Raw genomic sequence first — 41,476 nt, 5'->3', positions numbered from 1 at the left:
GACGAAACCGATCAAGTAAGCACGCCTGCATTTCCCGCCTGACGGCGGGCCGGAAAGGGCGGCATCCGCAACGATGCCGCCCTTTGTTTTATCGGCCCGGTTTATGATTGCGCTTTCGCGCACGCATTCGATTCGCACTCCATGTCGACAACGTCCCTGCTCGTCCAATCGCTGCCGGTGCTCGCCCAGGGCGCCGTCCTGACCGTCAAGTTCGCCGTGCTGTCGATGGTGTTCGGCCTGCTTGGCGCCGTCGTGCTCGCGATGATGGGCATCCGGCAGAGCGAAGCGCTCGACGGCTTCGAGCGCATCTGGGTCAACGCGCTCGCGTGGCTGGCACGCGCGTACGTGAGCCTGATGCGCGGCACGCCGCTGCTCGTGCAGATCTTCGTCATCTATTACGGGCTGCCGAGCCTCGGCATCTCGCTCGATCCGACGCCGGCCGGCGTCATCGCGCTGTCCGCGAACGTCGCGGCCTACATGTCGGAAAGCATGCGCGGCGCGATCAACGGGATCGCGCGCGGCCAGTGGCTCGCCGCGTACAGCCTCGGGCTGTCGTGGGGGCAGACGCTGCGCTACGTGATCGGCCCGCAGGCGCTGCGCATCGCGGTGCCGAGCCTGTCGAACAGCCTGATCAGCCTGATCAAGGACACGTCGCTCGTGTCCGTGATCACTGTGACCGAACTGCTGCGCAGCGCGCAGGAAGTGATCGCGGCGACCTATCAGCCGCTGCCGCTCTATCTCGCCGCCGCGGCCGTGTACTGGGTCCTGTGCCAGATCCTCGAATGGGTGCAGCGCTGGTACGAAAAGCGCCTGTCGCTGCCGTCGCGGCATTGAGCCGCGCCGTTGCGCCGGGCCGCGCTCGCGGCGCCGGCGCCCGCCTTCCCGCCTGTTCCGTCTATTCGCCCGAATAACGCACGCCGAGCACCGCGCGCGCCGCATCGGTCATCGCGATCATCTGCCGCGAATGGTCGTGCGTCACGATCGGGCTTTCGGTTTCGCCCGCGCGCAGCAGGTCGCAGAAATGCGCGGTTTCGTAGTTCAGCCCGCCGCCTTCGGCCCGCGCATCGAGTTCGACGGTACGCCCGTCCGCATAGCGGATCGTCGCGCGCTCGGGGTTCCACCACTTCTCGTGAATCGTCACGTGGCCGCCCGCCGCGGCGATCAGTGCATCGCCGCGCCCCATCACGTCCAGGCCGCAAAAGAGCTGCGCGATCCCGCCGTTCGCATGCACGCTGTTCAGGCTCGCGAACAGGTCGACACCTGTCGCACCGACGCGGCCGAGCGTCTGCACGTCGCGCGCGGCGCCGAGCCAGTCGACGGCAAGAAACGCCTCGTAGATGCCGATGTCGAGCAACGCGCCGCCCGCACGATCGAGCCGATAGACGGAATGGTCCTCCGGCACCGACGACGATGCGCAGCCCGCCCGCACGAGCCGGATCTCGCCGATCGGATCGTCACGCAGGTGCACACGCAACCGACGGTACAGCGGGAAGAATGGCGGCTTCATCGCCTCCATGAAGAGCAGCCCGGCATCGCGCGCCGCGTGCAGCACCGTGTCGAGTTGCGCGGCGTTCAGCGCCGCGGGTTTCTCGCACAGCACGGCCTTGCCAGCAGCCAGTGCGGCCAGCGTGTACTGCGCGTGACTGTCATGGAGCGTCGCGATGTAGACCGCGTCGATCTCGTCGCTCGCGAGGAGCGCGTCGAGGCTCGCGGCAGGCGTGCCGCCGTATGTCTCGCAGAAGGCGGCCGCTGCGTCGGCGCGGCGGGCCCAGGCGCCGGCGAGCGTGGCGCCCGGCACGTGGGCGAGGCTTTGCGCGAAGCGGCGCGCAATGCTGCCTGCACCGACGATGCCGAAGCGCACAGGGCGATGGTCGTTGTCGTTCATCCTGATCTTCCGTGTCGGTCGTATGACGGTAGCCGGCACGCTGCCGGCCGGCCGTCATGATAAACGGCCCGGCGGCACACGGATGAGCGACACGTGCCGCGTCAGGCACGCACCGGCACGTCGACCGAGAAATCGCGCGAAATCTCGTCCGCGCTGAAATCGATCAGCGCCAGCGACGCCGCTTCGGCTTCGCGCGGGTCGCGCCGCTCGATCGCATCGACGACCCGCGCATGCGCCTTCACCGCGATGTCGTGCGCGCCTTCCTTCTGCACGACGCGCGGATTCACGAGACGCACTGCTCCGCGCACGATCGCCGCCATCTGCTGGAAGAACTGGTTGCCGCTCGCCTGGACGATCCGCGTATGCAGCAGCTCGTCCGCCGTGTCGTAGCCGGGGTCGCCCGGCTGCAGCACCTTGAACGCGTCGAACGCTTCGCGAATGCCCGCAATGTCGGCCGCCGTCGCACGCACCGCCGCCTGCGCGGTCGCGCGTGGTTCGATCAGCATCCGGAATTCGATGACGTCGCGCATGAACTGCGGATCGGGCTTTGCCCGAAATCGCCAGCTCACGACGTCTTCGTCGATCATCCGCCAGTCGCGCATCGGCCGCACGCGCGTCCCGACTTTCGGACGCACGTCGAGCATGTCGCGCGCAAGCAACATCGATAACGCTTCCCGCATCACCGTGCGGCTCACATCGAACTCTTTCGACAGCACGTCCTGCGGCGGCAAGATGCCGCCGTACTTGTCTTCGACGATACCCGCGACAAGCCCATCCATCACTTTGGCGACCAGTGACCGGTCTTTGCCCTGCTCCATGACACCTCCCCGTGCGTCGATTTGCGAACACCTGCTCCGCAGTTCCGCCGGCCCTGGTTACTACTCTGTTCTTATGATCTATAAGTTGATGAGTTCGACGATATTTCGCTATCTGGTAAACACCTGACAGGGTTATCCCTCTTTTGAACGAGGTGATTTATACGGCTAAAAAAAAGGCCCGGGAAGCGCGCCGCGCCTGCCGGACCCCGGTTTCCACAAGATTTAACCATCCAATCCATGACGGCCGATACCGCGCCGTTACGGACTGCTTCTCATTCAGTTTTAGCCAGCCGGATAAACGATCGTTTCAACGCCGTTTTCCGTGCCAAGCAAGCACAGATTCGCGCCGCGTTCGGCGAACAGACCGACCGTCACGACGCCCGGCCATGCATTCACCTGCGCTTCGAAACCGCGCGGATCGGCGATCTGCAGGCCCTTCACGTCGATGATCTCGTTGCCGTTGTCGGTGATGTAGGGCGCGCCGTCCTTCGTCACGCGCAGCACGGGCACGCCGCCGAGCGCGGTCACGCGCCGGCCGATCGCCGTGCGCGCCATCGGCACGACCTCGATCGGCAGCGGGAACGCGCCGAGCACCGGCACGCGCTTGCTGGCGTCCGCGATGCAGACGAACGTGTCGGCCACCGACGCGACGATCTTCTCACGCGTCAGCGCGCCGCCGCCGCCCTTGATCATCGCGCCGCCGGCGTCGATCTCGTCGGCGCCGTCGACGTACACCTGCAGCGACTCGATCTCGTTCAGGTCGAACACCTTGATGCCGTGCGATTTCAGGCGTTCGGTCGTGGCAATCGAGCTCGACACGGCGCCGCGATAGCGCGATTTGACGGCGGCGAGCGCGTCGATGAAGCAGTTGGCGGTCGAGCCGGTGCCGACACCGATCACGGCGCCTTCCGGCACGTTCTGGATCACGTAATCGGCGGCGGCCTGGCCGACGAGGCGTTTGAGTTCGTCTTGAGTCATGGCGTGGTAATGCTGCGGGATTGCGGAAAACCGCCAGTTTACCGGAGTCGGCGGACGTCCCCGCGTTTTTCGGCGTGCGCCGCGCCGCGTATTCAGGGTGTGTCGGCCGCCGGCGCGGGATCGGCCGCTTGCGTGCCGGGGAAGTACTTGTCGAGCAGCGCCTGCGCGATCGCGTCGCTTTCCGCGTCCGGATTGCCCGCGTAATCGGACGGTCGGAAATGCATCTGAAACGCTGCGAACACGCGTCGCGTACGCGTGTCGAGCACGCCGTCGGTCGGCACGTCGTAGCCGTAGCGCGCGAGCTTGAGCTGCAATTCGCGCACGTCGACCGGCGCGTGCGGGTCGCGGCCCGCGAGCCGCGCGGCGACGGTCGCGTCGTCCGGCCACGCGCCGACGCCGGCTTGCGCGAGCGCATGCCACGGGAACAGCGGGCCGGGATCGATCTTGCGTTGAGGCGCGATATCGCTGTGCCCGACCACGCGCGTCGGCGGAATGCCGTAGCGCGCGACGATGTCCTTCGACAGGCGGGTCAGTGCGTCGACCTGTTCGGGCGGATATGGCTGCCAGGTGCGATGCTGCGGATCGAGCGGGCCGCGGTTCACGTTCTCGATGCCGATCGATACCGCGTTCAGCTCGGTCGTGCCCTGCCACTCGCTGACGCCCGCGTGCCACGCGCGCCGCGCTTCCGGAACGAGCTGGTAGACGACGGGCATCCCGCGTTCGGCGCGCGGCTGCGGCGGGATGACGTAATGCACGCTGACCGAGTCGCCCGTCAACGTGCGCAGCGATTTCGTCTCGTCGCTTTCCGTGTAATGCATGACGAGAAAGCGGATCCGCGAATCGGCGCCGCGCGCGTGCAGGCTCGTGTCGGCGTAGTAGGTGCCGCGTTCGACGAGCGACGGCGACGTGCAGGCCGCCAGCAGGCCGAACACGGCGCAGCAGGCGCCAATACGAAACAGGGTCATCGGTCGCGGGTTCCGGAGAGCCGCGTGCCGCCTTGCATCGGGGCACGCGTCGTGCGGGTCATTCGACGCCCGCGCATCGCGCGCGGGACGGGCGGGTCAGCCCCGGGTCAGCCCCGGGGTTCAGCCCGAAGGTTCAGCCCTTCACGCGCCGCTGACGCACGGCTTCGTACAGGCAGACACCGCTGGCGACCGACACGTTCAGGCTTTCCACACTGCCGGCCATCGGGATGCTCATCACTTCGTCGCAGGTATCGCGCGTGAGCCGGCGCATGCCTTCGCCTTCCGCGCCCATCACGAGCGCGACCGGGCCGTCAAGCTTCGTTTCGTAGAGCGTCGCCGGCGCCTCGTCCGACGTGCCGATGATCCATACCCCCGCTTCCTTCAGCTCGCGCAGCGCGCGGGCGAGGTTCGTCACCGTGATGTACGGCACCGTGTCGGCCGCGCCGCTCGCCACCTTGGCCGCGGTCGCGTTCAGGCCGACCGCGCGGTCACGCGGTGCGATCACCGCATGCGCGCCGGCCGAATCGGCGACCCGCAGGCACGCGCCGAGGTTGTGCGGATCGGTGACGCCGTCGAGCACGAGCAGCAGCGCGGGCCCGTTGATGCCGTCGAGCAGCTCGGACAGGTTCTGCGCAAGCGGCATGTCCTCGACGCGCGCGACGACACCCTGATGGCGCTCGGTGTGCGCGAGGCCCCACAGGCGCGTTTCGTCGGCTGCGATCAGCCGCACGCCCGCTTCCTTCGCGGCGTGCAGGAAGTCCTGCATGCGGCGGTCGCGGCGCGTCTGGTCGTACAGCACCTCCGCCACCGTCGATGCATCGTGCCGCAAACGTGCGGTCACCGCATGAAAACCGTAAAGAACCTTCAGACGTGACATGACTGGAACAACCTTCGATCAAACGTGCGGCCGCGCGACGTGCGCAGCCGCGATCCATGGAAAAGGAAAGCGCCGCGTGGCCGGCCGATGACCGGTGACGCGGCGTCTCTCGATACTGCAGGGCGTGCGCGTACGCCGCCCCGAACACTCAATACTTCTTGCGGGCGCGAGCCTTCTTCGCAGTCGGCTTCGCGGGTGCGCCACCGCCAGCACCGCCGCTCTTCTTCGCGGCGCCACGCGCGGCGCGCGCTTCCTGCACCGCGACGCTCGGCGCGCTCGCGGCCTTCTTGCGACGCGGCACGGTTTCCTCCACCGGCGGCAGCGCACGCACGCGCGGGCCATTGCCGCTGCCGTTGCCGTTGCGATCGATGCCGGCAGCTGGCGCGGGCGACGGACGCGGCGCCTTCACCGGCGTATCGCGCACGAGGCGGAAATCGATCTTGCGCGCATCGAGATCGACGCGGCTCACCTGCACGCGCACGCGATCCGACAGGCGATAGCGGATGCCCGTGCGTTCGCCGCGCAGCTCGTTCTTGATCTCGTCGTACTGGAAGTAGTCCGAGCCGAGTTCCGTCACGTGCACGAGCCCTTCGATGAACAGCGTGTCGAGCTGCACGAAGATGCCGAACGACGTCACGCCGTTCACCATCCCGCCATACTCCTCGCCGAGCTTGTCGCGCATGAAGTAGCACTTGAGCCACGCTTCGACGTCGCGCGACGCCTCGTCCGCACGGCGCTCGTTCGCCGAGCAGTGCAAGCCGAGCTCTTCCCAGATCGCCGTGTTCGAGCGCGAGCGGTTGCGCGCTTCGTCGTCGGCCTGCTGCATCGCGCGGGCGCGCGGCGACAGCGCGGTGTTCAGCTCGAAGCCTTCCGGCGCCTTCGGCGTGTACTTCTTGCCCGACAGGATCGCGTAGATCGCACGGTGCGTGAGCAGGTCCGGATAGCGGCGGATCGGGCTCGTGAAGTGCGCGTACGCCTCGTACGCGAGGCCGAAGTGACCGATGTTGTCCGGACTGTAGACCGCCTGCTGCATCGAGCGCAGCAGCATCGGCTGTAGCATCTGCGCGTCCGGCCGGTCGCGGATCTGCGCCATCAGCGCCGCGTAGTCGCTCGCATGCGGCTTGTCGCCGCCGCCGAGCGACAGGCCCATGCCGCGCAGGAACGCGCGCAGGTTCTCGAGCTTCTCCGGCGTCGGCCCCGCGTGCACGCGGTACAGGCCCGGATGCTTGTTGCGCTTCAGGAAATCGGCCGCGCAGACGTTCGCGGCCAGCATGCATTCCTCGATCAGCTTGTGCGCGTCGTTGCGCTGGCGCGGCACGATCTGCTCGATCTTGCCCTGCGAGTTGCAGACGATGTAGGTCTCGGTCGTGTCGAAGTCGATCGCACCGCGCTTTTGACGGGCGGCGAACAGCGACTTGTAGACGCCGTACAGATCCTGCAGGTGCGGCAGCAGATCGGCGCGGCGCGCGGCCTCCGGCCCCTTCGTGTTCGACAGCACGGCCGCGACTTCGGTGTACGTGAGGCGCGCCGCCGAATGGATCATGGCCGGGTAGAACTGGTAGGCCTTGATCTCGCCGCGCGCGGTGATCACCATGTCGCATGCGAGCACGCAGCGATCGACCTGCGGATTCAGCGAACAGAGGCCGTTCGACAGCTTCTCCGGCAGCATCGGAATCACGCGACGCGGGAAGTAGACCGACGTGCTGCGCTCGAGCGCGTCGGCGTCGAGCCCGCTACCCGGCTGTACGTAGTGCGACACGTCGGCGATCGCGACGATCAACCGGAAGCCGTCGCCGCGGCCGACCTTGACCGGCTCGCAGTAGACGGCATCGTCGAAGTCACGGGCGTCCTCGCCGTCGATCGTCACGAGCGGCACGTCGCGCAGGTCGACGCGGAAACGCAGGTCGGCCGGGCGCACCTTGTCGGGCAGCGCCGCGGCTTCGTCGAGCGCCGACTGGCTGAATTCGTGCGGCACACCGTACTTGCGCACCGCGATTTCGATTTCCATGCCCGGATCGTCGATATCGCCGAGCACTTCGACGACACGGCCGAGCGGCTGCGAATGACGGCTCGGGAAATCGGTCAGCTCGACGACGACGACCTGCCCGACCTTCGCCTTCTTCACGTTCTGGGTGATCAGGATGTCGTGGCCGATGCGCTTGTCTTCCGGCGCGACGATCAGCGCACCGTTCTCGTTCAGCAGGCGGCCGATCACGCGCTTGTTCGCGCGTTCCGTGACTTCGACGACGTGCCCTTCCGGGCGGCCGCGGCGATCGTAGCCGACGATCCGCGCGAGCACGCGGTCGTTGTGCATCACCTTCTGCATTTCGCCGTTCGGCAAGAACAGGTCGTCCTGGCCGTCGTCGCGGATCACGAACCCGTAGCCGTCGCGATGCCCCTGCACGCGCCCGGCGACGAAATTCGACGGATGGGTCAACTGGTAGTGGCCACGCTTGTCGAGGCGGATCTGGCCGTCGCGCTCCATCGCGGCGACACGCCGGAAGAACCCCTCGCGCTCTTGACGCTTGATCGACAGGGCTTCGGCGATGTCGTTGGCGGCCAGCGGCGCGTCGCTCGTACGCAGCACGCCGAGAATCTCTTCACGGCTCGGAATGGGGTACGGATATTTGCTCAAGGGTTTGTCGATGATTGTTCTCGTTGCGTTGACTGATGGTGCACGGCATCAACATAGAGGTGTCCGTCAGACAGTTCTATATTGACGGCGGCGGGTCATTCTATCACCCGCCTGTGTCGCCAAAAGACGGGAATGCCGCCAGCACGCGCGGCGACGGCCTGTTTGCGATGCATCGCAAAAAAGTGTTGACAGGGTTAATTGGGGCGCTATAATTTCGCTTCTTTGCAGCAAGCAGCTACTGCAAAACGTGCCCAGGTGGCGGAATTGGTAGACGCACTAGGTTCAGGTCCTAGCGGTGGCAACATCGTGGAGGTTCGAGTCCTCTCCTGGGCACCACTTGATTTATAAAAAAGGTCGGCTTTTGCCGGCCTTTTTTCATTTCGGCGCTTGCATCGCGAGTGCCCGTCCTCGGCCCTTATGTCGGCCGCTCCGATCGATAGCAGAATTTATCGGTTATCAATCGCGCTCCCCGTTGTTACGTTAGCCGCCTCGCTTTCAACGCATCCAACGAGGAGCACCCTTCATGACGTCGATGAACCGCCGCGCATTCGCGCGCGCGATGCTGGCCGCGGGCCTCGCTGCCGCAGGTGTCCGCGCGCACGCGGAGAACGCGCCGGCCACGCTGCGCATCGGTTACCAGAAGTCGTCGACGCTGATCACGCTGCTCAAGACGCGCGGCACGCTCGAGCAGGCGCTGACGCCGCTCGGCCTGCGCGTGTCATGGCATGAATTCGCGAGCGGATTGCCACTGACCGAAGCGCTCAATGTCGGCGCCGTCGACTTCAGCGCGGACGTGGCCGATACGGTGCCGGTCTTCGCGCAGGCCGCGCATGCGCGTTTCGTGTACGTCGCGCAGGAGGCACCTTCGCCGAAGGCGCAGGCGATCGTCGTCAAGCAGGACAGCGCGCTGCGCACGCTCGCCGATCTCAACGGCCGGCGTATCGCGGTCACGAAGGCGGCCGGCAGCCACTACCTGCTGCTTGCCGCGCTCGCCCGCGCGAAGCTCGCGCCCGCCGACGTGGCGATCCATTACCTGACACCCGCAGACGGCCGCGCCGCGTTCGAGCGCGGCAGCGTCGACGCATGGATCACGTGGGATCCGTATGTCGCGTCGGTCGACCGGAATCACGACGTACGGATTCTGGCCGACGGCGACGGACTCGCGTCGTACCAACGCTACTACCTCGCGTCGAGCAGCTTCGCCGCCGCACGCCCCGATGTCATCCAGATCCTGTTCGACCAACTGTCGCAGGCCGGCGCGTGGCTGCGCGACCATCCGCAGGAGGCCGCGAACACGCTCGCGCCGATCTGGGGGCTCGATGCCGCGACGATCGCACGTGCGAATGCGCGACGCAGCTATCTCGTCCGCGCGGTGGTCACGCAAAACTTCGGTGAACAGCAGAAGATCGCCGACACGTTCCTTGCGGCCGGGCTGCTGCCCGCCCGCGTCGATACGAGCCAGGCGCAGCGCTGGAATTTCACGACGAAGCGCGCGGAGCCGGTCGGCGCGTGACGGTCGGCGGCGCAAGGCGCGCAATATTTTTGCCGCTCCGGATGAAATTGTGTTGACAGACTTCGCCGGCACGCTACAATAGCGGTCTTCGCACTGCAGTAAGCGAAACGTGCCCAGGTGGCGGAATTGGTAGACGCACTAGGTTCAGGTCCTAGCGGTGGCAACATCGTGGAGGTTCGAGTCCTCTCCTGGGCACCACTTGATTTATAAAAAAGGTCGGCTTTTGCCGGCCTTTTTTCATTTCCGGTGCACAAATCGATATGTGTGCTCGTGTCGACGCATTTACCCCGCCGACATCACACCGCACATCGAGGAGGCGCGTCAGCCGTCACGGGCCATGCACTCGCCGGTTCGGCAATCAAGCCACCCGGATTAATATTTTCGTCCGCCCCTCAAATTCTGTTGACAGATTCTCCGGGCACGCTAGAATAGCGGTCTTCGCACTGCAGCAAGCGAAACGTGCCCAGGTGGCGGAATTGGTAGACGCACTAGGTTCAGGTCCTAGCGGTGGCAACATCGTGGAGGTTCGAGTCCTCTCCTGGGCACCACTTGATTTATAAAAAGGTCGGCTTCTAGCCGGCCTTTTTTCGTTTCCGGCCCCGGAATCGGACATGCTCCGGGATTTCCGTATCGCATATCTATCCTCCTCTCATTGCCCCGCCCCGCAGTGCTTCGATCGGTTCAGCACCCTCATTCCTTCACTTCACTCCGCTCCGCACGAATCTCCCGTCGTAGAAAAACCGGGATTTCCCTAGGCTGACAGGCCGTCGCTCACGCGGTTAAATAAATCAACGTGATTTATTTAATGCGCCGCCGAACGGCGCACCATGGAAGGAGACGCCATGAGAAGCCCGCACTTCGGCCAGGGAAGCAATTCGGCCAACGTGCGCCGTTACAACGAGCGCCTGCTGCTGAAGACGCTGCGCCGCGCGGGCAGCGCGTCGAAGGCCGACCTCGCCCGTCTCGCGAACATGACGGGTACGGCGGTCGGCAGCATCATCGGGTCGCTCGCCGACGCGAAGCTGATCGAATTCGCTGGCCGCACCGAAGGCCAGCGCGGCCAGCCCGCTTCGCTGATCCGCCTCGATCCGCGCGGTGCGTTCGGCATCGGCGTCCATCTCGACCGGATGCGCATCGAGACGGCGCTCGTCAACTTCGCGGGCGACGTGCTCGGCCGCCGCTCGCACGACACGCTGCTTCCCCCGCCCGCCGACGTGCTCGAGATCGTTCGTCACGACATCGACGCGATGCAGGCCCTCCTCCCCGACCATGAACGCGCGCGCCTGACCGGCGTCGGCGTCGCGCAGCCGTACAACCTCGGCGCGTGGATGCGCGAGCTCGGCCTCGCGCCCGACACGTTCCGCGCGTGGGAAGACGTCGATTTCGCGGCCGATCTCGGCCGCACGCTGTCGCTGCCCGTCTTCGGCGAGAACGACGGCAACGCGGCCGCGATCGCCGAACTGTTCTACGGATACGGCCGGCAGTGCGACGACTTCGTCTACCTGTTCATCGGGCCGGCGATCGGCGGCGGCATCGCGATCGACGGCGACTGCCTGCGCGGCGTGACCGGCAATGCCGGCGACATCGCGGTGATTCCGGTGCCGCCCAGCCGGCTGGCCTCCGCGCCGCCGCCGCGCGGCCCGTGGGACATCCTGCTCGCACGCGCCTCGCTGCACGCGCTCGTGCGCCACTTGCGCCATCACGGCGAGACGGTCGAGAACCGCGCCGATCTCGAAGCCTGCATCGCCCGCGGCCTGCCGGCCGTCGACGAATGGATCGACGACTGCGTCGACGCGCTTGCACCGGCGCTGCGCGCGGTGCTGTGCGTGATCGACGCGCCGGTGGTCGTGCTCGACGCCGACACCGATGCGGGCCTGCTCGACGCGGTCACGACCCGCCTGCGCGCCGCGCTCGTGGCCACCGCGCCCGAGGCCCGCGGTACGCCCGTGCTCGTGCGCGGCACGTTCGGCGCCGACGCCGGCGCGATCGGCGCCGCCACGCTGCCGATGTTTTTCAACTTCTCCCCGCGGGCCGGCATCCTCAAGGGCGCCCGCACCGATTCGCAGGAGGTCCACCATGTCGCGTTCTGAGTCGCCCCGCCCGCTGCTCGAGATGCGCGGGATCAGCAAGACGTTCCCGGCCGTGCGCGCGCTCGACAACGTCAGCCTGACCGTCTATCCGGGCGAAATCCATTCGCTGATGGGCGAGAACGGCGCGGGCAAATCGACGCTGATGAAGATCCTGTCGGGCGCCTACCGCGCCGACGCCGGCGGCGAGATCCTGATCGACGGCCAACGCATCGAGATCGACGGCCCGCTCGCCGCACGCGATGCCGGCGTCGCGGTGATCTACCAGGAGTTGTGCCTGTCGCCGAACCTGACCGTCGCGGAAAACATCTACGTCGGCCGCGAACTGCGCCGCGGCAACCGGCGCTGGGGCACGATCGACCGCGCGGCGATGGCGCGCGGCTGCCAGGACGTGCTCGCGCGCCTGGGTGCCCCGTTCGGGCCCGACACGCTCGTCGACACGCTGTCGATCGCCGAACAGCAGCTCGTCGAAATCGCCCGCGCCGTGCACACGCGCGCCCGCATCCTCGTGATGGACGAGCCGACCACGCCGCTGTCGTCGCGCGAAACCGAACACCTGTTCCGCCTGATCCGCCAGTTGCGCGAGGAAGGTCTCGCGATCATCTACATCAGCCACCGGATGGCGGAGATCTACGAACTGTCCGACCGCGTGTCGGTGCTGCGCGACGGCGCGTACGTCGGCACGCTGGAGCGCGCGTCGCTGTCGGCCGAGCGGCTCGTCGCGATGATGGTCGGCCGCGACATCTCCGGTTTCTACAAGAAGGAACACGCGCCGTACGACCCCGGCCACCTGCTGCTGTCGGTCCGCGACATCGCCGACGGTGCGCGTGTTCGCGGCTGCAGCCTCGACCTGCATGCCGGCGAAGTACTCGGCATCGCGGGGCTCGTCGGCGCAGGCCGCACCGAGCTCGCGCGGCTGATCTTCGGGGCCGAGGCGCGCGTGCGCGGCGACGTGAAGCTGGGCGAGCGCACGTTCGGCGCGCACTCGCCGCGCGACGCGATCGACGCGGGCCTCGTCTACCTGACCGAAGACCGCAAGCGCCAGGGCCTGTTCCTCGACATGAGCGTACGCGACAACATCAACATCTCGGTGTGCAACCGCGATGCGCGGCTCGGTGCGCTCGACCTCGCGCGCGGCGCCGAACGGGCACGCGACGCCATCGCGTCACTGTCGATCCGGGTGCCGCACGCGAACGTCAACGTCGGCGCGCTGTCCGGCGGCAACCAGCAGAAAGTGCTGCTGTCGCGCCTGCTCGAGACGAAGCCGCGCGTGCTGATTCTCGACGAACCGACACGCGGCGTCGACATCGGCGCGAAATCCGAGATCTACCGGATCATCAACGAACTGGCCCGTGCCGGCGTGGGCGTAATCGTGATCTCGAGCGAACTGCCGGAAATCATCGGCGTCGCCGACCGCGTGCTCGTGATGCGCGAAGGCGAGATCGCAGGCGAACTCGGCGGACACACGCATACGCCGATCACGCAGGAAGCGATCATCGCGCTCGCCACCGGCTCGCAGGCCGAACTGGCCGACGCGCACTGAGCGCCGCCCCTTTTCATTTCACTCTCACATTCAGGCTACCGAAATGATCAACCCGACCAAGCAGCGGAACCTCGCTTCCGCGACCGCCCACCCGGTCGCCAACCGTACGCCCCTGATGCGCGGCGCCGATCACCGCGCCCGCATGCAATCGCTGATCCGCACGGCCGGCATGCTGCCGGTGCTGCTGGTCCTGTGCGTCGGCTTCGGCTTCCTGACCGACGGCTTCTTTACGTTGCAGAACCTGTCGATCGTCACGCAACAGGCATCGATCAACATCGTGCTCGCCGCCGGCATGACGTTCGTGATCCTGACGGGCGGCATCGACCTGTCGGTCGGCTCGGTGCTCGCCGCCGCGGCCGTCGCGGCGCTCATCGCATCGACCATTCCCGGCTGGGGCTGGCTCGGCGTGCCGTTCGCGCTCATCGTCGGCCTCGTGTTCGGCGCGATCAACGGCGGGCTGATCTCGTTCCTGCGCCTGCCGCCATTCATCGTCACGCTCGGCGCAATGACGGCCGTGCGCGGCGTCGCACGCCTGATCGGCAACGACACGACCGTGTTCAACCCGCAACTGCCGTTCGCCTTCATCGGCAACGGCTCGATCCTCGGTGTGCCGTGGCTCGTCGTGATCGCGTGCGCGGTGATCGCGATCTCGTGGTTCATCCTGCGCCGCACGGTGCTCGGGATGCGGATCTATTCGGTCGGCGGCAACCCGGAGGCCGCACGTCTGTCGGGCATCAACGTGCGGGCGATCCAGATGTTCGTGTATGCGGCGTCGGGCCTGCTCGCCGGCCTCGGCGCGGTGATGTCGGCCGCGCGCCTGTATGCGGCCAACGGCCTGCAGCTCGGCCAGTCATACGAGCTCGACGCGATCGCCGCGGTGATCCTCGGCGGCACGAGCTTCGTCGGCGGCGTCGGCTCGATCGTCGGCACGCTGATCGGCGCGCTGATCATCGCGGTGCTGACCAACGGCCTCGTGCTGCTCGGCGTGTCCGATATCTGGCAATACATCATCAAGGGGCTGGTGATCATCGGCGCGGTCGCGCTCGACCGCTATCGCCAGCGCGACTCGGCCCGTACTTGACTCCCTTCCCTCATCGTTCAACCATCGGCGCGCAGGCAGGTCCTCCTGCGCGCGTTCACCAACAGACCTCACGGAGACACAACGACATGTTCAAGCATACCGCCGCCCTGACCGCCGTCGCCTGCGCACTCGCCTTCGGCGCTGCCGCCGCCCATGCAGCCGACAAGCCGCTGAAATCGATCGGCGTCACGGTCGGCTCGCTCGGCAACCCGTATTTCGTCACGATCGTGAAAGGCGCCGAAGCGCGCGCGAAGCAACTCAACCCGAATGCGAAAGTCACGGCCGTCTCGGCCGACTACGACCTGAACAAGCAGTTCACGCAGATCGACAACTTCATTTCCGCGCACGTCGACATGATCCTGCTCAACGCGACCGACCCGAAGGCGATCGAGCCGGCGGTAAAGAAGGCGCAGGCGGCCGGCATCACGGTCGTCGCGGTGGACGTCGCGGCGGCCGGCGCGAACGCGACCGTGCAGACCAACAACGTGAAGGCCGGCGAACTCGCGTGCGACTACCTCGCGAAGAAGCTGAACGGCAAGGGCAACGTGATCATCGAGAACGGCCCGCAGGTGTCGGCCGTGATCGATCGCGTGAACGGCTGCAAGGCCGTGCTCGCGAAAAACGCCGGCATCAAGCTGCTGTCGAGCGACCAGGACGGCAAGGGCTCCCGCGAAGGCGGGATGAACGCGATGCAGGGCTACCTGACGCGCTTTCCGAAGCTCGACGGCGTGTTCACGATCAACGACCCGCAGGCGATCGGCAGCGATCTCGCGGCGAAACAGCTGAACCGCCCGAACATCGTGATCACGTCGGTCGACGGCGCGCCCGACATCGAGGTCGCACTCAAGTCGAACACGCTCGTGCAGGCGTCGTCGAGCCAGGACCCGTGGGCGATGGCGCAGCAAGCCGTCAACGTCGGCTACGGGATCATGAACGGCCAGAAGCCGGCCAATCCGATGATCCTGATCGAGCCGACGCTGATCACGCGCGACAACGTGAAGACCTACAAGGGCTGGAGCTCCCCGCGCTGATCACGCCGATCGCCCGCGAGGCCGGGCAGTGCCGGGCCGCGCCGCCACGCGCGACGCCCCGCACCGCCCGGCTGTTCAGATTCAGATCAACCGCTGTACGGCCGCGCGCGATGCCGCGGCGCAAGGTTTCCACATGACGACGACGTTTCCCCGCCTGATCGTGTTCGGCGAAGCGCTGACCGATTTCATCCGCGACGACGCGCAGCACTGGCACAGCGTCGCCGGCGGCTCGTGCTGGAACGTCGCGCGCGTCGGCGCGCGACTCGGCGTGCCGACGGCCTTCGCCGGCACGGTCAGCCGCGACACCTTCGGCGACGAGCTGATGCGCAAGAGCGCCGACGCGGGGCTCGACATGCGTTTCATCCGGCAAGTCGACCGCGCACCGCTGCTCGCGATGGTCGTCTCGAAGCAGCCGCCCCACTATTTCTTCATCGGCGAAAACAGCGCCGATCTCGCGTTCGATCCGGCCGATTTGCCGGTCGGCGCGTTCGACGCGGCCGACATCGTGCACGTCGGCTCGCTCGGCGTCGTGCGCGAGCCGCTCGCGTCGCGCCTGATCGAACTCGCGCAGGCCGCACGGGCGGCCGGCAAGCGGATCTCGTTCGATCCGAACTTCCGTGCGCCGATGGCCGCGCCGTCGTATCGCGACACGCTGCGCCGGCTGACCGCGCTCGCCGACTGGATCAAGGTATCCGACGAGGATCTGCGCGGGCTGTTTCCCGAACTCGACGAAGCGGCCGCACTCGCGCAGTTGCGTGCATGGGCGCCCGACGCGACGATGCTCGTCACGCGCGGCGCGGCCGGCATGCAGCTGCTGCATCGCGATACCGTGCTGTTCCAGCCGGCGCTCCCGGCCGAGGTGGCCGACACGGTCGGCTGCGGCGATGCGAGCATCGGCGGCTGGCTCGCGAGCCAGCTCGCCCGCCCCGAGGCATCGGCCGCCGAGCATCTGCGCTACGCGGCCGCGTGCGCGGCCGTCGCTTGTGAACATGCAGGCGCCTATGCGCCGACGGCTGCGGAAGTGGCCGACATGATCGAACGCACCACCGCCAACGCCGCGCTTTCGCAATAGACGGCGCGGACGCACCGTCACACAGGGCGCGTGCCGTCGCCGCCGTCCGGCGGTTTTCCGGCCTGCAGCAGTTGCAGGCTCTCGTCGACGCTGAGCTCCGACATCGCGTCGTCGTGCAACGTATCGTCCGCCGCACGGCGCAGCGCATGCAGCGCGTGCGTCTTGAGCCGGACGAGCGCGAGCCGCAGCCCGCGCGCCGCGCATTCGGCCGCGAACGTGCGCAACGATTCGATCGTCGTGCCGTCGACGTCCGGCGTTTCCTCGAGACTCACCATCACGATATGGGTGTCCGGCGCGGCCTTCATCAGCGCCCGCACGCGATTGAGCATCCGGTCCGCATTCGCGAAGAACAGCTGCGCCTCGGGCCGCACGATCAGCACGCCGGGCACCGGTTTCGCATCGGCGTGACTCGCGACGTCGACGAAATCGTGGCTGTCGCGCAACCGGCCGAGCACGCTGACGTTCGGCTCGGACAGCTTGCGCAGCGTCAGCAGCAGGCTCACGCCGATCGCCGCGAGCAGGCCGTGCAGCACGCCTAGCACGAGCACCGCGAGCAGCGCCGCGATCACGACGAGCCGGTCGCGATGCCAAGCCCAGTACGGCCGGAACACGGACGGATGCAGCGAATGGCTGACCGCGAAGATCACGATGGCCGCGAGCACGGGCTCGGGCGTACGCGCGAGTTGCGGCAGCAGCAGCCAGACGATCAGCGCGACCACGCCGGCCGCCCACATCCCCGCCAAACGCGACTGCGCACCGGCCGCCTCGTTCGCCGACGTCGCCGAATAGCCGGCGCCGACCGGCATCCCGTGCAGCAGCCCCGACACGAGGTTCGCGCAGCCGAGCGCGACGAGGTCGCGGTTCGGCGACACGGTATCGCCATGCTTCAGCGCGAAGTTGCGGATCGAACCGTACGACTCCGCATACAGGATCAGCATCAGCGCAAATGCGAGCTCGACCGTCTGCATCCACGCATTGCGGTCGAGATGCGGCAAGCCGAATTCGAGGTGCCGGAAATCGATATGGCCGACGATCGCGATTCCGTACCGCTGCCAGTCGACCACGTAACCCGCCGCGATCGACAGCACGATCACGATGAGCGTCGCGGGCACGCGCGCGCCGCGGCCGAGCACGAACAACAGCGCAAGTGCCGTCGCACCGACCACGACGCTCGCGAGATTCGCGTGCGGCGCACCGGCGAGCAGGTCGAGCGCGACGTGCGGCGCATCGCTGTGCTGTACGGAAATCGCGAGAATCTTCGGCAACTGCTTGATGACGATCGTCAGCGCGAGACCGAACGTGAAGCCGCGCAGCACGGGCCGCGCGACGAAATCCGACATGCCGCCGAGCCGCGCGACACCGGCCAGGATGAACAGCACGCCGGTCGTCGCGACGAGCGCCGCCGCGAGCGCGAGCTGCGCGGCCAGCGCCATCCCCGATTCGGCGAGCACGGTCGCCGCGAGCACCGCGGCCGACGATGACGTCGACGATACGATCGCGAAGCGGCTGCTGCCGGTCAACGCATAGACGACGAGCCCTGACAGCAGCGCGATCAGGCCGGCCTGCGGCGGCAGGTTGGCCAGCCCCGCATACGCGACCGCCTCGGGAATCAGCAGGCCGGCAATCGACAGGCCGGCCAGCGCATCGAGGCTGACGCGCCGCGGGCGCGGCGCGGGCGGCGTGTCGAGCGCGACGAAATGGTCGGGATGCTGCGGGCCGGCGTCGGGGCGAATCGGAGCGGTCGTCATGAGACGGCGGAGCCGTGAGCCGGTCAGGGCTTCACGGCAATCACGCCCGACCAGCCGGGCAGATAGCGCGCATCCTGCTCGTGCGCGCGCTGCAGCGCGATATCGAGCGCCTTCGCGAAGTTCTTGCGGATCTGGTCGAGCGACACGTGCTGGCGCAGATAGTCGGCCCACAGGAATTCGCTGAACGGCGTCGCGTCCTTCGCGTAGCCGCCCGCCGTGCGCAGTTCGCCGGCGAGGCTGCGGTACGGATCGTCCTCGAGCCCCGTCAGCACCTTCGGCAAATGCGCATAGTCGCGCCGCGAGCCGTCCGGGCCGAACGGATGCACCCACTGGTTGTGTTCCATCATCCGCCAGAAGATCGTGTCGTCGAGCCACGACAGATCCTTCAGCAGCATCGCGTTCACGCGCGCCTCGCCCTCCTCGATCAGCGCGAGGCCGAGATGGTGATGATCGGTGATGTAGTGCAGTCCGTCCGGGCCGAGCACGGCCGGGAACCAGTGCGATTCGATCGCGGCCTTGCGGGCGCGCTTGTTCAGCGCCTTCCAGTGCTTGCGCTTCGCCTTGACTTCGCGGTAGCCCACCGTCATCTGGGTCGGACGCAGCGCGTCGAGCCTGACGGGAATGAGATGAACGTCGTTGCCGAGTGCCATGGTCGTACCCCATGTTGCAAATTCCGGCAACGATACTCCTGATCCCGGGCGCCGTTAATCCGTCATGACCGCGATACGCGTCCGGTTGACGATCTCCGACACCTGGCCTGCACGACGCCGCGCTACGCGCGCAAATCGTCGCGTTCGAGACGATGACGAATGTAAGGAATGCCGTCGTGCACGATGCTCACGCGCCGCATGCCGAGCTTGCGCGCCACGTTCAGCGAGCCGCTGTTGGCCTCCGCGATATCGGCGATCACGCGCGGCAGGCGCACGGTGTCGAACGCGTGCCGCACGACGGCCGCCGCGGCTTCGCTCGCGATGCCGCGCCCCCATGTCGCACGCACGAGCCGCCAGCCGATCTCGACGTCGCGCGACCCGTCCTTGTAGTCGGGAATCAGCAGCATCCAGCCGACGAACACGTCGGGCGCGGCCTTCTCGAAGATCGACCAGTAGCCGAGGCCCGGCGGATAGTCGCACGTGATCCGGTGCGTGACGAAGCGGCGATGCTCGACGGGGTCGTGCCACGGGCCCGCGATGTGGCGCGTGACTTCGGGATCGCGATCCATCTCGATGCACGCATCGAGATCGGCCAGCACGCGCGGACGCAGCCACAGCCTCGCGGTTTCGAGCACGGGCAACGGGTCGGCGGAACGGTCATTCATCCGGACTCCTGAGTCGGTGACGATGCGCAGCGAGCGCATTACAGAACGGATACAAAAAGCCTTCCACCATGATACAGATGCCTGTCGCGTGCCTGTAGCAGCGCCGTTTCAGATTCCGAAACAGTGCATTTCGTAGGGATTATTCCCGATTCGCGCTTATCGCGCCCCACCTCGCGCAGCGCGGAAGCCTACACTCGATCAGTGCCCCCGCGCCGCGCGCGAGCCGGGCCGGCATCCGCATGCCTATCGCGAACGCGCAAGCCAACGAGGAGACCCGCACATGAGCTGGACCCGCGAGCAACGCAACGTCACGATCGCCGCCTACCTGGGCTGGACGCTCGATGCGTTCGATTTTTTCCTGATGGTTTTCGTGCTGAAGGACATCGCCGCGGAATTCGCGTCGACGATCCCCGCCGTCGCGTTCGCGCTCACGCTGACGCTCGCGATGCGCCCGCTCGGCGCGCTGATCTTCGGCCGGCTCGCCGACCGCTTCGGCCGCCGCCCGACGCTGATGGTCAACATCGCCTGCTATTCGCTGCTCGAACTCGCGTCGGGTTTCGCGCCGAGCCTGACCGCGCTGCTCGTGCTGCGCGCGCTGTTCGGCATCGCGATGGGCGGCGAATGGGGCGTCGGCTCCGCGCTGACGATGGAAACCGTGCCGACCCATGCGCGCGGCTTCGTGTCGGGGCTGCTGCAGGCCGGCTACCCGAGCGGCTATCTGCTCGCGTCCGTCGTGTTCGGCCTGTTCTACCAGACCATCGGCTGGCGCGGGATGTTCATGGTCGGCGTGCTGCCCGCGCTGCTCGTGCTGTACGTGCGCGCACACGTGCCCGAATCGCCGGCATGGAAACAGATGGAGAAGCGAGCGCGCCCGAGCCTCGGCGCGACGCTGAAGCAGAACTGGAAGCTCACGATCTACGCGATCGTGCTGATGACCGCGTTCAACTTCTTCTCGCACGGCACGCAGGACCTCTATCCGACCTTCCTGCGCGAACAGCATCACTTCGATCCGCATACCGTGTCGTGGATCACGATCGTGCTGAACATCGGCGCGATCGTCGGCGGCCTGTCGTTCGGCACGATCTCGGAGCGGATCGGCCGGCGCCGCGCGATCTTCATCGCCGCGCTGATCGCGCTGCCCGTGCTGCCGCTGTGGGCGTTCTCGAGCGGCCCGGTTGCACTCGCCGCCGGCGCGTTCCTGATGCAGATCTCGGTACAGGGCGCGTGGGGCGTGATACCGGTTCACCTGAACGAGATCTCGCCCGACGAGATCCGTGCGACCTTCCCCGGCGTCGTCTACCAGCTCGGCAACCTGCTCGCGTCGGGCAACGCGACGATGCAGGCGTCGCTGGCCGTGTCGAACCACGACAATTACGGCTTCGCGCTCGCGCTCGTGGCCGGTATCGTGGCCGTCGCGATCGCCGTGCTGATCCTGTTCAGCCGCGAACGGCGCGGCATCGACATGACGCAATCGGTCAATACGCGTAGCACCGTCGGGTGAACCCGCGCGTTGCGGCACCGCATCATCGCGCGCGCCCCGCCCCGCCGTGAGCGGGTGTCGCGCTTTCCGCACCCGCACATCGAACTAGAGGAATTGATCCAGATTCCGCGCTTGCCCGGTCCGGCCGCGATTTTTTATCTTAATAAAAACGACTGTTTGAATCAGATAATCAAATCACCTGTTCGCGGCCGGGAAACCGGCATGGGAGGCGGAACATGGCAGTAAGTCAGGAGGGGCGGCCATCTGCGGGACGGCCGTCCGGGGCGCGGTCATCCGGCACACGGCAGACCGGGGGAACGAAGGCGCGCATTCTCGATGCGGCCGAGGATCTGTTCATCGAGCATGGCTTCGAAGCGATGTCGATGCGGCAGATCACGTCGCGCGCGACGGTCAATCTCGCCGCGGTCAACTACCACTTCGGCAGCAAGGAAGCGCTGATCCACGCGATGCTGTCGCGCCGGCTCGACCAGCTGAACCAGGAACGCCTCGGCATCCTCGACCGCTTCGATGCGCAGCTCGGCACGCACATCACCTGCGAGCACGTGCTCGGCGCGATGTTCATTCCGGCGCTGAAGGCCTCGCGCGATCCCGAACGCGGCGGGCCCGGCTTCCTGCGGCTGATCGGCCGCGCGTACACCGATCCCTCGCCGTTCGTGCGCAACTTCCTGACCGCGCACTATGCGAGCGTCGCGGGCCGCTTCTTCGATGCCTTCCAGCGCGCGCTGCCGCACCTGCCACGCACCGAGCTCGGCTGGCGGCTGCACTTCGCGATCGGCGCGCTGTCCGGCGCGCTCGCGGGCGCCGAAACGGAAAGCCTGATCGACGAATTCTCGCAAGGCCGCACGATGAACGACGTGCAGATGATCGCGCGGCTGTCGTCGCTGATCGTCGCCGCGCTGAAGGCGCCGATGCCCGACACGGCGCAACTGTCGATCTTCGCGGCGGTGCTCGACGACGCGGGCGCCAGCGAAGCGTTCGGCCTGCCGCAGTCGGGCGCGACGACCGCCGAGACGGCCACGCTGCATTCCACGAACTAAGCGCGCGAGGCCACGCGCGGCTTCCTGTTCATGATTTGATTGATACGCGCGGTCGGACGCGGCGTCGAGACGCCCACGCCGATCGGCCGCGAAGCACGGGGCATGGGCCGGCGCTGATGCGCCGACTCGCGCCGAGAGCAAAGACCGGAGACACGTCATGCCATCTTCCGCAGCAACCACCTCGGCCCAGATTGCGCCGAACACCGACGCCATCTGGTACGCGTCGTACCCGCCCGGCGTTCCGCACGAGATCGACGTCACGCAATACGCGTCGCTCGTGCAGTTCTTCGACGAATGCACGACCCGCTTCGCCGACCGCGTCGCCTACGTGAGCGCCGGCGCGTCGATGACCTACCGCACGCTCGCGCAGAAGGTCGACGCATTCGCGTCGTATCTGCAAAGCCTCGGCGTGAAGCCCGGCGACCGCGTCGCGATCATGCTGCCGAACACGTTCCAGTACCCGGTCGCGCTGTTCGGCACGCTGAAGGCCGGCGCGATCGTCGTCAACGTGAATCCGCTCTACACCGTGCGCGAACTCGCGCACCAGTTGAAGGACAGCGGCGCGCAGACGATCGTCGTGTTCGAGAACTTCGCGCGCACGCTGCAGGACGCGCTGCCGGAAACGCAGGTGAAGCACATCGTCGTCACCGCGCTCGGCGACCTGCTCGCCGACGGCTTCAACGCGAAAGGACGCCTGATCAATTTCGTGCTGAAGCACGTGAAGAAGCTCGTGCCGGCCTACCACCTGCCGCAGGCGATCCGGCTGCGCTCCGCGCTCGCGCTCGGTGCACGCGGCAAGCCGCAACCGGTGCAGACCACGCGCGACGATCTCGCGTTCCTGCAGTACACGGGCGGCACGACCGGCGTCGCGAAAGGCGCGATGCTCACGCACGGCAACCTGATCGCGAACCTGCTGCAGGCGAAGGCCTGGATCGCCGACCAGGTGTCGGGCGACGTCGAAACCGTGCTCACGCCGCTGCCGCTCTATCACATCTATTCGCTGACGGTGAACGCGTTCATCTTCATGGGGCTCGGCGGGCGCAACATCCTGATCGCGAACCCGCGCGACATGAAGATGGTGATGAAGATCATCCGCCACGAGACGTTCACGGGCATCACCGGCATCAACACGCTGTACAACGCGTTCCTCGACAACGAGGAATTCCGCAAGCGCGACTTCTCGAAGCTCAAGCTCGCGATGGCGGGCGGGATGGCGATGCAGCGTGCGGTCGCCGAGCGCTTCCAGCAGGTGACGGGCCGGCCGGTGGTCGAAGGCTACGGCCTCACCGAGTGCTCGCCGATCGTCACGATGAACCCCGTGGACCTGAACGACATGGCCGCGTTCAGCGGGTCGATCGGGCTACCCGCGCCGTCGACCGTCGTGCGCTTTCGCCGCGAGGACGGCACCTGGGCCGCCATCGGCGAGCCGGGCGAGCTGTGCGTGCACGGCCCGCAGGTGATGCGCGGCTACTGGCAGCGACCCGACGAGACGGCCAAGGTGATCGACGCCGACGGCTGGCTCGCCACCGGCGACATCGGCGTGATGGACGAGCGCGGCTTCATCCGCCTCATCGACCGCAAGAAGGACATGATCCTCGTGTCGGGCTTCAACGTGTATCCGAACGAGATCGAGGAAGTGCTGGTGATGCATCCCGGCATCAGCGAAGCCGCGGCGATCGGCATTCCGGACGAGGTACAGGGCGAACGGATCAAGGTGTTCGTCGTGCGCCGTGACCCGTCGCTGACGGCCGAGGACGTGCTCGCGCACTGCCGCAAGAACCTGACCGGCTACAAGATGCCGAAGTTCGTCGAGTTCCGCGACGCACTGCCGCAGACGAACGTCGGCAAGATCCTGCGCCGCGCGCTGCGCGACGAGGAACTCGCCAAAATCAACGCCGCGAAGCAAGGCTGAACGATCCATCGCCCCGGGAGACGCTGTCGATGAACGAAGGAATGAAGCGCCACGCACGGCATGTCGCCACGGCGGCCGTCGCGTGCGTGCTGTCGCTCGCGCAGGCAAGCCTGCATGCACAGGAAACGGCCGGCGCCGCGAGCGCGGCCCAGGCCGCCGCGCTGCCGGCGGACCTCGCGAAAGTCACGCACGAGCCGCTCGCGCAACAGGCGCGCTGGCTGCGCACGGCGGCCCAGCGCGGCACGCTCGCGCAACTCGACGACGCGACGCTCACCGCGCTCTTCAAGGCGCTCGATCCGCTCGCCGTGCCGCTCTATATCCGCAATGGCCCGAACGGCTATCCGTCCTACCAGTTCACGATGGTGCGCCAGGAGCGCATCAGCGGAAAATGGTCCGACACGCCCGACCGCATGCTCGTGAAGACGACCCGCGAGCCGCTGCGCGTGTATGCGAAATGGCTGCCGGGCGGCGCGCATGCCGGCCAGGAGACCATCTACGACACGACGCAGCGCAAGGACGAGATGTATGGCCATCTCGGCGGCCTGCTCGGCAAGATTCCGCTGTGGACGGCGATCGACGGCGCACTGGCGCGCGCCCAGTCGAATCACCAGGTGAAGGATCTCGGCACCGAGTTCATCGCGAACCTGTACCTGACCGAAGGGAAGAAATACCTGGAAGCCGGCGTGCAGCGGCCGACCGACGTGGAGGCCAAAACGATCGGCGGCGTGCGCGTCGTCGCGCTCACCTACGAAACGCCGACCGGCCGCCCGCAGTTCTATGCGAAAAAGGAAGTGCTGGGGCTCGACCTGCACGCACCCTATTTCCGGACCGTCGAGTCCTATGACAACGACGGCAGGATCTTCGAGCGGATCGTCATCGAGAAAATCGCGCCGGCGACCCTCGACGACACCGCATTCGACCCGAAAAACCCCGACTACGCGTTCTGACGCGCGCCGGCGGGGCGGTCACGGGCTCAATCGTCATCGTCGTCGCCGTGGTGTCGACGCCAGTGCTTGTAATAGTGCTTGCGCCACTTGCGGTAGCGATCGTCGTCGTCATCCCCGTAATAGCCATACCCATAGCCCGGATAGGCGACGATGGCCGGCTGCGGCGCCACATAGACCGGCGCCGGCTCGACATAGACCGGTGCGACCGGGACGCCGATGCCGACCGACAGGTCGACGTGCCCCGCCATTGCGCTACCGGAAACGAGCAACGCCGTGCTCCCGATCACCGCTGCTACTTGCCTCTTGTTCATGCTCCGCATCCCTGATAAGCCGGCCCGCCCGGTTCACGCGGTCAATGTAAGCGCGGCGCGCGCACCCAGGTGATACGGGGCTGCGAGAGTCGTAACGCGACGTAACGAAACGAATTTGACCGTTCGGCCTAATCGCGAAAATGCGCCGGAACGTCTATAGTGGGTTACGGTTCGACACAATCACGACTGCGCGCTCCCTTATCGAACAGGGTAGAATTCCGCCAAACGGCTTGTGGACGAACACGCCACACACACGCACAACATATTCTCTGACGCAGGCTCCTGCCGCACCTCAATGGCCAATCCCGCAGAATCCCATCCGCAAAACGACTTCATCAATTCGGCGCGCAAGGAACGTAAGCGTGTTGAAATCTATCTCGTCAACGGCATTCGTCTGACGGGGTGTATCGAGTCGTTCGACCAGTATCTGGTGATGCTGCGCACCCCCGTGGGTCTGCAAGGCATCTACAAGCGTGCGATTTCCACGATCCAGCTCGACACGGGCGGCTCGCGCCCAGGCGGCGGCGGCCCCCGCGGCCCGCGCACCGGTGGTCGCCCCGGCGGCCGTGAAGGTGGCGGTCACAGCCCGTACGGCTCGCACGGCGGCCCGCGCGAATCGCGCGGCGACGGCGGCTACGGCTCCCGCGAGCCGCGTGAAGGCTACGGTTCGCGTGAACCGCGCGAGGGTTACGGCTCACGTGAGCCGCGCGAAGGCTACGGCGCCCCCCGCGAGCCGCGTGAACCGCGCGAAAGCTACGGCGCACCGCGCGACAGCGGCGACGCATCCGGCAACGCCGCGCCGTCGGATTCCCGCGGCGGCAACGGGCCGGTCATCGTGACGCGCCGCCGGCGAATCGTGCCGGACGGCCAGTAAAACAAAAAGGGCAAGCCAACCGGCTTGCCCTTTTCACTTGTACGGCCGGCGCGGCACGTCGCCGCACCGTCGTTACCGGGTTCAGCGTGCCGTCGTCGGCAGGCCCGCGTCGGCCTCGCGCTGCAGCGAACGCACCTGCTGCTGCAACGCCCGCAGTTGCGACTGGAGTTGGGCCTGTTGCGCCTGCAACGCCGCCGTTTCGCTCCGCACGCTCTTCTGGCGATCCGCCACCGCCGCCTGCTGCTGGCGGGCGATCGAGATGTCCGCCTGCAGGCGCCGCGCGCGGTCCTGCGTGACCTCGATCTGCTTGTCCATTTGCGCCTTCTGCGATTCCAGCTTCGCCGCCCGCAACTCGTTGACGGCCAGCCGCTCCGCCTGATGCGAGAAATCGCGATAAATCGCTTCCGCACGCGTTTCGTCGTAAGTCTTGATCACGCGCCAGAACGCCTTCTGCTGGAACAACGCGACGAAATACGCACCATCCTTGACGTTGAACAGCAGGCTGGCGCCGTAGCTGCCGTTGTAGCTCGTGCGCATTTCCGTCAGCGAGTGCGCCTGGATCTGGCGCTGCAAGTCGTCGACCGTGCTCGGCCCCGTCGTCTCGCCGGCCTGCGGCTGCACCGACGTCTGTGCCTGCGAATCGATCACCGGAATCGCGGCCACCGGCGCCGACGCCTGCTGCACAGCCGACGGATCGCCGCCCGCCAGCCCCTGCGCGAACGCGCCTTGCATGCCTCCCACCATGGCGAGCAGCAATACGCTCACCCGCCCCAACCCCGTCATATGGCTCATGAAGTTTTATTCCCGCCCGAGTCGTTGTAATTCACCACGATTTTATCTCATTAATTACTCACTTTCGCGGGTCTCGGGCTCTTCGTCGAAGATCTGATATTTGCGCATTTTTTCCCACAATACCTTGCGGCTGATGCCGAGCTGCTGGGCCGTGTCCTGACGCCGCCAACCGTTTGCGTCGAGCGCCGAGATCACGCGGTTGCGCTCGTTCATGTCCCATTTGCTGCGATCGACGAACACCTCGGCCGCACTCTCCGCCGGCACCGGCTGCGCCGCGCTGCGCGCATGCGCGATCAGCCGCTGCAGCCGCGCGGCATCCCAGCCGCCCGTCTGCCGTACCGTCACGCCGACCCGCTCGGCCAGGTTGCGCAGTTCGCGCACGTTGCCGGGGAAATAGCTGTCCGCGACCGAATCCGTGAGCCAGTACGGCAGATCGGACAACTGGGCGAGCCGCTCCTCGCCCACGACCTGGGCGACGAACGACTTGAACAGCGCGATCTTGTCCACCGCACCGCGCTCTTCGAGCGACGGAATGCTCAGTTCGATCACCGCGAGCCGGTAGTAAAGATCCGCGCGGAACAACCCTTCCTTCACGAGCTGCGGCAGCTTCTTGTTGCTTGCCGCGACCAGACGGAAATCGACCTTGACCGGAGCGGTCGCACCGACCCGCAGCACCGCGCCGTCCTCGAGCACGCGCAGCAGCTTGACCTGCTGGTACAGCGGCAGATCGCCGACCTCGTCGAGGAACAGCGTGCCGCCGGCCGCCTGCTCGAAATAGCCTTTATGCGCAACAACCGCGCCCGTGAACGACCCTTTCGCATGACCGAAGAACAGCGATTCGAACAGGCCGTCCGGAATCGCGCCGCAGTTCACCGGCACGAACTCGCCGTGCCGATAGCGCGAATGCTTTTCGTGCAGCAGTTGCGCGATGCGCTCCTTGCCGACGCCGGTTTCGCCGTGCAGCAGCACGTTGGTGTCGCAGTCGGCGAACGTATCGACTTCGTGCAGCAGCGCCTGCATCGATTCGGAGTGCGCGACGAGTTCCGACGGCTGCAACGTTTCGGCTGCGTGTGCCCGCAGTTGCGTGACGAGCTTGCCGATCATGCCGCGCAGTTCGGCACAGGTGAAGTCGAGCGGCAGGATGTGCGAATACTCGGGCGGATACTGCGACGCGTCGTGGTCGCGCGCCGCGCCGACCCAGACCACCGGCATGCCGATGTTGGCCTGCCAGTCGCGCAGGAATGCCGCGCCGCCCTCGATCATCGTCACGCTGATGATCGCAAGCGACCGCCGCAACGCGGCGCGCTCGGGCGAGACCGCCGCGTTGTCGGCGCGGATCACTTCGACGTCGAAGCTCGCCATGCACCGGGCGACGCGGTCGACGATGTCCGCCTTGCCTTCCCAGACGTACAGGTCGAGCTCTTCGATTGCGGGCGTATTTCTCATCTGATCTGCTTCTTCAGTAAACCGTTTGGGCGACCCCGCAACTGAGCGAGATCTGATGGACCGTCGCCGCGCCGACCTGGACGCCAAGCAGATTCAGCAGCGGAACGAGGACTGCGTCAAGGCTGGACAGGAGTGGGCTGAGCAGGCCGGTCAAAAACGTGAGCAAGGTGGACACGAAGGTTGACGGCAGCGACAGAAGGTTCACGCCCCCGAGTCCGATGTTGGCCGTGATCGTTGCGGCCGCGAGTTGGCTCAGTGCAGAGCTCAGCGCTGAACCGAGCGCATTCGAGTTGACCGTCCAATAGTTTGCGTCGATTCCGGGTACGCCGTTGAATGTGTGCGATTGCTCAGCGCCCTGCACCTGAACCGATATATTGGACAGGCTGGCCGTCAACTGTGCGAGCCCGAGCACGTTGACGTTGATGATCTGGGCGGGCAATTTGCAACTGTAAGTCGACGACAGATTGATCTTGCCTGACGCATCGAGCGGAGGCTGGCCGATGCATAAATTGGCTACACCGGGTCGCGCAGTGATGACGACGGTGCTGGTTGCCTGTGTCGACGTGCATTGCGTCGAGTCCAGCCGCGCCGTGCCGGTACCGGCCTGCAGGTAGATCGGCAGATTGACGTCGACACCGACGTTGAGCGCGCCAAGCAACGCCCCGACGATAGGCAACTGTGTCGTACCAAGATCGACATTCAGGTACACGCCCACCGCCGCCGTCGACGCCGTTGTCCGCCACGTTCCCGTCGCCGGGTCCTTCCCGCCCTCGCCGATGCCGATCGACGGCGGGCTGATGATCTGCACCTGCAACTGCGTTCCCGTCAGCCCGCCGAGATTCAGCGACGGCACGTTGACCACGACCGCCGGCTTGCCTGTTGCCGCGATCTCCGCGCCGACCATCAGCAGGTCGAGCAAATCCACCTGTGCGTTGAGCGCCGCCTGCGTATCCGCGAGCGCGACGTTCAGCAAGCCGCCCGCGCCGCCGAGGCCGATCGACGTCCCCGGAACGTTGGCGTTCACGATCGCCTGCAGCGTGGCGAGGCTCGCCTGCAGGCTTGCGTTGACGACGGACGTCTGCGTGGCCGCCTTCACCATCAACTGGAGCAGTTGCGGCAACGTGAGTTTCAGCGCGAGCAGTTGATCGACCGTGCCGACGCCCGCCGCCACGACGAGGTCGCCGACCGTCACGTTCGTGCACGCAAGCGCTTGATACGATGCGATGTTCAGGTTCAGGTTGGCGCCGAGCAGCGCACCGATCAGCCCGTTGACGAGCCCCGGATTGCCGGATGTCGGCGCCGATCCGCCTGAGCAACCCACTCCGCCGAGCGCGGCCAGGGTCGCGCCGACCGAGAACGTATCGATGTTGGTCGACCGCGCGGTCGACACCGCGGACACCGTCTGCGGCGGTCCGACGAAGAAGAACGGCACTTGCCGCGTGACGACCACCTTGGCCGCGTTCAATTGCGTGGTTCCGGATGTCGCGGCAGCGTAGTAGCTGGGTGCCGGGTTGACCGACGTATCCCAGCGGCCACATTCGATATTGATCGTGTCGCCGTTCGACGCATCGAGCCCGTTCGACTGCGCGTTGCTGGTCGCGGTCGCAGTCGGCTGCGAACAGGCATCGTCCATCCGCTGCACAGCCGCGAGCGCGGCCATGTCGGCAATCCGCTGCACGTCCCGACGCTGGAAAAAGAGATTACCGACGCCAATCGCGCCAAGCGTCGTGATGGCGATCAGCGTCGCGATGATCGCCATCACCGAGAACGCGCCGCGCTGTCGTGACGCGCGGCGGATCGTGCCGCCACTGTGCCGGGTAGTCACCGTTTTGCTCCGTCAGCGCGCGAGGTCGCCACCGGACTGGCCGCCGCCGCTGCCACCGCTGCTGCCGCCGCCCGACGCCGACATCGTGCCGAACCACTGCGGAATCGGCGTCTTGAACGAGTCGATATAGCGCTGATAGGCATACGTGCCGGCCGCACCGTCGATCGGTTGCGGCGCGGCGGCCGCGCGATTCGAGCGCTGCACGTCGAGCAGCGCGCTGGTCGCATGACCGATTTCGGACGCCGGCGTGTCGTCTTGCGCATGCGCGACGCCCGCACCGAGCGAGCAAGCGAAGGCGATGCCCACGGCCCGTACGCGGATTGAAGACAGGTGAAACATGATGGCCTCCGTGAATATCGTCGTTATCGCGCGAAACGCTGCAGCAGCGGCACGGCAAGATCGAAATTGTCGCTGCTGGCCACCGACGGCACGGGCGCGGTGGCCGGCGTATAGGCGATGGCGCGCTGCTTCGCGCGCATCGCGGCCGCGACCTTCGTCTCGTCGTCGCGAATCTGGCTGCGCACGGCGGGCGACAGCTTCTGCTGATCCATCAGCCGCCGCGCGTCCTTCGCGTGACCGGTCGCGAGCAGGTAGAGCACGAAGTTGCTGAGGATCTTCGGGTTCTTCTGCTCGAGTTCGGCCGCCTTCAGCAGCGGCACGCGTGCCCCCGCCAGATCGCCTTCGCGCATCTTCGAATAGGCGAGGTCGGACAACGTCGCCGCATCGGTCGGCGCAAGCGCCGTCGCCTGCTCGAGCTGCTGCGCGGCCAGCGCGAAATCGCCGCGGGCGCCGGCGGTCAGCCCGAGCCCGCGATAGCCGCGCGCCGCGAGCGGCGTCGTCAGCAACTTGGTATAGGCGGCCACGCCGGCGTCGTACTGGCCGGTCGCCCGCAACGCATCGGCGCGCAGCAGGATCGTGTCCGGCGATGCGCCATATTGCTTCTCGTACTGATCGATGTGCGCGAGCGACGCGAAATACAGCCCTTGCCCCTGCATCCGCTCGATCAGGCCCAGATACATGCCCGGCGTATCGGGCGCCGCATTCTTGTCGGCCGCGGCCTGCATCAGCGCGCCGCGTTCGGCCTGCGCACCGATACCGTATCCGGACTCCTTGAACATCGCGCACCCGCTGGCGAGCAACGCGCACGCCGTCGCGCCTGCGATCGTGCGAACCCAACCCAATCGATTCATCTTGTGTCGCTCCTTCCCCTCATGCCGCATCAGCGCTGAAACGCAGCGAGCGCGGACAGCACGGTCATGATCCCCGGCCCCGCGGTCACGATCAACAGTGCCGGCAACAGCGTGACGATCATCACGCCGGTCATCTTCACCGTCAGGCGGCCGATCTGCTCGCGCAGCGTCGCGCGACGCCCTTCACGCAGACGGTCGCCGAATTGCTTCAGCGGCTCCTGCACCGCGCCGCCATGCTTGTCGACCTGAATCAGCAAGCGCACGATCGCGCGCAGATCCTCGTTGTCGAAACTGTTCGTGAGGCGTTGCAGCGATTGCTCACGCGTACGTCCGGCCGCGAACTGCCGCTGCGCGACGCCGAGCTCCCACGACAGCACCGGCAACATCGTCTGAAAATCGTGCGTGACCACCTGGATGCTCTGGTCGAGCGACAGGCCGACGCCCTGCAGCAGCCGCAACATGTCGACGAGCAGCGGCAGTTCGGCCGCAAGGCTCTGCCGACGCGCGGTCGCGCGCCGCCGCACGTAGATTTTCGGCAGCATGTAGCCGGTCACGAGCGCGATGGAGAGCCACAACGGCCAGCGCGCTTGCTGTCCGCGGCCGATCAGTACCAGCACGGCCAGCGCCGGCAGCAGGATCGCGCAGACGATGCGCGCGCCGACGAACAGCGCTCTGGCGCGCACGTCGACGAAACCGCACTGCTCGAGCAATCGACGGTCTTCGTCGGCGATCAGATATCGGCTGAAACCGGTATCGAGCCACCGCATCCCGACGTCTTCGAAACGTTCGCGCAGCCTCGCGAAGCGAACCCGCGGCGCGACAGGTGCCGCTGCCTCGCGCGCCGCGTCGGCGGAGCCGGCACGCGCGGCGGCCGCTTCGACTGCGGCGGCCCGGCGGTCGAGCGCATGCAACAGCGCGCGCTCGGCACGCTGCACGAGCACGATGCGAACGATCGCGAGCGCGGCAAGCAGCAGCACGCCGACCGATCCGAGCACCAGCGCAAGCGCGCCTAAACGGTTTGCATCCATCCATTCACCTCAGCCGCGCGAGCCGGAACAGCCAGAAACCGCCGATCGCCTGCAGCGCGAACGCCAGGTAAACCAGCTGACGTCCGGCATCGTCGTTCCACATCGCCGTGAAATAGCGCGGGCTCGTGGCAATGACGAAGCTGCCGACCGCGATCGGCAACAATGCCAGCACCCATGCGGACAGCCGGGTCTCGGCCGACATCGCGGACAGTTCGCGCTCCGCTTGCTCGAGATCGCGCATGAAGGTCGACATCCGGTCGAGCATCACGTCCGCCCGTCCGCCATAGCGCACCGACAGACGCAGTACCGCGCCGACCAGTTCGAATTCGCGAATACGGTACGTGTGCGCGATATGCAGCATCGCGCGATCGATGTCGACGCCGGAGCGCAGCATTCGCGACACGTCGTCGAGGCAGCGGCGCAGCGGCATTTCGGCCGTCTGAAGCGCCGACTGGAACGCCGCCGGCACGCTGTTCCCGAGCGTCACGAGCCGTACGATCCCGTCGAGAAACGACGGCAACTGACGGACGATCTTCAGGCGGCGCCGGCTGATGCGTGACGTGATCCACAGCACGACCAACACACTGCCCGCGATGAGCGCGGCCGCCGCGGCGAGCACGCCGCCGGCCATGCCGGCCCACAGTGCGAGCAGCACGACGATCGCCAGCGACAGCACGAGGCCGGCGCGGACTTCATCGAGGCCCGCACGGTCGGACAGCACAGCCCATGCGTTGAACGCCGACGCACGCCAGCGCGCGAACCCTTGTTCGGGCTCCTGCGGGGTCGCCGTACCGGCCGCCGGGGCGCGCGCGGTGCGTGTATCGCCAGCCGATGCGGCGGGGCGCGCGCCCTGTCCGACGCGGCTGTCGAAGAACCGCTGCGCATGCGCACGCCCTTCCCGCACCTGGCTTCCGCGCCACAGCAGCAACCCGGCCGCCGCGCAAATCAACGCGAACATCAGCGCGAGCAAGGTGGCGCTAGACATTGAAGCCCCCGCCTCGCCCGAAGCTGCCACCGAACCCGCCGCCACCGCCGCCCGCCGACACCAGCGTGCTGCGGAAACGCGCCAGCTTCGGCGAATGCGGATGAATGCCGAGCGATTCCCAATGATCGATCTCTTCGCCCTCCGGCGTGACGCGCGCTTCGTAGCGATACAGCTCCTGCGTCGATACGATGTTGTCCGACATGCCGGTGACTTCGGTGATCGACAGGATGCGGCGGCGGCCGTTGGACAGCCGGCCGATCTGCACGATGAAGTCGATCGCGTTGGCGATCTGCCGTCGCAGGCTTGCTTCGGTCCCCTGAAAACCGGCGAAACCCGCCAGCATCTCGAGCCGGTACAAACATTCGCGCGGCGAGCTGGCGTGCACGGTGCCCATCGATCCGTCGTGGCCGGTGTTCATGGCCTGCAGCATTTCGAGCACCTCGCCGCCGCGCACTTCGCCGACGATGATCCGGTCCGGCCGCATCCGCAGCGTGTTTCGCAGCAGGTCGCGAATCGTCACGACGCCACTGCCGTCGAATCCGCCGGGACGACTTTCGAGCCGCACGACGTGTGGGTGATTCAGCGACAGTTCGGCCGTATCCTCGATCGTCACGACGCGTTCCGCCATCGGAATGTGGAACGCCAGCGCGTTCAGCAGCGACGTCTTGCCCGAACTGGTGCCGCCCGACACGAGCACGTTGCAGCGCGCGTCGACCGCGGCCTCGAGCAACCGGCCGATTTCCTCGTTGTAGGTACCGTTGCCCAGCAGGTCCTCGGGCTTCAGCGGGTCCTTGCGGAACTTCCGGATCGACACGACCGGGCCGTCGATCGACAACGGTTCGATCACGACGTTGACCCGCCCGCCGTCGGGCAGCCGCGCATCGACCATCGGATTCGATTCGTCGAGCCGCCGGCCGACCGGCGCGAGAATCCGTCGCACGATCCGCAGCAGATGCGCATTGTCGGTGAAGCGGATCGGCAGCTTCGACAGGATCCCGTGGCGCGACACATAGATGTCGTTGTAGCCGTTGATCAGGATGTCCTCGACGTGCGGGTCCGCCAACAGGTCTTCGATCGGCCCGAAGCCGGCGAGCTCCTTCGTCAGCGCCTCGGCCACCGCCCGCACCTCGCTCTCGTTGAGCGGGATGCGCCGCAACCGCACGAAGCTGTCGATTTCGAGATCGACGAACTGGTTGATCGCCTGTCGCGACCAACGGCCGAATTCGGCGCCCAGTTCCTCGATCCGCGTGAGCAGATGCTCGTGCGCGGCATTCTTGATGTCGTGGAACTGTTGCGTTTGCGAGAACGGCGCTGCGCCGTCGGCAAATTGAATGTCGTGTGCCATCGCTTACGACCGCTTCGTAGAGGATTGAATGATTCGCTTGAGCGCCGAGAGGCCGCCGGCCGCGCGCTGTGCCGCTCCCGGCGCCGGTGCGCCCGCGAGGCGCTCGACCAGCGGCCCGAGCGCACGAACGTACGGATCGCGTTCCGCGACCTCGGCGATCAGCTTGCCCTGGTTCGCCGCGTGCCCGATCGACACGCGCCGCGACGGCAGCGTCGCGAGCAGCGACAGATCGAGCCGTTCGGCGATCTGCGCGGGCATCAGCCCGAGCTCGGCATCGAACTGGTTGACGACGAGCCGGATCCGGTCGGTCGCGGCGCCTGCCTCGCGCAACCCGTCCAGCATCTCGACCGCCGATACGACCGATGCCACGCTCTGATCGCAAACGAGCCATGCTTCGTCCGCCAGGTTCACGACCTGCGCAATGAATTCGCGATTCGGGAAGCCGCCGAGATCGACGATCTGGTGATCGAAGAACGCCCGCAGCCGGTTCAGCAACGCCGCGCACGACGCTGTCGCCACGTCGCGCAGCTCGGCGAGATTCGGTGGCAGCGTCGTCAGCGCGACGCCGCTCGAATGGCGCGCGAGTGCGGTCGTCACGAACGTGCGGTCGATCCGGCGCAGGTTGCGCACGGCCTCGACGAAATGGAATTCGCAGCGCGTGTTCAGGAACAACGCGCCGTCGCCGGCCGGCAGCCCGAGATCGAGCAGCGCCGCTGTGCGCGCGGGATCGGCCGGCCGCCGCTGCATCAGCACCGACAGGTTCGCGGCGAGCGTGCTCACGCCCATTCCGGCGCGCGCGCCGAGCAATGCGGTGACCTTTCCGTGACGATTGGCCGGCTCGCCCACGTTGTCGAGCAACACGCGCGTGATCCGCAGCGCTTCGTCGGCCGGTGCGGAAAAATCGACGAAATCGCGCACGCCCGCGCGCAGCGCGGCGAGCGCCCCTTCCGGCTGCGCGAGCGAGCCCAGTGCGACGACCGGCACGCCCGGATGTGCCGCGCGTACCGCGGCGACCACCGTGCTTGCCGCCGCGCAGTCACCGGAAAAATCGATGAACACCAGTGCCGGATTCAACACGCCGATACGCTGCGACAGCGCGGCGCCATCGAGTGGCACCCCTTCGACCGCGCCGGCGGCCACCAGCGATTGCGACAGCCAGCGCACATGCTCCGCAAGCGAGGATGCGCAGACGAAGTGGTCGGTGACGGCGGGCTCAGCCAAAGAGTAGGTTCTCGCATTCATCTTGGATACTCCCAATGAAGCAAGGCATCGCGTCGTGCGCGACGGCCTGCGCGGTCCGGTAACGATTCGGCGCGCTCATTTCGAGAACCCCGGCCCTGCGTCCGGCGACGCCATGCCGCCCAGGTACGAACGCCACACCGGACCGTCGCGCTGCTCGGACAGCTCGCCCGGCGTCGCCGGCAGCGGCGCGCCCTGCGCGATCGGCGCAACGAGATGCGGCGTCACGATGATCACGAGCTCCTTGTCGTTCTGCTGGTAGCTCAGATTCTTGAAAAACGCGCCGATGATGGGCAGATCGCCCAGGAACGGCACCTTGTTGACGTTGGACGTGGTTTCGCGGTCGATCAGGCCGCCGATCACGAAGCTTTCGCCGTCGCCGAGCTCGACCGTCGTGTCCGCGCGCCGCGTCGTCAGCGCGGGCACCTGCACGCTGTTGATCGTGATCGAATGCACGAAGTCGAGCTGGCTCGACTCGGGCGCAACCTTCAGCGCGATCCGCCGCGGACTCAGCACGGTCGGCGTGACCGTGAGCCCGACGCCATAGGGTTTCCATTCGATCGAGATCGTGCCGAGCGATTGCGGCACCGGCACCGGGATTTCGCCGCCGGCGAGGAAGTTCGCGCTCTGGCCGGACAACGCGACGAGCGTCGGCTGTGCGAGCACGCGCGCCAGGTTGTTCGCCTCGAGAATCGACAGGTCGGCGAACAATCCGCGCGACACCGAATTGACGACGAGGTTGAACGCCGACGAAATCGGTACGCTCGTGTTGTAGGTGAGCGAGCCGCCCGGCGTACCGGTAATCGAGGTGAGCCCCGTCGGCGCGAAAGCCCCGAACGCAAAGCCGTTGCTCTGCTTGAAGAAGTTCAGGCCCGCCTGCTTCAGCACCGAGCGGCTGAATTCGACGACCCGCACATCGACCTGTACGACGTTCTTGCCGGAAATCGTCGACGCATCGAGCGTCGTCCCGTCCTTGCCACCGACCGTCTTCGCCGCATGGACCGCCCGCTGATGCCCGTCGAGCGTTCCGGCCGCACCGCCGATCACCGTCGTGCCGCCATACGTGTTCACGCTCGGCGACGTGCCGTCGAGCAGTGCCCGCGCCGCACCGCTCGTGACGTTCACGTTATAGACGGTCGGCTCGTCGCGGCCGCGCTCCCAGATCATCACGTTCGTCGCGCCGGCATTCTTCGCCACCAGCAGCACGCCGCCACGCCCGCCCTTCACGACGAGCACGTCGGCCACCGACGGGTCGCCGACCGCGACCCGCTGCAGCGCGCGCCCCGTCGCAATCTGCCGCTGCGCGCCGATCGCAAGGCTGATCGTGCCGCTCGTGTCGGCCGCGTCCGACAGCGGCGGCATCGCCAGCGCGCTCAATGCAATAGCCAAACCAATCAGTTTCTTTTTCATTGTTTTGCCGTCGTCGTCCCGCTCAATAAGCGACCGTTTCGGTCCGCCCACCCCGAATCACTTCGATGCTGCCGCCGCTCGGATGCCGCGCGACCACCCGCGGCGCCGCACGCGGGGCCGGTGCCGCCGTCGTCGCGCTCTTCGATAACTCGCTCAGCACCACGCCCGCCGCGGCAAGCGTCGACGGGCTCTTGTCGTCGCCGACACGGACCGCGACGGTTTGCGTCGCGACATCGTCGTCACGCGGGCTACGCAGCGCGAGCACGAGCCGGCCGCTCTGCTCGGCGAGCGTCAGCGCGTCCACCTGCGCGGTCGGCACCGCCAGCACCGCGGTCCGCGTCCCGACCACCGAGCCGTTCGAGCTGTCGCGCTCGGTCGTCGCATCGCCGAACGACAGCACGCGGACCTTCGACATCAGCAGCCGCGCCTGGGTATTCACGATCTCCGCCGTCGACGTCCCGCCGATTGCCACGCCGGTCCCGTCGCGCTTCAGATTCAGGAACACGTCGACATAGTTGCCGGGCCGCACGCGGTTGCCGACCGCGTTGGTCTCGTCGACCTTGATCGCGACGGCACGCTCTCCCGGTGCGAGCTGCTCGGCGAGGCCGGACGACAATGCGCTCGCGACGACGGCCGCCTGCGCGGGAATATCGGCCGCCGGAATGCGGCCGACCAGTTGCAGCGGATCGGCGAACGCGCCCTGCGGCGCGGCGGTCGACTGCTGGACCTTCAGCGCCTCGGCCGGAATCGGCTGGCCGGCTTGCAACGGCCGTGTCGTCACGACGACCGGCACGCTCTGCGTCGCGACCGTCGCGGCAACCGGCGCGACGTCGGCCGGCTTGCGACCGAGCATCCACGCATAGACGCCGAGCAGGATCGCGATCGCGATCAGCAAGCCCGCAATGATCTTCGTCAGGTTGTTGGCCATGGTGTTGTTATGTTTCCCCGCCACTCACGATTGAATTCTCCACGCAGCATGGCCGACCGGGCGCCCTCGACCCGGCACGACGCCGTTGCTGCCGTCTATATGATGTTGACCGGGCTGATCTGCACCATCGCGGTTCCGGTGAGTGTCGACGGCACCGGCAACAGCGAACCGAGCAGCGGAAACGGTGGAATCAGCGGGCTCTGCGAGTAGGGATACGTCAGCGTGATCTGCACGCACAGCATCGTCGGGTCGTACGAACAGCTGCCTTGCTGCGTGGGTGAGCATGTCGACCCTTTCAGCCATGTGGTCAGATTCGTCGCGGCCGTGCATGCGGCCTGGGCCCGCGCCGCCAGCGCGGCTTGCTGCGCCGCCTGCACCGACGCGGCCGCGCCGACCTGCTGATAGTTCAACGCGGCGCGAGCGCCTTCCGTGGCGGCAAGCGTCAGGTTTTGCTGGGCCGCGAAGATCATCCCGTACGTGATGATCGCGTATAGGATCAGGAAGAACACGGGGAGCACCATCGCAAACTCGATCGCCGTCGCGCCGCGCTGGCGACGCCGCATGCCGGATGCCGGAAGAACGGCTGTCATTGCATTCCCCCCGTCGCGATCCGGTACAGGCACCACAGCGCCGCGGGAATCACGAGAAACGCGGCATACGGCGACGCCCGGAAACCGGCGATCTGCATCGTCGGCGAACGCCGCTGCCACAACGCCGACACCGGCGTACGGGTGGCGAAAACCAGCGTGCCGGCATGCGCGAATGCCAGCAGGCTCGCAATGATCCAGAGCCACAGCAGCGCATGCGGGCCGCACCACGCGCCCAGCACCGCGAATACCTTGACATCCGCGGCACCCATTACGCGCAGCACAAAAAACGGGAAAAGGCTGAGAAAGCCGATCAGTACGCCAATGAGCGCCTGATTCACGGATATGCCGAATGGATTATGCCCGGCGAGCACAAATGCAGATACGAATCCACCGATCACCAGTGAATTCGGTATACGCCTATGACGGATGTCCTCGAGCGCGACGAGCACCGCCCACGCGAGGAAAACCCCGACGCCAGTTAGCAGGATCATTTACGCCCCGAACGGCAAAACTTACCGCGCGGATTGCCGAAGCAATCCGCGCCCCTGACAACAGGGAAATGAGCAAAAGCTCGTTCGTTATGCCTTCGGCAGCATGGTCGCGATGTAGCTGAACGCCCCCGAGATGCCGCCCGTCAACGTGCTCATGGCACTGACGAGAGCGACTGCGATAAGTCCTGCGATGAGTCCGTACTCGACTGCGGTAACCCCGTCTTCTTCCTTAAGGAAACGCTTGATGATTGCTTTCATTTTATTCCTCGTGCCTGTATTTACGTTTTCTGGCCTTTTATACGTATACGTCCCCGCATATCTGGCCGTTTGCCCCAACCGTTCGCCACATCTGCTGTAACGACAACCGGGTGCGCTTTCTTTATAGGTCGCCCCGAAGGGCATTGCTCACGATTTGATGCAAGTTAACATTCGCGATAGCGCTCCTCCTCGAACGTAGTGTACCGAACCGTACATTTGCTTACATCTGCTCCGGATTCTATATCCGATCCCATTTAAATTCCAACCTCTTTTAACCACTCTGACGGAAAAAAATGACCGGGAGCACAACGTATTTGTACGGCGTTTCGGTACGACTTACACATAGGATTTACGATAGGTTAGATGTGCACACCTAATCCACCAGTAAAACAATGGCCTCGTCCACCAAGCCTGCGTGGGCCCCACGTTACGCCGCACGCGTAACGCCAATGTTGTGACGTTACGTTACGAAACGGCCGAAACCGTTCTCATTCATCTGTATTTAAACAGATTCAACAATCTTTCAAGATCCGTAACTTCCTTTTCCGACAAGGAATTGCCTCGTTTAAAACCTGTTGTCGAACCGTCGGGCGTCGAAATGGCACGACAGTTGCAGAGTAGTCCTCGCACCACTCAACACAACGCAGTTCACAACACATTTTTAATGCGAGGAAGAAATGGACATCAAGGTTATCCCTCATGGCGTGTTCCGGACGACTCTGATCGCGGCCACCGTTGCAGCCATGCTTTCCCTCTCCGCGTGCGGCGGCTCCGGCTCCATCAGCCAGGGTCTCGGCGGCGGCGGTTCGAGCTCCGGCGGCGGCGATACGATCTCCACGTCGGGCGGCAACGGCTCGAGCGGCACCTCGGGTACGAGCGGTACCTCCGGCAGCAGCGGGACTTCGGGCACGAGCGGCACGTCCGGTACCAGCGGCACCTCGGGAACGAGCGGCACGTCGGGCACCAGCGGCACCTCGGGAACGAGCGGTACGTCCGGCACCTCGGGTGTGTCGGCGAATCCAGTGGGAAATGTCCTCGCACAAGGCAGCAATATCATCACGAATGCCGGCGACACCGTCTCCGGCCTCGGCTCGGTCATCGGCAGCCAGACGCTGCCCGGCGTCAATCCCGCCACCACGCAAGCCGCGGGCGGCATCGTGCAAAGCGTCGGCGGCGCGGTCACCGCACTCGGCAACGGCCTCGGCAACGGGCTCGGCCAGCTCGGCGCGACGAAGGACCCGGTCGGCACCACGGTCGCCAGCACCGGCGGCGTGGTCAATCAGCTCGGCGGCGCAGTCACGCAAACGGGCAACCTGGTCACGAGCCTCGGCAGCGGCCCGCTGTCGCCGCTCGCGCCGGTCACCGGCGCCGTCGGCGGCCTCGTCACGACGCTCGGCGGCGCCGTGTCGAACGGCGGCACCACGCTCACCAATGTGCTGTCGACCGGCCCGATCCAGCAGGTCACGCAAACGGTCAGCTCGGCCATCACGCCGATCACGACGATGGTCGGCCAGACGACCCAGACGATCGGCACGGCAACCGGCCTCGGCGCACCGGTCAACACGCTGCTCGGCACGGTCGGCAACGGGCTGAACCAGGCCGGCGCCCTGCTCGCATCGACGGGCGGCAACCCGGTCACCACGGGTCTCGGCAACACCGTCTCGTCGACGGGCAACACCGTGAAGGCCGTCGGCGGCCTGCTCACGGGCGGCACCGGCGGCGTGACCAACCCGCTCGCCCCGCTCACGGGCCTCGTCTCCACGGTCACCGGCGCACTCGGTGGCGCAACGGGTGGCGGCAGCGGCCCGCTCGCTCCGGT

Annotated in this window: 37 protein-coding genes and 3 tRNA genes; 16 read left to right on the top strand and 24 right to left on the bottom strand. The window is 66.5% G+C overall.

Going from position 1 to position 41,476, the window contains the following annotated elements; genetic code table 11:
* Nucleotides 1–141: 141 nt before the first annotated feature.
* Nucleotides 142–834: an amino acid ABC transporter permease gene (locus tag JMF86_RS07380; RefSeq protein ID WP_012328406.1), complete on the top strand. Its 693-nt coding sequence runs from the start codon at nt 142–144 to the stop codon at nt 832–834.
* 61 nt (nt 835–895) lie between these two features.
* On the opposite strand, the gene JMF86_RS07375 is transcribed toward JMF86_RS07380, so the two are convergent.
* The 6 genes from JMF86_RS07375 to rnr all read right to left on the bottom strand — a co-directional run bounded on the left by JMF86_RS07375 (nt 896) and on the right by rnr (nt 8,158).
* Entirely contained in the window at nt 896–1,885 is a 990-nt protein-coding gene (locus JMF86_RS07375) for a Gfo/Idh/MocA family protein (RefSeq protein WP_201316876.1), read from the bottom strand.
* A 101-nt stretch (nt 1,886–1,986) separates the two neighbouring features.
* On the bottom strand, nt 1,987–2,703 hold the full coding sequence (locus JMF86_RS07370) for a FadR/GntR family transcriptional regulator (RefSeq protein ID WP_006476118.1): 717 nt from the start codon (nt 2,701–2,703) through the stop codon (nt 1,987–1,989).
* 282 nt (nt 2,704–2,985) lie between these two features.
* On the bottom strand, nt 2,986–3,681 hold the full coding sequence (gene rpiA / locus JMF86_RS07365; RefSeq protein ID WP_006476119.1) for a ribose-5-phosphate isomerase RpiA: 696 nt from the start codon (nt 3,679–3,681) through the stop codon (nt 2,986–2,988).
* A gap of 92 nt (nt 3,682–3,773) precedes the next feature.
* Nucleotides 3,774–4,646: an N-acetylmuramoyl-L-alanine amidase gene (locus JMF86_RS07360; RefSeq protein ID WP_027811196.1), complete on the bottom strand. Its 873-nt coding sequence runs from the start codon at nt 4,644–4,646 to the stop codon at nt 3,774–3,776.
* A gap of 133 nt (nt 4,647–4,779) precedes the next feature.
* Nucleotides 4,780–5,523 carry a 23S rRNA (guanosine(2251)-2'-O)-methyltransferase RlmB gene (gene rlmB, locus JMF86_RS07355; RefSeq protein ID WP_023474772.1) on the bottom strand — a complete coding sequence of 248 codons (744 nt, stop codon included), beginning with the start codon at nt 5,521–5,523 and terminating at the stop codon, nt 4,780–4,782.
* Nucleotides 5,524–5,671: 148 nt separating this feature from the next.
* Nucleotides 5,672–8,158: a ribonuclease R gene (gene rnr, locus JMF86_RS07350; RefSeq protein WP_201316875.1), complete on the bottom strand. Its 2,487-nt coding sequence runs from the start codon at nt 8,156–8,158 to the stop codon at nt 5,672–5,674.
* A 249-nt stretch (nt 8,159–8,407) separates the two neighbouring features.
* On the opposite strand from rnr, the gene JMF86_RS07345 reads away from it, so the two are divergent.
* From JMF86_RS07345 to JMF86_RS07305, 9 genes are all read left to right on the top strand, one after another.
* Nucleotides 8,408–8,494, top strand: a tRNA-Leu gene (locus JMF86_RS07345).
* A 187-nt stretch (nt 8,495–8,681) separates the two neighbouring features.
* Complete coding sequence (locus JMF86_RS07340) at nt 8,682–9,671, top strand: aliphatic sulfonate ABC transporter substrate-binding protein (protein WP_077217785.1); 990 nt, start codon at nt 8,682–8,684, stop codon at nt 9,669–9,671.
* Nucleotides 9,672–9,782: 111 nt separating this feature from the next.
* Nucleotides 9,783–9,869: transfer RNA gene (locus JMF86_RS07335), tRNA-Leu, on the top strand.
* A gap of 263 nt (nt 9,870–10,132) precedes the next feature.
* Nucleotides 10,133–10,219 (top strand) — tRNA-Leu (locus JMF86_RS07330).
* Between the two features lie 294 nt (nt 10,220–10,513).
* On the top strand, nt 10,514–11,761 hold the full coding sequence (locus JMF86_RS07325; protein ID WP_011545298.1) for an ROK family protein: 1,248 nt from the start codon (nt 10,514–10,516) through the stop codon (nt 11,759–11,761).
* Complete coding sequence (locus tag JMF86_RS07320) at nt 11,748–13,301, top strand: sugar ABC transporter ATP-binding protein (protein WP_077217786.1); 1,554 nt, start codon at nt 11,748–11,750, stop codon at nt 13,299–13,301. Before JMF86_RS07325 ends, JMF86_RS07320 begins: the two co-directional genes overlap by 14 nt.
* A 43-nt stretch (nt 13,302–13,344) precedes the next feature.
* On the top strand, nt 13,345–14,382 hold the full coding sequence (locus JMF86_RS07315; protein ID WP_006476124.1) for a ribose ABC transporter permease: 1,038 nt from the start codon (nt 13,345–13,347) through the stop codon (nt 14,380–14,382).
* Between the two features lie 86 nt (nt 14,383–14,468).
* On the top strand, nt 14,469–15,413 hold the full coding sequence (locus tag JMF86_RS07310) for an ABC transporter substrate-binding protein (protein ID WP_023474777.1): 945 nt from the start codon (nt 14,469–14,471) through the stop codon (nt 15,411–15,413).
* 133 nt (nt 15,414–15,546) lie between these two features.
* Nucleotides 15,547–16,485, top strand: a complete 939-nt coding sequence (locus JMF86_RS07305; RefSeq protein WP_077178440.1) for a carbohydrate kinase — start codon at nt 15,547–15,549, stop codon at nt 16,483–16,485.
* Nucleotides 16,486–16,502: 17 nt separating this feature from the next.
* Here JMF86_RS07305 and JMF86_RS07300 read toward each other — a convergent pair whose 3' ends face one another.
* The 3 genes from JMF86_RS07300 to JMF86_RS07290 all read right to left on the bottom strand — a co-directional run bounded on the left by JMF86_RS07300 (nt 16,503) and on the right by JMF86_RS07290 (nt 19,548).
* Nucleotides 16,503–18,233 (bottom strand): SulP family inorganic anion transporter, encoded by a 1,731-nt coding sequence (locus JMF86_RS07300; protein ID WP_201316874.1) that lies wholly within the window; start codon nt 18,231–18,233, stop codon nt 16,503–16,505.
* Between the two features lie 23 nt (nt 18,234–18,256).
* Nucleotides 18,257–18,883 carry a ParB-like protein gene (locus JMF86_RS07295; RefSeq protein WP_011545292.1) on the bottom strand — a complete coding sequence of 209 codons (627 nt, stop codon included), beginning with the start codon at nt 18,881–18,883 and terminating at the stop codon, nt 18,257–18,259.
* 122 nt (nt 18,884–19,005) lie between these two features.
* A complete protein-coding gene (locus JMF86_RS07290) occupies nt 19,006–19,548 on the bottom strand; it encodes a GNAT family N-acetyltransferase (RefSeq protein ID WP_011545291.1) in 543 nt (180 codons plus the stop codon).
* A 280-nt stretch (nt 19,549–19,828) separates the two neighbouring features.
* Between JMF86_RS07290 and JMF86_RS07285 the strand changes: the two genes are divergently transcribed.
* The 4 genes from JMF86_RS07285 (at nt 19,829) to JMF86_RS07270 (ending at nt 24,945) form a co-directional block, all read left to right on the top strand.
* On the top strand, nt 19,829–21,049 hold the full coding sequence (locus JMF86_RS07285) for an MFS transporter (RefSeq protein ID WP_011545290.1): 1,221 nt from the start codon (nt 19,829–19,831) through the stop codon (nt 21,047–21,049).
* Between the two features lie 215 nt (nt 21,050–21,264).
* Nucleotides 21,265–22,086, top strand: a complete 822-nt coding sequence (locus tag JMF86_RS07280; protein ID WP_006476131.1) for a TetR/AcrR family transcriptional regulator — start codon at nt 21,265–21,267, stop codon at nt 22,084–22,086.
* Between the two features lie 157 nt (nt 22,087–22,243).
* Complete coding sequence (locus JMF86_RS07275; RefSeq protein WP_201316873.1) at nt 22,244–23,998, top strand: AMP-binding protein; 1,755 nt, start codon at nt 22,244–22,246, stop codon at nt 23,996–23,998.
* Nucleotides 23,999–24,027: 29 nt separating this feature from the next.
* Nucleotides 24,028–24,945: a DUF1571 domain-containing protein gene (locus JMF86_RS07270; protein ID WP_027810352.1), complete on the top strand. Its 918-nt coding sequence runs from the start codon at nt 24,028–24,030 to the stop codon at nt 24,943–24,945.
* 26 nt (nt 24,946–24,971) lie between these two features.
* On the opposite strand, the gene JMF86_RS07265 is transcribed toward JMF86_RS07270, so the two are convergent.
* Entirely contained in the window at nt 24,972–25,256 is a 285-nt protein-coding gene (locus JMF86_RS07265) for a hypothetical protein (RefSeq protein WP_011694273.1), read from the bottom strand.
* 295 nt (nt 25,257–25,551) lie between these two features.
* Between JMF86_RS07265 and hfq the strand changes: the two genes are divergently transcribed.
* Nucleotides 25,552–26,130 (top strand): RNA chaperone Hfq, encoded by a 579-nt coding sequence (gene hfq, locus JMF86_RS07260; RefSeq protein ID WP_077178435.1) that lies wholly within the window; start codon nt 25,552–25,554, stop codon nt 26,128–26,130.
* A gap of 81 nt (nt 26,131–26,211) precedes the next feature.
* Here the strand turns inward: hfq and JMF86_RS07255 are convergent, their stop codons facing one another.
* The 14 genes from JMF86_RS07255 to JMF86_RS07190 form a co-directional block, all read right to left on the bottom strand.
* A complete protein-coding gene (locus tag JMF86_RS07255; protein ID WP_011545285.1) occupies nt 26,212–26,922 on the bottom strand; it encodes a DUF2968 domain-containing protein in 711 nt (236 codons plus the stop codon).
* A gap of 54 nt (nt 26,923–26,976) precedes the next feature.
* The gene (locus JMF86_RS07250; RefSeq protein ID WP_011545284.1) at nt 26,977–28,368 is read right to left on the bottom strand and encodes a sigma 54-interacting transcriptional regulator; all 1,392 of its coding nucleotides are present in this window, start codon (nt 28,366–28,368) and stop codon (nt 26,977–26,979) included.
* Between the two features lie 13 nt (nt 28,369–28,381).
* Nucleotides 28,382–30,193, bottom strand: coding sequence for a TadG family pilus assembly protein (locus tag JMF86_RS07245; protein WP_201316872.1), 1,812 nt, complete (start codon nt 30,191–30,193; stop codon nt 28,382–28,384).
* A gap of 12 nt (nt 30,194–30,205) precedes the next feature.
* Nucleotides 30,206–30,532, bottom strand: coding sequence for a DUF3613 domain-containing protein (locus JMF86_RS07240; RefSeq protein ID WP_201316871.1), 327 nt, complete (start codon nt 30,530–30,532; stop codon nt 30,206–30,208).
* 23 nt (nt 30,533–30,555) lie between these two features.
* Nucleotides 30,556–31,383, bottom strand: coding sequence for a pilus assembly protein (locus JMF86_RS07235; RefSeq protein ID WP_027807344.1), 828 nt, complete (start codon nt 31,381–31,383; stop codon nt 30,556–30,558).
* A gap of 29 nt (nt 31,384–31,412) precedes the next feature.
* Nucleotides 31,413–32,411, bottom strand: a complete 999-nt coding sequence (locus JMF86_RS07230; protein ID WP_011694272.1) for a type II secretion system F family protein — start codon at nt 32,409–32,411, stop codon at nt 31,413–31,415.
* A 4-nt stretch (nt 32,412–32,415) separates the two neighbouring features.
* Nucleotides 32,416–33,396: a type II secretion system F family protein gene (locus JMF86_RS07225; RefSeq protein WP_201316877.1), complete on the bottom strand. Its 981-nt coding sequence runs from the start codon at nt 33,394–33,396 to the stop codon at nt 32,416–32,418.
* Nucleotides 33,389–34,741, bottom strand: a complete 1,353-nt coding sequence (locus JMF86_RS07220) for a CpaF family protein (protein WP_006483500.1) — start codon at nt 34,739–34,741, stop codon at nt 33,389–33,391. The genes JMF86_RS07225 and JMF86_RS07220 overlap by 8 nt, the downstream gene beginning before the upstream one ends.
* Before the next feature lie 3 nt (nt 34,742–34,744).
* Nucleotides 34,745–35,983, bottom strand: coding sequence for a fimbrial protein (locus JMF86_RS07215; protein ID WP_201316870.1), 1,239 nt, complete (start codon nt 35,981–35,983; stop codon nt 34,745–34,747).
* A 75-nt stretch (nt 35,984–36,058) separates the two neighbouring features.
* On the bottom strand, nt 36,059–37,390 hold the full coding sequence (locus JMF86_RS07210) for a type II and III secretion system protein family protein (protein ID WP_011545277.1): 1,332 nt from the start codon (nt 37,388–37,390) through the stop codon (nt 36,059–36,061).
* 22 nt (nt 37,391–37,412) lie between these two features.
* Nucleotides 37,413–38,318 (bottom strand): Flp pilus assembly protein CpaB, encoded by a 906-nt coding sequence (cpaB, locus tag JMF86_RS07205; RefSeq protein ID WP_201316869.1) that lies wholly within the window; start codon nt 38,316–38,318, stop codon nt 37,413–37,415.
* Between the two features lie 95 nt (nt 38,319–38,413).
* On the bottom strand, nt 38,414–38,908 hold the full coding sequence (locus JMF86_RS07200) for a TadE/TadG family type IV pilus assembly protein (RefSeq protein WP_027807339.1): 495 nt from the start codon (nt 38,906–38,908) through the stop codon (nt 38,414–38,416).
* Nucleotides 38,905–39,399 carry a prepilin peptidase gene (locus tag JMF86_RS07195; protein ID WP_077217796.1) on the bottom strand — a complete coding sequence of 165 codons (495 nt, stop codon included), beginning with the start codon at nt 39,397–39,399 and terminating at the stop codon, nt 38,905–38,907. Before JMF86_RS07195 ends, JMF86_RS07200 begins: the two co-directional genes overlap by 4 nt.
* A gap of 87 nt (nt 39,400–39,486) precedes the next feature.
* Nucleotides 39,487–39,657: a Flp family type IVb pilin gene (locus tag JMF86_RS07190; protein WP_201316868.1), complete on the bottom strand. Its 171-nt coding sequence runs from the start codon at nt 39,655–39,657 to the stop codon at nt 39,487–39,489.
* Nucleotides 39,658–40,334: 677 nt separating this feature from the next.
* On the opposite strand from JMF86_RS07190, the gene JMF86_RS07185 reads away from it, so the two are divergent.
* On the top strand, nt 40,335–41,476 hold a 1,142-nt coding region (locus JMF86_RS07185), incomplete at its 3' end, for a collagen-like triple helix repeat-containing protein (RefSeq protein WP_201316867.1).

Origin of the sequence: Burkholderia sp. E168m15, from assembly GCF_016586105.1 — a bacterium.
In the GTDB taxonomy this organism is placed as follows: domain Bacteria; phylum Pseudomonadota; class Gammaproteobacteria; order Burkholderiales; family Burkholderiaceae; genus Burkholderia; species Burkholderia orbicola.
The sequence above is the reverse complement of the archived record's forward strand: the minus strand, read 5'-3'. Positions and strand labels throughout refer to the sequence as shown.

Coding starts and splice junctions, on each gene's coding strand:
- JMF86_RS07270 (WP_027810352.1), top strand. CDS start 24,028: ATGAACGAAGGAATGAAGCGCCACGCACGGCATGTCGCCACGGCGGCC.
- JMF86_RS07255 (WP_011545285.1), bottom strand. CDS start 26,922: ATGAGCCATATGACGGGGTTGGGGCGGGTGAGCGTATTGCTGCTCGCC.
- JMF86_RS07300 (WP_201316874.1), bottom strand. CDS start 18,233: ATGACGACCGCTCCGATTCGCCCCGACGCCGGCCCGCAGCATCCCGAC.
- JMF86_RS07375 (WP_201316876.1), bottom strand. CDS start 1,885: ATGAACGACAACGACCATCGCCCTGTGCGCTTCGGCATCGTCGGTGCA.
- JMF86_RS07215 (WP_201316870.1), bottom strand. CDS start 35,983: ATGAATGCGAGAACCTACTCTTTGGCTGAGCCCGCCGTCACCGACCAC.
- rpiA (WP_006476119.1), bottom strand. CDS start 3,681: ATGACTCAAGACGAACTCAAACGCCTCGTCGGCCAGGCCGCCGCCGAT.
- JMF86_RS07285 (WP_011545290.1), top strand. CDS start 19,829: ATGAGCTGGACCCGCGAGCAACGCAACGTCACGATCGCCGCCTACCTG.
- JMF86_RS07280 (WP_006476131.1), top strand. CDS start 21,265: ATGGCAGTAAGTCAGGAGGGGCGGCCATCTGCGGGACGGCCGTCCGGG.
- JMF86_RS07250 (WP_011545284.1), bottom strand. CDS start 28,368: ATGAGAAATACGCCCGCAATCGAAGAGCTCGACCTGTACGTCTGGGAA.
- JMF86_RS07220 (WP_006483500.1), bottom strand. CDS start 34,741: ATGGCACACGACATTCAATTTGCCGACGGCGCAGCGCCGTTCTCGCAA.
- JMF86_RS07200 (WP_027807339.1), bottom strand. CDS start 38,908: ATGACAGCCGTTCTTCCGGCATCCGGCATGCGGCGTCGCCAGCGCGGC.
- JMF86_RS07240 (WP_201316871.1), bottom strand. CDS start 30,532: ATGTTTCACCTGTCTTCAATCCGCGTACGGGCCGTGGGCATCGCCTTC.
- JMF86_RS07310 (WP_023474777.1), top strand. CDS start 14,469: ATGTTCAAGCATACCGCCGCCCTGACCGCCGTCGCCTGCGCACTCGCC.
- JMF86_RS07340 (WP_077217785.1), top strand. CDS start 8,682: ATGACGTCGATGAACCGCCGCGCATTCGCGCGCGCGATGCTGGCCGCG.
- JMF86_RS07195 (WP_077217796.1), bottom strand. CDS start 39,399: ATGATCCTGCTAACTGGCGTCGGGGTTTTCCTCGCGTGGGCGGTGCTC.
- JMF86_RS07295 (WP_011545292.1), bottom strand. CDS start 18,883: ATGGCACTCGGCAACGACGTTCATCTCATTCCCGTCAGGCTCGACGCG.
- JMF86_RS07190 (WP_201316868.1), bottom strand. CDS start 39,657: ATGAAAGCAATCATCAAGCGTTTCCTTAAGGAAGAAGACGGGGTTACC.
- JMF86_RS07360 (WP_027811196.1), bottom strand. CDS start 4,646: ATGACCCTGTTTCGTATTGGCGCCTGCTGCGCCGTGTTCGGCCTGCTG.
- JMF86_RS07225 (WP_201316877.1), bottom strand. CDS start 33,396: ATGTCTAGCGCCACCTTGCTCGCGCTGATGTTCGCGTTGATTTGCGCG.
- cpaB (WP_201316869.1), bottom strand. CDS start 38,318: ATGGCCAACAACCTGACGAAGATCATTGCGGGCTTGCTGATCGCGATC.
- JMF86_RS07275 (WP_201316873.1), top strand. CDS start 22,244: ATGCCATCTTCCGCAGCAACCACCTCGGCCCAGATTGCGCCGAACACC.
- hfq (WP_077178435.1), top strand. CDS start 25,552: ATGGCCAATCCCGCAGAATCCCATCCGCAAAACGACTTCATCAATTCG.
- JMF86_RS07210 (WP_011545277.1), bottom strand. CDS start 37,390: ATGAAAAAGAAACTGATTGGTTTGGCTATTGCATTGAGCGCGCTGGCG.
- JMF86_RS07325 (WP_011545298.1), top strand. CDS start 10,514: ATGAGAAGCCCGCACTTCGGCCAGGGAAGCAATTCGGCCAACGTGCGC.
- JMF86_RS07320 (WP_077217786.1), top strand. CDS start 11,748: ATGTCGCGTTCTGAGTCGCCCCGCCCGCTGCTCGAGATGCGCGGGATC.
- JMF86_RS07370 (WP_006476118.1), bottom strand. CDS start 2,703: ATGGAGCAGGGCAAAGACCGGTCACTGGTCGCCAAAGTGATGGATGGG.
- JMF86_RS07315 (WP_006476124.1), top strand. CDS start 13,345: ATGATCAACCCGACCAAGCAGCGGAACCTCGCTTCCGCGACCGCCCAC.
- JMF86_RS07265 (WP_011694273.1), bottom strand. CDS start 25,256: ATGAACAAGAGGCAAGTAGCAGCGGTGATCGGGAGCACGGCGTTGCTC.
- JMF86_RS07290 (WP_011545291.1), bottom strand. CDS start 19,548: ATGAATGACCGTTCCGCCGACCCGTTGCCCGTGCTCGAAACCGCGAGG.
- JMF86_RS07235 (WP_027807344.1), bottom strand. CDS start 31,383: ATGAATCGATTGGGTTGGGTTCGCACGATCGCAGGCGCGACGGCGTGC.
- JMF86_RS07305 (WP_077178440.1), top strand. CDS start 15,547: ATGACGACGACGTTTCCCCGCCTGATCGTGTTCGGCGAAGCGCTGACC.
- JMF86_RS07380 (WP_012328406.1), top strand. CDS start 142: ATGTCGACAACGTCCCTGCTCGTCCAATCGCTGCCGGTGCTCGCCCAG.
- rlmB (WP_023474772.1), bottom strand. CDS start 5,523: ATGTCACGTCTGAAGGTTCTTTACGGTTTTCATGCGGTGACCGCACGT.
- JMF86_RS07230 (WP_011694272.1), bottom strand. CDS start 32,411: ATGGATGCAAACCGTTTAGGCGCGCTTGCGCTGGTGCTCGGATCGGTC.